53 protein-coding genes, 1 tRNA gene and 1 pseudogene (1 of these 55 running past the window's edge) are annotated in these 57,671 nt (G+C 42.1%); 19 read left to right on the top strand and 36 right to left on the bottom strand.

Annotated features, from left to right (window positions below; translation table 11 throughout):
- Both V7K15_RS28530 and V7K15_RS28525 read right to left on the bottom strand, forming a co-directional pair.
- Positions 1–97 carry the start of a hypothetical protein gene (locus tag V7K15_RS28530; RefSeq protein WP_334911156.1) on the bottom strand. The gene continues 200 nt to the left of window position 1, outside the view, so the window shows 97 of its 297 coding nt (coding positions 1–97); the start codon lies at positions 95–97; the stop codon falls past the left edge of the window.
- 39 nt (positions 98–136) lie between these two features.
- Positions 137–547 (bottom strand): hypothetical protein, encoded by a 411-nt coding sequence (locus tag V7K15_RS28525; RefSeq protein ID WP_334911154.1) that lies wholly within the window; start codon positions 545–547, stop codon positions 137–139.
- Between the two features lie 1,034 nt (positions 548–1,581).
- Here V7K15_RS28525 and cysK point away from each other — a divergent pair.
- A complete protein-coding gene (gene cysK / locus V7K15_RS28520) occupies positions 1,582–2,541 on the top strand; it encodes a cysteine synthase A (protein WP_334911152.1) in 960 nt (319 codons plus the stop codon).
- 65 nt (positions 2,542–2,606) lie between these two features.
- Here the strand turns inward: cysK and V7K15_RS28515 are convergent, their stop codons facing one another.
- The 7 genes from V7K15_RS28515 to fdxB all read right to left on the bottom strand — a co-directional run bounded on the left by V7K15_RS28515 (position 2,607) and on the right by fdxB (position 9,278).
- On the bottom strand, positions 2,607–3,080 hold the full coding sequence (locus V7K15_RS28515) for an ArsC/Spx/MgsR family protein (protein ID WP_334911150.1): 474 nt from the start codon (positions 3,078–3,080) through the stop codon (positions 2,607–2,609).
- Positions 3,081–3,175: 95 nt separating this feature from the next.
- Positions 3,176–3,787 carry a cupin gene (locus V7K15_RS28510; RefSeq protein WP_334911148.1) on the bottom strand — a complete coding sequence of 204 codons (612 nt, stop codon included), beginning with the start codon at positions 3,785–3,787 and terminating at the stop codon, positions 3,176–3,178.
- Positions 3,788–3,988: 201 nt separating this feature from the next.
- On the bottom strand, positions 3,989–4,477 hold the full coding sequence (locus V7K15_RS28505) for a hypothetical protein (protein WP_334911146.1): 489 nt from the start codon (positions 4,475–4,477) through the stop codon (positions 3,989–3,991).
- Between the two features lie 237 nt (positions 4,478–4,714).
- Positions 4,715–5,314, bottom strand: a complete 600-nt coding sequence (locus V7K15_RS28500) for a cytochrome c oxidase subunit 3 (protein ID WP_334911243.1) — start codon at positions 5,312–5,314, stop codon at positions 4,715–4,717.
- Positions 5,315–5,570: 256 nt separating this feature from the next.
- Positions 5,571–7,259, bottom strand: coding sequence for a cytochrome c oxidase subunit I (gene ctaD / locus V7K15_RS28495; protein ID WP_334911144.1), 1,689 nt, complete (start codon positions 7,257–7,259; stop codon positions 5,571–5,573).
- An 87-nt stretch (positions 7,260–7,346) separates the two neighbouring features.
- Positions 7,347–8,339 carry a cytochrome c oxidase subunit II gene (locus V7K15_RS28490; RefSeq protein ID WP_334911142.1) on the bottom strand — a complete coding sequence of 331 codons (993 nt, stop codon included), beginning with the start codon at positions 8,337–8,339 and terminating at the stop codon, positions 7,347–7,349.
- Between the two features lie 645 nt (positions 8,340–8,984).
- Positions 8,985–9,278 (bottom strand): ferredoxin III, nif-specific, encoded by a 294-nt coding sequence (gene fdxB / locus V7K15_RS28485; RefSeq protein WP_334911140.1) that lies wholly within the window; start codon positions 9,276–9,278, stop codon positions 8,985–8,987.
- A gap of 1,028 nt (positions 9,279–10,306) precedes the next feature.
- On the opposite strand from fdxB, the gene V7K15_RS28480 reads away from it, so the two are divergent.
- On the top strand, positions 10,307–11,902 hold the full coding sequence (locus V7K15_RS28480) for a helix-turn-helix domain-containing protein (protein WP_334911138.1): 1,596 nt from the start codon (positions 10,307–10,309) through the stop codon (positions 11,900–11,902).
- 106 nt (positions 11,903–12,008) lie between these two features.
- Here V7K15_RS28480 and V7K15_RS28475 read toward each other — a convergent pair whose 3' ends face one another.
- Positions 12,009–12,986 (bottom strand): sucrase ferredoxin, encoded by a 978-nt coding sequence (locus V7K15_RS28475; RefSeq protein ID WP_334911136.1) that lies wholly within the window; start codon positions 12,984–12,986, stop codon positions 12,009–12,011.
- 1,158 nt (positions 12,987–14,144) lie between these two features.
- Between V7K15_RS28475 and V7K15_RS28470 the strand changes: the two genes are divergently transcribed.
- On the top strand, positions 14,145–14,897 hold the full coding sequence (locus V7K15_RS28470; protein ID WP_334911241.1) for a Mut7-C RNAse domain-containing protein: 753 nt from the start codon (positions 14,145–14,147) through the stop codon (positions 14,895–14,897).
- A gap of 147 nt (positions 14,898–15,044) precedes the next feature.
- On the opposite strand, the gene V7K15_RS28465 is transcribed toward V7K15_RS28470, so the two are convergent.
- The gene (locus V7K15_RS28465) at positions 15,045–15,266 is read right to left on the bottom strand and encodes a hypothetical protein (protein WP_334911134.1); all 222 of its coding nucleotides are present in this window, start codon (positions 15,264–15,266) and stop codon (positions 15,045–15,047) included.
- A 111-nt stretch (positions 15,267–15,377) separates the two neighbouring features.
- Between V7K15_RS28465 and V7K15_RS28460 the strand changes: the two genes are divergently transcribed.
- Positions 15,378–16,388 carry an ROK family protein gene (locus V7K15_RS28460; protein ID WP_334911132.1) on the top strand — a complete coding sequence of 337 codons (1,011 nt, stop codon included), beginning with the start codon at positions 15,378–15,380 and terminating at the stop codon, positions 16,386–16,388.
- 34 nt (positions 16,389–16,422) lie between these two features.
- Here V7K15_RS28460 and V7K15_RS28455 read toward each other — a convergent pair whose 3' ends face one another.
- The 12 genes from V7K15_RS28455 to V7K15_RS28400 all read right to left on the bottom strand — a co-directional run bounded on the left by V7K15_RS28455 (position 16,423) and on the right by V7K15_RS28400 (position 28,496).
- On the bottom strand, positions 16,423–16,995 hold the full coding sequence (locus tag V7K15_RS28455) for a hypothetical protein (RefSeq protein ID WP_334911130.1): 573 nt from the start codon (positions 16,993–16,995) through the stop codon (positions 16,423–16,425).
- Between the two features lie 104 nt (positions 16,996–17,099).
- Positions 17,100–17,690 (bottom strand): Uma2 family endonuclease, encoded by a 591-nt coding sequence (locus V7K15_RS28450; protein ID WP_334911128.1) that lies wholly within the window; start codon positions 17,688–17,690, stop codon positions 17,100–17,102.
- 52 nt (positions 17,691–17,742) lie between these two features.
- Entirely contained in the window at positions 17,743–18,852 is a 1,110-nt protein-coding gene (proB, locus tag V7K15_RS28445; protein ID WP_334911125.1) for a glutamate 5-kinase, read from the bottom strand.
- A 387-nt stretch (positions 18,853–19,239) separates the two neighbouring features.
- On the bottom strand, positions 19,240–19,779 hold the full coding sequence (locus V7K15_RS28440; RefSeq protein WP_334911123.1) for a YqeG family HAD IIIA-type phosphatase: 540 nt from the start codon (positions 19,777–19,779) through the stop codon (positions 19,240–19,242).
- A gap of 425 nt (positions 19,780–20,204) precedes the next feature.
- Positions 20,205–21,488 (bottom strand): RNA-guided endonuclease IscB, encoded by a 1,284-nt coding sequence (gene iscB, locus V7K15_RS28435; protein WP_334911121.1) that lies wholly within the window; start codon positions 21,486–21,488, stop codon positions 20,205–20,207.
- A 357-nt stretch (positions 21,489–21,845) separates the two neighbouring features.
- Entirely contained in the window at positions 21,846–22,418 is a 573-nt protein-coding gene (locus V7K15_RS28430; RefSeq protein ID WP_334911119.1) for a DUF3727 domain-containing protein, read from the bottom strand.
- A gap of 141 nt (positions 22,419–22,559) precedes the next feature.
- Positions 22,560–23,030: a Holliday junction resolvase RuvX gene (gene ruvX / locus V7K15_RS28425; protein WP_334911239.1), complete on the bottom strand. Its 471-nt coding sequence runs from the start codon at positions 23,028–23,030 to the stop codon at positions 22,560–22,562.
- Positions 23,031–23,034: 4 nt separating this feature from the next.
- Positions 23,035–24,291, bottom strand: a complete 1,257-nt coding sequence (locus tag V7K15_RS28420) for a GNAT family N-acetyltransferase (protein WP_334911117.1) — start codon at positions 24,289–24,291, stop codon at positions 23,035–23,037.
- Between the two features lie 552 nt (positions 24,292–24,843).
- Entirely contained in the window at positions 24,844–25,050 is a 207-nt protein-coding gene (locus V7K15_RS28415) for a hypothetical protein (protein ID WP_334911237.1), read from the bottom strand.
- Positions 25,051–25,194: 144 nt separating this feature from the next.
- On the bottom strand, positions 25,195–25,686 hold the full coding sequence (locus tag V7K15_RS28410) for a hypothetical protein (RefSeq protein WP_334911115.1): 492 nt from the start codon (positions 25,684–25,686) through the stop codon (positions 25,195–25,197).
- Positions 25,687–25,827: 141 nt separating this feature from the next.
- Positions 25,828–27,969 carry a pentapeptide repeat-containing protein gene (locus tag V7K15_RS28405; protein ID WP_334911113.1) on the bottom strand — a complete coding sequence of 714 codons (2,142 nt, stop codon included), beginning with the start codon at positions 27,967–27,969 and terminating at the stop codon, positions 25,828–25,830.
- Positions 27,970–28,151: 182 nt separating this feature from the next.
- On the bottom strand, positions 28,152–28,496 hold the full coding sequence (locus V7K15_RS28400) for a hypothetical protein (protein ID WP_334911111.1): 345 nt from the start codon (positions 28,494–28,496) through the stop codon (positions 28,152–28,154).
- A 391-nt stretch (positions 28,497–28,887) separates the two neighbouring features.
- Between V7K15_RS28400 and V7K15_RS28395 the strand changes: the two genes are divergently transcribed.
- Entirely contained in the window at positions 28,888–29,319 is a 432-nt protein-coding gene (locus V7K15_RS28395) for a hypothetical protein (RefSeq protein ID WP_334911109.1), read from the top strand.
- A gap of 25 nt (positions 29,320–29,344) precedes the next feature.
- Here V7K15_RS28395 and V7K15_RS28390 read toward each other — a convergent pair whose 3' ends face one another.
- From V7K15_RS28390 to petB, 5 genes are all read right to left on the bottom strand, one after another.
- A complete protein-coding gene (locus V7K15_RS28390) occupies positions 29,345–29,716 on the bottom strand; it encodes a hypothetical protein (protein WP_334911107.1) in 372 nt (123 codons plus the stop codon).
- 65 nt (positions 29,717–29,781) lie between these two features.
- Positions 29,782–30,963 carry a glycosyltransferase family 4 protein gene (locus V7K15_RS28385; protein ID WP_334911105.1) on the bottom strand — a complete coding sequence of 394 codons (1,182 nt, stop codon included), beginning with the start codon at positions 30,961–30,963 and terminating at the stop codon, positions 29,782–29,784.
- Between the two features lie 278 nt (positions 30,964–31,241).
- Positions 31,242–31,685, bottom strand: coding sequence for an ATP-binding protein (locus V7K15_RS28380; protein WP_292802088.1), 444 nt, complete (start codon positions 31,683–31,685; stop codon positions 31,242–31,244).
- 358 nt (positions 31,686–32,043) lie between these two features.
- Positions 32,044–32,526: a cytochrome b6-f complex subunit IV gene (petD, locus tag V7K15_RS28375; protein ID WP_334911103.1), complete on the bottom strand. Its 483-nt coding sequence runs from the start codon at positions 32,524–32,526 to the stop codon at positions 32,044–32,046.
- A 119-nt stretch (positions 32,527–32,645) separates the two neighbouring features.
- A complete protein-coding gene (gene petB, locus V7K15_RS28370) occupies positions 32,646–33,293 on the bottom strand; it encodes a cytochrome b6 (RefSeq protein WP_334828689.1) in 648 nt (215 codons plus the stop codon).
- Between the two features lie 402 nt (positions 33,294–33,695).
- Here petB and ctpA point away from each other — a divergent pair, with 402 nt between their 5' ends.
- The 3 genes from ctpA to aroQ all read left to right on the top strand — a co-directional run bounded on the left by ctpA (position 33,696) and on the right by aroQ (position 36,019).
- On the top strand, positions 33,696–34,940 hold the full coding sequence (ctpA, locus tag V7K15_RS28365; protein WP_334911101.1) for a carboxyl-terminal processing protease CtpA: 1,245 nt from the start codon (positions 33,696–33,698) through the stop codon (positions 34,938–34,940).
- Positions 34,941–35,029: 89 nt separating this feature from the next.
- Complete coding sequence (locus tag V7K15_RS28360; RefSeq protein WP_334911099.1) at positions 35,030–35,251, top strand: hypothetical protein; 222 nt, start codon at positions 35,030–35,032, stop codon at positions 35,249–35,251.
- Between the two features lie 87 nt (positions 35,252–35,338).
- Positions 35,339–36,019, top strand: a complete 681-nt coding sequence (gene aroQ, locus V7K15_RS28355; RefSeq protein ID WP_334911097.1) for a gamma subclass chorismate mutase AroQ — start codon at positions 35,339–35,341, stop codon at positions 36,017–36,019.
- Positions 36,020–36,089: 70 nt separating this feature from the next.
- Here aroQ and V7K15_RS28350 read toward each other — a convergent pair.
- The 3 genes and pseudogenes from V7K15_RS28350 to V7K15_RS28340 form a co-directional block, all read right to left on the bottom strand.
- A pseudogene (locus tag V7K15_RS28350) lies at positions 36,090–36,257 on the bottom strand (Uma2 family endonuclease); the annotation flags it as partial.
- A gap of 5 nt (positions 36,258–36,262) precedes the next feature.
- On the bottom strand, positions 36,263–42,214 hold the full coding sequence (locus V7K15_RS28345) for a trifunctional serine/threonine-protein kinase/ATP-binding protein/sensor histidine kinase (protein WP_334911095.1): 5,952 nt from the start codon (positions 42,212–42,214) through the stop codon (positions 36,263–36,265).
- 281 nt (positions 42,215–42,495) lie between these two features.
- Positions 42,496–43,248: an MBL fold metallo-hydrolase gene (locus V7K15_RS28340; protein WP_334911093.1), complete on the bottom strand. Its 753-nt coding sequence runs from the start codon at positions 43,246–43,248 to the stop codon at positions 42,496–42,498.
- 192 nt (positions 43,249–43,440) lie between these two features.
- Between V7K15_RS28340 and V7K15_RS28335 the strand changes: the two genes are divergently transcribed.
- Together V7K15_RS28335 and V7K15_RS28330 are read left to right on the top strand one after the other, a co-directional pair.
- On the top strand, positions 43,441–44,961 hold the full coding sequence (locus V7K15_RS28335) for a site-2 protease family protein (RefSeq protein WP_334911091.1): 1,521 nt from the start codon (positions 43,441–43,443) through the stop codon (positions 44,959–44,961).
- Positions 44,962–45,079: 118 nt separating this feature from the next.
- Positions 45,080–45,280, top strand: a complete 201-nt coding sequence (locus V7K15_RS28330; protein ID WP_442949724.1) for a hypothetical protein — start codon at positions 45,080–45,082, stop codon at positions 45,278–45,280.
- Positions 45,281–45,282: 2 nt separating this feature from the next.
- Here the strand turns inward: V7K15_RS28330 and V7K15_RS28325 are convergent, their stop codons facing one another.
- The 5 genes from V7K15_RS28325 to V7K15_RS28305 form a co-directional block, all read right to left on the bottom strand.
- On the bottom strand, positions 45,283–46,467 hold the full coding sequence (locus tag V7K15_RS28325) for a family 10 glycosylhydrolase (RefSeq protein WP_334911235.1): 1,185 nt from the start codon (positions 46,465–46,467) through the stop codon (positions 45,283–45,285).
- Positions 46,468–46,680: 213 nt separating this feature from the next.
- Complete coding sequence (locus V7K15_RS28320; RefSeq protein WP_334911089.1) at positions 46,681–47,247, bottom strand: phycobiliprotein lyase; 567 nt, start codon at positions 47,245–47,247, stop codon at positions 46,681–46,683.
- A 72-nt stretch (positions 47,248–47,319) separates the two neighbouring features.
- Positions 47,320–48,000, bottom strand: a complete 681-nt coding sequence (locus V7K15_RS28315; RefSeq protein ID WP_334911086.1) for a HEAT repeat domain-containing protein — start codon at positions 47,998–48,000, stop codon at positions 47,320–47,322.
- A 272-nt stretch (positions 48,001–48,272) separates the two neighbouring features.
- Positions 48,273–49,793: an RNA-guided endonuclease InsQ/TnpB family protein gene (locus V7K15_RS28310; protein ID WP_334911085.1), complete on the bottom strand. Its 1,521-nt coding sequence runs from the start codon at positions 49,791–49,793 to the stop codon at positions 48,273–48,275.
- A 105-nt stretch (positions 49,794–49,898) separates the two neighbouring features.
- Positions 49,899–49,983: transfer RNA gene (locus V7K15_RS28305), tRNA-Ser, on the bottom strand.
- A 106-nt stretch (positions 49,984–50,089) separates the two neighbouring features.
- On the opposite strand from V7K15_RS28305, the gene V7K15_RS28300 reads away from it, so the two are divergent.
- The 9 genes from V7K15_RS28300 to V7K15_RS28260 all read left to right on the top strand — a co-directional run.
- On the top strand, positions 50,090–50,458 hold the full coding sequence (locus tag V7K15_RS28300) for a 2Fe-2S iron-sulfur cluster-binding protein (RefSeq protein WP_334911083.1): 369 nt from the start codon (positions 50,090–50,092) through the stop codon (positions 50,456–50,458).
- Positions 50,448–51,029, top strand: coding sequence for a thermonuclease family protein (locus tag V7K15_RS28295; RefSeq protein WP_334911080.1), 582 nt, complete (start codon positions 50,448–50,450; stop codon positions 51,027–51,029). The genes V7K15_RS28300 and V7K15_RS28295 overlap by 11 nt, the downstream gene beginning before the upstream one ends.
- A gap of 101 nt (positions 51,030–51,130) precedes the next feature.
- Positions 51,131–51,943, top strand: a complete 813-nt coding sequence (locus V7K15_RS28290; protein ID WP_334911233.1) for an inositol monophosphatase family protein — start codon at positions 51,131–51,133, stop codon at positions 51,941–51,943.
- A 216-nt stretch (positions 51,944–52,159) separates the two neighbouring features.
- Positions 52,160–53,104, top strand: coding sequence for a J domain-containing protein (locus V7K15_RS28285; RefSeq protein ID WP_334911078.1), 945 nt, complete (start codon positions 52,160–52,162; stop codon positions 53,102–53,104).
- The gene (locus tag V7K15_RS28280; RefSeq protein ID WP_334911076.1) at positions 53,104–54,318 is read left to right on the top strand and encodes an ATP phosphoribosyltransferase regulatory subunit; all 1,215 of its coding nucleotides are present in this window, start codon (positions 53,104–53,106) and stop codon (positions 54,316–54,318) included. Before V7K15_RS28285 ends, V7K15_RS28280 begins: the two co-directional genes overlap by 1 nt.
- A gap of 331 nt (positions 54,319–54,649) precedes the next feature.
- The gene (locus V7K15_RS28275; protein WP_334911074.1) at positions 54,650–54,934 is read left to right on the top strand and encodes a hypothetical protein; all 285 of its coding nucleotides are present in this window, start codon (positions 54,650–54,652) and stop codon (positions 54,932–54,934) included.
- Positions 54,883–55,107: an indolepyruvate ferredoxin oxidoreductase subunit alpha gene (locus tag V7K15_RS28270; RefSeq protein ID WP_292802124.1), complete on the top strand. Its 225-nt coding sequence runs from the start codon at positions 54,883–54,885 to the stop codon at positions 55,105–55,107. Before V7K15_RS28275 ends, V7K15_RS28270 begins: the two co-directional genes overlap by 52 nt.
- Before the next feature lie 77 nt (positions 55,108–55,184).
- Positions 55,185–55,913 (top strand): ABC transporter ATP-binding protein, encoded by a 729-nt coding sequence (locus V7K15_RS28265; RefSeq protein ID WP_334911072.1) that lies wholly within the window; start codon positions 55,185–55,187, stop codon positions 55,911–55,913.
- 752 nt (positions 55,914–56,665) lie between these two features.
- A partial coding sequence (locus V7K15_RS28260; protein ID WP_334911070.1) for an NERD domain-containing protein occupies positions 56,666–57,671 on the top strand: 1,006 nt, incomplete at its 3' end.

Genomic DNA, 57,671 nt, shown 5'->3' with positions numbered 1-57,671 from the left:
CTGGCTTAGATTCTAAAATTTCTGGTTCATGACCATTGGGGCATTTAAGTAACTCATCAATCAGATTAAAATACAGCTGTTCGCGTTGTTCTGTCATGGTACTTTTGTTGATTTGAGTAAGTAAATTGTGAATTCGTTACTGTTCAATACTTTGCCGCCACAGTCTTTCCAACATTTCAACTTGTTCTTTTAAAACAGCCGCACGATGAACAAGATATCTGTCGTAAAAGAGAATCCCTAACCCAATACAAATAGGGGTTAACAAGAAGAACCATTGCAGGATAGTGGCAAATTTATATTGTTCAGTAACAGTCAGCATTTGATCAACCACATTACGGTCAGAGGATTGGATGCTAGTCTGAGAGGAATGTGTACCCTCTGTCTGGGAAGCATTTGTACTAGTCTTGTTAACTTCGGAAGCTAAATTCTGGGATTTTACTAACTCCAGATGTTGCTCCCAAATTATCCCAAATACTACTAGTCCTGGAGAAAGCACTACTAAGGTAACTACGCAAACTGTGAGAACATTTAAAAGTTTAGCTTTCATCTTGGCTCACCCTTGCTAGGTAGTATGCACCCAGAAAGAAAATATCTTTTGCTGTTTATCTAAAGTAGCTATATATTTCTACCTCTCAAACAGTTTTGATATTAAAATATGTGTAATCGGTAATTTTCAAAATCGTTGGTTGTCAGTTATTTTCCTAATTACTACTGACCACTAACCACTGAAAATTTACTAACCTTTTCGCAAAACATAGGATTATTCAGTCAGAAATAACGCACTCAGATTCAAAGAATGTCGTTTCATCTTACTTTCAAAAGAGAGATTAAGAAGTCCCCCCTAGTTCACTAAGCTTTCGCTCAGGAATGTTGGGGGGTAGAGGGGAATCTCTGCGTAAATCCTATACGATTTATATCAGCCGCTCTCCACAAAACAGTTTACCTCAGCCCCGTTAAGATTATTAAATTCATTAGAATAGTACTCAAAGCTTGTAATCCTCACCTGATAAGTCTTATAAAAATTCATTGGGGTATGGGTGCTAGTGTTTTTGGGATGGGGTTCTAGTATTTCTGAGGTGGGGTTCTGGTATTTCTGCACTCAACCTGAAAGCAATGTAGGCAATGGTTAAGGACTGTTTTTATGGGAATTTTGGGCAAACAAAAACTGCACTCAAAATCAAATATCAATATCTTTTGATCAAGATAGACTAATAAATTACGAAAAACAATTAAATTTATTGAAACTAAATTATATTTCCATAACAAATAGCAGATATTGCTCTCTGCCTTGATTCGGTAAAAATTATGCATATATACAGAATCGAAGTAACGAATCTCAGCCCAAGAGACAATAATCAGCAATTCCCAATGGTAAAATATAAGTATGGCAAGCTAGACCTCTGCTGAAGTGATCAATGGGAATATCTGATAAAAGTTCTTCCTAAACTTTCATATTTTGTGGTTTAGTTAGAATACATAGTATATGCACTCATTGACACTAAACTACAAATTCAATAGACAAAAGCTTATTGTTATAAGTAAATACTCTGTACTAAGATTTAGGATTTTAGGAGTTAAATAATGCGGATTGCTCAAGACGTAACAGAACTTATCGGACGAACTCCTTTAGTTCAACTGAACAAGATTCCTCAAGCTGAGGGAGTAGTAGCAAGGATAGTTGTCAAATTAGAAGGCATGAACCCAGCAGCTTCGGTGAAAGACCGCATTGGGTTAAGTATGGTACTCTCAGCAGAAGCAGCTGGCTCAATTTTCCCTGGAAAGACGATTTTAGTTGAGCCGACTTCAGGTAATACAGGAATTGCTCTAGCGATGGTAGCAGCAGCGCGTGGCTACCGTTTGATTTTAACAATGCCAGAGACAATGAGCCAAGAACGACGGGCTATGCTTAGAGCTTATGGTGCGTCTTTAGAGTTGACACCAGGCGCTGAGGGAATGCGGGGAGCAATTCGCAAAGCTGAAGAAATTGTAGCTAATACTCCCAATGCTTTCATGCTGCAACAGTTCCGCAACCCTGCCAATCCCAAAGTTCATCAGGAAACCACCGCAGAAGAAATTTGGGCTGATACAGACGGGGAAGTGGATATTGTGATTGCTGGGGTAGGTACTGGTGGGACGATTACTGGGATTGCAGAAGTACTCAAACAACGCAAGCCGACTTTTAAAGCGATCGCAGTTGAACCCAGCAACAGCCCAGTTCTTTCTGGTGGTGAAGCCGGGCCACATAAAATTCAAGGTATTGGGGCTGGATTTATCCCCGATGTTCTCCGCCTAGAATTGGTTGATGAAGTAATTAGAGTCAGCGATGAACAAGCGATCGCTTATGGACGCCGTTTAGCAAAAGAAGAAGGCTTATTATCTGGGATATCCTCTGGTGCAGCTTTGTGTGCTGCAATTCAAGTAGGTAAACGTCCAGAAAATGCCGGACGTTTAATCGTGATGATTCAGCCTTCCTTTGGTGAACGTTACCTCAGCACACCCATGTTTCAAGATTTGTCTTTAGAAACTGCTGGCGTTCGTTAAGGAAAATAGGGGGAGATGAGGGAGCTTTTTGAAATTATTACCCCTCCTCATCCCCCTATAGCCTACTAATGTTTACAGCCACTTTCCTTATGGTGATGTTCATGACTCTTAACATGACCGTGGGAGCAGTTTTGCAAATCTTGATTCATCAGATTTTCGCTGATTTCCTGCAAGGATTCGTCCACAGGCTTTAAGCCAATCCAAGCATCAATCTTTTCTACATCGAATCCTACCTCGCGGTGTTCGCCTATTTCTAACAAAGGACGGCGAATTAACAGTGGTTCTCTCAGCATCAACTGCAAAGCGGTTTCTGCATCAGTTTTTTCAGGAACCACCTCACCAGATTTTATTTTGGGGGCGGAAGGATTAAACCATTCGGCTACGGGGCGATCGCCAAAAAATGAACGCAACCGCTCAACTGTCCAAGGTTCTGTTAATAGGTTGTATGGTATCACCTCATGACCGGCAGCTGTTAGCAAAACTTTTTGCTTAGTACCACCTTTACAGCCTGGTTTACTATAGAAAATTACTCTTGCCATTTAACTATCTCCTAATTACTCAATTGTTTGTAATTGGTGCTTTAGTGCTAAAGCACCAACTCCGAGCCGATGAAATTAATCCTGACGATTCCTAATTAAAAATTCCTCGCCTTCTGGGTAACTGAGTCAAACTCAAATCTCTGTTTTGGATCAGTTTCGCCGTAGACATTAAAAGTCACAGTTGGTTCATCACCCACTGCTTCTACAATGTGAATTGCATCGGGAGTGAAGCTAATAATATCCCCTGGAAATAGAGTTACCTCTCCCGTCGGTTCAATTTTGTCATGAAAATCTGGGCTATGGGTGCGTCGCCAAAAAGTATTTTTTTCCTGGCCTTTTAACACCGCCACTATTCCCCACGTCCCATGATTATGAATAGTTGATCGGGTTCCTGGTGCAAATGTTACTGTTTGCACCGTTAACGGAAAACCCAATTCGTCGTATAGGAGTAAAACAGAGGTTCCCGTTTTGGGCGAAGGCTCTAAATATTGACTTCCGACCCAGTAGGAATTTACAATCAAGCGCCTTACTAGCATTCGGATTTCTGGCAAACGACTGGCTTCGTCATCCCCACTATTAAGAACATCTTCTAGTTCAGTTAAAAACCGATAAAGACGATAATTCTCTCTCAATAAATCCCATGCTCTCACAGATTTACAGGCTTGATACTGACCATCCCCTGTTACCAGCAAATCCCTACCTTTCATAACTTTTAAATTGATAGGGGATAAGATTGGAGCACAATCAACTGAGACATATTAGGAATACTGCTCAGATGAAGTTTATTAGGTATGGTGACACTAGGGAAGATAGAGTTACTATTAGTAGCCGATCCCCAGAGAGAGTTAGAGGAATATGAGCTAGTAGATAACAAATTGTTCATGATGTTCACCTTGATTCTTGAGTAATTAATCATCATCTTCTTCTGCTGGACGTGTCAAAATATCCAGGAGAATCCCGGCACCAAAATCGTTCTTTTCGTCTATCTCTTTGACTTTAGTGCTGATTTCTTTTGCTTGCTCGATCGCTCCTAACTTTGCTAATACCAATCCAGAAGCGGCATAAGCATTCAAGTACAATCGAATTTGTGGGTCTTCTTTGCGATTGACTAATATAGGCTTAAGTTGCTCCCAGTCATCAGGAAGTTTTTCTGCTTCTTTAATTTTATCTAATAATTTGACTGTTGTTTGCCAAGCAAGAGAATAATTATTTTTATAATAGAAAAATCTATATGCTGCTACCAAGACATCTGTATTTTCACCAGTTTCGGCTAAAGCTTGTTGAATATATTTTTCCGATTCTGATGTATTTTCCCAGGTTTGTGCAGCTAAAATTAATAAACTTTTGATGTCCTCTGGAACCTGGAACCATGAAAATTTGTTGGGTTCAACTTGCATAATAAATTTATTGGGGAGTGGGGAATGGGGAATACGGTTCGTATAAGACTTGATCCCCCCAACCCCCCTTTTTAAGGGGGGCTAAAAATGGCTCTATTTCCCCCTTTTTAAGAGGAGCCAGTGCGCTACGGCGGGTTTCCCAACTTGAAAGACCTGGCGTGGACTAAGGGGGATCTTTAAGGACTACGCACCTTAACCGAACCGTATTGGGACTAGGGAAATAACTCAATGCTCAATTTAAAACAAAGTGAGAACGTACACTAAGGTAAATAAAACAATCCAGATAATGTCTACGAAGTGCCAGTAAATTTCTGTCATTTCGATGAAAGTATGATTTGTTGCAGAATATTCACCGGGACGACGCGATCGCCACAATACACGTAATATCAATAACAGTCCGATAAAAACGTGCAAACCGTGGAACCCAGTCATGATATAAAAGCAGTTGGCGAAGACGTTGGTAGTCAGCCCGTATCCTAATGTTGAGTACTCATAAACCTGACCACCCAAGAAAATTGTCCCCATGAGTGCAGTAATTGCATACCACAGTTGCATTCCCTTGAGATTATTCTTTTTAATCGCCGTATCTCCTAAGTGAATCACGAAACTACTAGACACCAAAATAATGGTGTTAATCGTCGGCACAAGTAGTTCTACTTCACTTCCTTCTGGAGGCCAAACGGCTGTAGTACTTCGGAAAAACAAATAAGTGGCAAAAAATCCTCCAAACATCAGGGATTCAGAGGCGAGAAACGTCAACAGTCCCCAAACTCTTAAATCTGGATGTTCTTCGTGTCCTGCACTGTGATCTTCGCTTGTCGTTGTAGCTATAGTCATAGATTTTTTGACAATATTATCTGCTGCGTCTGTTGTGGAAGCTTGAATGAAGCGGCTTGGTGCAAGATGTGACTCTACTAACAAACCCTTTCAAGGTGGGTAAAAATTTTAGTTAAGAAATTGCTCTTTAATCTCTTTACTCTGTGTTCTCTGCGCCTCTGTGGTTAAATAAATTATTTTTAAACCGCAGAGGCGCTGAGAGCGCTGAGAGAAAAAAGAGATTTTACGACTCACCTTGAAAAGGCTACTCTATTAACTAAGCAGTAGCTTCCGGCGTTGCAGATGGCTGTATTTCAGTACTATGACCTTGACCGTAGTCATAAGGGCCATGAGTGACAACCGGCAACACTTCCCAGTTTTCAATTGCAGGTGGTGAGCTAGTTGTCCATTCTAAAGTCAAAGCTTGCCAAGGATTATCACCAGCCAAAGGTCCTTTCAGCCAACTGTAGATCATGTTAATGGCGAAAGGAATTACCGATATCCCCAAAACAATTGAACCAAAGGTACAAATTTGATTGAGGTCGATAAATTGGGGGTCATACATTGCCACGCGTCGAGGCATTCCTTTTAAACCCAACTCGTGCATGGGTAAAAAGGTCAGATTCGTGCCGATGAAGGTAAGAGCAAAATGAACACGTCCCCAGGTTTCATTCAGCATTCGTCCGGTCATTTTGGGGAACCAGTGATAAATACCGGCGTAGATGCCAAACACGGAACCGCCAAACAGAACGTAGTGGAAATGTCCGACAACATAATATGTGTCGTGAACGTGAACATCAAAGGGGGCTGTTCCCATCGTCACACCGCTTAAGCCGCCCATGACAAACATCGACAACAAACCAATGGCGAAAAGCATCGCAGTGGTGAAGCGGATTTTACCACCCCAGAGAGTAGCAACCCAGGCAAAAATCTTCACGCCAGTCGGAACTGCAACTATCAGCGTAGAGATAGTGAAGAACATCCGCATCCAGCCGGGTGTACCACTGGTAAACATGTGGTGTACCCAGACGAACAAACCCACAACGCAGATGGCTACACTAGAATAAGCGATCGCTTTATAACCAAAGATGGGCTTGCGGGAGTGAACTGGAATTACCTCCGACATGATGCCGAAGATGGGCAGAATCATTAAATATACTGCCGGGTGGGAATAAAACCAGAATAAGTGTTGATAAATTACAACGTTACCACCTGCATCTGGTTTAAAGAACGAGGTGCCAAAGTTGAGGTCAAACAACAGCAGAACTAAACCGGCTGCTAATACAGGTGTGGAGAAAAGTGCCAGCAGGGAGGTTGCCAAGATTGCCCAGCAAAATAGGGGTACTTGATCCCATTTCATGCTAGGAACCTTCATCATCAAAATGGTGATCACAAAGTTTAGTGAACCCAAAATTGAGGAAGTTCCTACTAAGACGATCGCCAGTATCCACATAGTTTGAGCGATTGGTGCTGTCACCAAACTCAATGGTGGGTAAGCTGTCCAACCAGATTGCGAACCGCCAAAAATGAAACTACCTAATATCAACGCTCCGGCTGGTGGATTTAACCAAAAGGCGATCGCATTCAGCTTCGGAAAAGCCATATCCCTAGCACCAACCATCAATGGCACTAAATAGTTACCAAATCCCCCAATGGCGCTGGGGACAATCCACAGGAAGATCATAATCGTCCCGTGATTAGTCATGAAAGCGTTATACAGATTGGGGTCGAGTACGTCTGATTCTGGTGTTGCTAATTCCACCCGCAGAGCGATCGCCATCAGTCCGCCGATGAGATAGAACACAAACGCCGTCACTAGGTATTGGATACCAATAACCTTGTGGTCAACATTAAATGTAAAATAGTCCTGCCATTTCCACGCCTGCGGATGGGAGGTGTGTCCAGCCACCATTTTCGGTTTATTTTCTTCTGGTGGAGTATTCCGGGGAAATTCTACCTGCGTCATATTTTTTACCACTATGCGCGACTCTTGCACAGACGCGATTAATCGCGTCTCTACTCTTGACTTGTACAGACGCGATTAATCGCGTCTCTACTGTTGACCAATGACCAATGACTCTAGAGTTGCCGCACTAATTCCCATATCATGGGTGTGAGGCGCGAGAAACTCTGATGTTGATAAGTCGGCTGGATTAATTGCAACAACTTGATTTAAGTTTTGCTGTTGAGCAATCTGGTTTTCTGTCCGCCAGCTATTATATTCTTCTGGTGTGTGGACAATTACCTGTGTCCGCATTGAACCGTGATAACCACCGCATAACTCAGCACAAACTACGGGATATGTACCTGGTTTGGTGGCGACAAATCTTAGTTCGGTAGGGATACCGGGAAGTGCATCTTGTTTCAGGCGGAAATTTGGCACCCAGAATGAGTGAATTACATCTTGTGCTGAAAGGTTGAGTTGCACATCAGCACCGACGGGTATGTGCAATTCTCCAGAGGTAATGCCACTATCGGGGTAATTAAATATCCAGGCGTACTGAATCCCTTTGACATCAACAACTAAATCGGCTGGTTTGTCTAGGGTTTGAGGAGACGCACCGATGCCAATTGTTGGCGCAATTCTTGGGGCAGTTGTTGCTGGGGAGGTATCGCTTAATGTCCCTGCTAGAGCGGTTCCCGGCATCTGAGCAACATGAGCTGCTGAATGAGGATGACCCGCAGGATCAAAGCCTCCCATTCGGTTAAAAACATCTACACTGTAGATGCCCAAGAGGAGGACAATCACTGTTGGGATTGCTGTCCAAAAGACTTCTAAGGGCAAGTTACCTTCTATTGGCACGCCATCGGTATCGTCACCCGGACGGCGACGAAACTGAATCAAAAAAACTACAATGGTTCCTTCTACCACCAAGAAGAGTGCGATCGCAATGGTAAACATGACGTTGAAAAAACCGTCTACCAAAGGCGCTTGTAACGATGCTTGCACCGGCATTAGCGTGTGGTTTTGACCAATCCAAATGCTGATTGCTGTAACTACTATCCCAGCAACCAGAGTCCATAGTGAAACAGGAACTTGTTGCATACATGCTACCTGCTTTGTAAACCGTCTTTAAACGTGTGATTTTCTGGGTTTTGGTATTGGGGATTGTTATCCATTCCCCATTCCCCATTCCCTTTTCACTTATTAACTTTCTAACGTGCAGCCATAAAAAATGGGGGAAACTTCCAGATTTTTTCCATATCTTTCCCCCATAAAATTACAAATTATATTTCAACTCCTATGACAAAGTTAGCTCCCTACTTCCAGAAAAGCTAGTTGTTCCAAGAGGACACTGTTAGACTCAGGACTATTTTGTTCTAGACATAAACCGCCCGGAACTTTAGTTCTGGGCTAATAGCTAAAGTCCGTTCAAACGGACTATAATCTTTTCTCACTCGTCCTTGAGACGAATGAGTGCTATTAGACTCATAATTTATTCTGAGGCAGCCTAGATGAGAATAAAATAGCACTGTTGTTAGACCTAATATTGATTAGGCTATATTAGCAGCAAGTTTAAATTTGTTAATAGCTAACATTTTGTGATTTACGGATTTGTTTACTGTGAACTCTTTCTGAGTTCCGGTAAATATTTAGTATTCCCCTCAAGTTACCTTGCCTAGCGCATTTGCGCTTTATACAAACAGTGCCCCCTTGAATGAACAACAATTTTGACTAACTCTAAAAACCTTAATTGTTTAATGCAACATGGGTGTAGCAGTTCTTGGGACAAATCCGTGAACACGCTTCACAACCAATACAGTTATTTGGAGAAGTAACTGCCATTACTTTCCGTTCAACTTCTTCTTCATCTTCATCTTCCACAAATTCGCCTTCTTCATTCAGCGCTTTCAAACCTAGCACGTTGTATCCGCATACTTTAACGCATCTGCCACAGCCGATACATTTATCCTTGTCGATTTCCTGAGCAAATTTTGGTGTCCAAGTCTTACCGCCAAATGTCAAGCCTGTTACTTGTGCCATGAATAAATCCTCAGCAATTTTGCCTGTCAATCTGTTTGTGCATTAATCATCATATTATCCTAATATTTTATTTTTTTTGCATTCAAAAATTACTTTTGTCTCATCAAATTTCGATGACTTTGAACACAATGCGAAAGTATTTTTTATTTCAATCTATAGATGAAAATTATTGCCAATAATTATTGTAAATGTTTAGGTTTTCCTCGTTCCTATGCTCCGCATGGGAACGCATTCATCGAGTCTCTGACTCAATTTCTGACAGCAGCCATTCCCTTGCTATCCATAGGAAGGGGAGAAGGAAAAATTGGGGTAAAGCCTCGTGTAGATGCAGTTTTATTATTTCCAGCAAATGCAACTATATTTATAACAGTGATGATATTTTTTTTCAAATATTTTTAGGTTTAGGCAAATAAATCTAGACGAACAGTATACCTATATACAAAATTATATGCTCATAAGTTACAATTTTATATATGCAATATGTATTTTATCAAGCAACAATTTTCAATTTATTTAATTCAAATATTTAGATAAATGGTGACAAAAGAAATATGATGATTTCACCTCACCAAACAGAAATTAATTTATAAAGGAACTGTAAAGTTCATGGCAGAATATTACCCTACATTAAATATTAAAATTATTAATAAATCAGGTGAAGTCCAATTGCAATAGGCTGAATTTTTTCTTAAAAATACCTTGAGTAAGGTTTTATGGTCAAATATAAAATGTTCATTAAGTACCTAATAAAATAAATGTTAAGATTTTTTTTTAAGCTCAGTAGGAACAAATTAATCATTTTTTTCATGAAATGTATAGTTAATAAGAAGTTTTCTTAGGCTCAGTTTTAAAGCCTTAAATAGCTTCCAATTGGATGCAAAATCAAAATATGGATGTGGGGAGTAAGTGTGGTGAGAAAAGATATTCTCGCCAGAAAGATAATGTGGTAGCGAGTCATGAATAAACAGGACTCATCCAGGGGAGACCTAAGCCAGACATCTCAACGATTAGAGTGGGAAAAGAGCCAAATGCCTTATACAATTCCTAACAACAGTTGCGTTGGATGTGACAACTGCCGCCCCCAATGTCCTACGGGTGCAATCAAAATAGAGAACAATGAATATTGGGTTGATCCTGGTCTTTGTAATAATTGTGAGGGCTATTATCCAGAGCCGCAATGTGTAATAGCTTGTCCAACTAATTCTCCGATTCCTTGGCAGGCGAAAAAGGGGAGATGCAAAGTTGAACCGAGAGATGCTACTAGCTTAGACTTGTTTTCTAACGGCAAGAATAACCCATTTGCTTCAGCGATCGCCATTTGGGAAGCTTGTAATGTATTGGCACAACGCACATCCCTACATTGGGAAAATGATGAAGACGGTTACTTGTGTTACAGCCGACAAATCAACCAAGGCCGAGGTGCGATCGCTTTTCACATCCAAGATCCATTCAAAGTTAACGACAAGGCGACAGATTTAGCAGCAATTGAGGGGCTTGACATCAGAGCCGCTTGCATACATCTGATTTTTGCAGCTTATGCCACAGCCTTAGATCAACCTTGCGAACAAGAATTTGCGATCGATGAGCGACAAATCGAGAAATATTTGGGGATGGAAAAACGCAAAGATTTGAGCAAAGCTGCAAAGCTAGCTTTAATGAAAAATATCGTTCAGCAAGCTTGCTCACTGATTATCTCCATTGACTGGCCTCAACAAGGTCGAATTAACGGATTCTCTATTACAGGCAGCCGCTTATGGCACTTAGTAGATATTCAGCACCACTTTCAAGAAGACAATCTTGGATGCAAATATCTTATTGGGTTAACTTTTAAAGTAAAAGCAGGCATTTGGGCAAAATATTTCTTAAACAAACAAGCATGTAAAGAGCGAACCGCATTCTATCAATACGGTAGTCTTCCCAAAACGCTGTTAACCACAGTCATGAGTATTTGGCAGCAACATGAAGGCGCAGTCCGACTAATGCTGTGGTTGCTGTTTAAAACCAAAATGGGCAAAGAACAACGCATCACCATTCCTACCTTGCTGCGTATTGCTTACGGTGAAGAAAAAGTCGCCCTTGCATCCAGACAACGGGAAGAACGCAAACGTCTGCTGCGAACTTTTGAAAGCGATTTGGAAATTCTCCATCATTATGGAATGAAACCAATTTTCGATCCAGTTACTTATCCATTAGAAATCCAACCTTTGTGGGCGAAGTTAGTTGATCTTCCCGAAGATCCAGATGAAGCATTAGAATTTTGGACTAATGACGGTGGTGCTGAAACTCGCCTCACAGACACAGGCCCTCGTGGGAAGTGGAATCTGCTAATGAATGCGCGAATTTTGGCTTTTGAACTCCCACCAGAATGGGAACAGCAAATCTCAGAATCGGAAAAAAAGAAAACAAGAACTGCTAAAGCTAAAAGGAAGCCTAAAACTACAAACGATTTGCTAGGTGAACAGATTTTGCAAGCACGAAAAAATTTGAATCTCTCCCAAAGAGAGTTGGCAAAACTCACAGGTAAAAGTCAAAGCTGGATTCGAGATATCGAAAATGGTCGTTTAAAAGCCAAATTAGAAGACCAAATACTGTTACGGAAAGTCTTAAATATGGCTTCATCTTGATTCAGGATTGGGAATTTAAACGCATAGGCACTTCCCTTCTCTGCGACACGCTACGCGAACGTACAGAAGTGGTATGCGTCCCTCTGCGTTTAAAAACACTACAGTTTTATGTACTATAACTCATCATCTTACTAGAGGTAATCCAGAGACTAGCTACAGCATATTTAGTAACTACCAACTCTCGTGTAGCATTGCATGAACTCTTCAGTTGTTGAGTCTTGGTTGGATCTTTGACAAGTTTAGCCTGGTAAGTGTAGAGAGAACCAGAAGGTTGTTCAAAACTTAGTTCAGCTAGAATAGTATTATTGTCTAAACTTTGCTCCAGAATTTTGCCTGCAACTTTGTAGTTAAACCAATCCCATCCGTTGCGGAGGATTAGTTCTCTTTCCAAAATCTGAAGTGCAGCAGGGAGAATTCCCCAGCCTCGATAGACTTTATTTAAACATTGAATATCGCCAGTACGGTTCAGAATCGATTTGAATGAATCTTGATCGAGAACACCGTAATATCTTCCTTCTGGCAAGTCTATAACTGTTGGTGCAAACCGATGTCCCCCAAAGTGCGATGATTTCCAAATTCGCACATTATCCAAGCATAAATCAGCAGTAGTCGCTGTTACTTTGAAGTAAAAGGGAGCGCCATATCTGGCACAACACTTATCATGGCTACCGTGGGTACACACTAAAATATCTCTAGTTGTACTAGTTTCCATCTCAAAATTAGCACTGATACCCGATAAACATTTTTGGACAACTGCTGCTACTTGCTCAATATTTCCTAGTTTAAACTCTTGCTTGCAGAAACCATTACTTAGTCCTTCTTTTCTTTGATAAATTAAAAGCGTAGTCTGGTTGACTTTGTGTGATAGATCATTAGCAATTAAGAGGAATATGATTGGTAGTTTAGCACGCTTCACTTCTTGTACCAAAATCCTCAAATTCTGTGGCACCCACTTGGAACTAAAGGCTTCTGATGTCCAAGGTAGAGGACATTCAACTAAAATATAGGTTTGGTAATTGGTGGCACTACCAATAACATCTTCACCTGCTTGCCGTGAATAGTCAGAACAAAAAACAGTATTCATCTAGCTATACTCATTAGCGTATTTTATGGACAAAAGGTATTAGAAACTACAATTGTGTTTTTAGCTACAATATCCTTAATTCAAGGAGATAAAAAAGAACAATATGTATGTATTTCGCAGTTCAAACTAACTAGCCATTTTAGAACATCATTTCTGATCAACCTCTTCCTCGTTAATAAATTTTCCACAATAGAGATAAATAGTGTCAAGAAATATTTTTTCGTAGTAGTGGAATTAATTTTGTATCGAGTTTTATTGTTATCTAGTATTTCATAAATTTTCACTTGCTGAAACTCGGATTTTCTGAAGTTGTTTTTTTTGGCAAAATCAAATATATTAAACCTTGTGCGTAGATGCATACTACTAGGTCGAAGCAAGCTACGCCCAGCGTCTGGTAAAGAAGCAGCTTGTTGTCAGACATCGCTTGGAGAGTAACAGGCGATTAACTTGCTGGCAATATCGATGTCGCTGATATTACAATTAAAAATATTACTAGCAACAATATACTTGTTTAAAGTTTTCCTAAAATTATCTACATAGCTAGTTACAAATCCTGTGTCGTTATTCTGAGGAATATACTTCTCAAGGTAGATGCGTCAACATTTAACCAACAGTATATGCTTGCCAAAGCCTATACTGTTTTAAGACTTATTCCACGCTATTTGCTTTTAATGTATCTATCGATATCTAGATTATATTGCAAATAATTCTCAGTTAGCTGAGAATAAATAAAAACAATTAAATCAGGGGTAAATGCTTTACGGACTCTTAGTCCATGCGCGATAAGTTAATGATCAAAACTAGTGACTAATTATTAACAGCGTCACTGACATCAACATTAACAAACCTGATATTTAGCTTTTTACCTAATCTAACTTTCTGAAGCTCATGTCAGGGTTTGATGATAGGCATCTCCTTTGACTCTAGCTGAAGTCAATAATAAATGCAAGTATTTGATAATCTTTATAAGTTCTTTACAATTTGTAGCCTTCAGGAGGTTGGTTAAATCAAGGTTAACGGGCATTTTATAATGGAGATAACTGACTCTAACAAGCATTGATACTTTGAATATAATAAATAAAGTTTTGCAATTGTGACAAATTGTTGCCAATATGGTAGCAGATCTGTGTGCGCTTACTAATCCAAATATCTGTGGCTATGGCGATCGCATATTTCTACTTCCATGCAGAATTGAATCATTTTTTACCACGGCATCATCAGCAGGTAAGAATCTCTCATTTTTTTAAGGAGAAAGCCTCAATTAAGGACATGATTGAGTCGTTGGGTGTCCCTCATCCAGAAGTTGATTTTATAAATGTTAATGGTGAATATGTAAATTTTTCTTACATTGTTTTGGATGGAGATACTATTAATGTTTATCCAATTTCAGCTAGGAGTGTTATTATACCATGCGTTTCTGTTCTGCCAAAACCGCTTAGTATTATCCGCTTTGTTTTAGATATTCATTTGGGGAAGCTGGCGACATCTCTACGACTTTTAGGTTTTGATACTTTATACCGCAATGACTACGAGGATGAGAAATTAGCCCAAATATCCTCCAATCAAGCGCGGATTCTCTTGACTCGTGATAAAGGTTTATTGATGCGTAGTTTGGTAACGCATGGGTATTACGTTAGAAACACTAACCCTCAACAACAAATCATAGAAGTTCTCCAACGATTCGACTTGTTTAAATTAATCTCACCATTTAAACGATGTTTGCGTTGCAATGGATTATTAGAACCTGTAGATAAGCAATCGATCATTGAGCAAGTGCCAGAAAATGTCCGATTGCAGATTGATCAATTCCAGCGTTGTCAAGACTGCAATCGCATTTATTGGAAAGGTTCGCATTATGAACGATTACAACAGTTTATTGATGGAGTACTTAACTCACAGAGAGATGAGTAAGTTAGGAATAAGAATTAAATAAGATACAATTTATGTCCCTGGCTTACCTCACCTTGAATCCCTCTCCGATATATTGGAGAGGGAGGCTAGAGACAGGATGAAGTTTCCCATTTTATTTAATCTATGTTCCTTAGTAATGATAATTATTTACCCACCTGAAAAATTGGCGCTAATTATTGGACTATCCGCAATTTTTGGATCTTTATCTTGGCTATTGAAATCATCAGGAGTGGGGTTTTGCTTCCTCTGTCCGCTAACTTCTTCAGCTTCAATGGGATCTGCCTCTTGAGCTTTATCGATATCAATAGACTCAGGAGGTTCTTTAGCATGAGATAAATCAATAAGTGGTTTTGGTTGCTCGGTAGTCATAATTTGCTAAATGATCTAGTTTTCTCTAGTGTTAAATGTATCTTGATCGCAAACATCTTTCCTGAGAGAGAAACCTTGTCTTGTGATGGTATAAAAGGAGTATAAAAGACTGTGGCATTTATCCTAGCTCTCGATTTTGGCGGAACTAAACTGGCGGCGGCGACTGTAAATATCGGTTCTAGAAAGTGGTTGCGTTATGAACGTCGTCTCTCGCCAGCGAGTGCAGATGTTAGCACTGACTTGGAAATTATGCGATCGCTCATTTACTCGCTGCTAGAAGACGCAAAACCTGCTGCGATCGGTGTCAGCTTTGGTGGCCCAGTTGACGCTTCCACGGGGACGGTGCGACTATCTCATCATGTTGCTGGATGGGAAAATATTCCCCTCAAAGGGTTGTTGGAGGATGAGTTTGGCGTTCCTGTTGGTGTAGACAACGATGCCAATATCGCTGCTTTGGGTGAACATCGCTTTGGTGCAGGACAGGGATACGATAGCCTGTTTTACATAACTGTTAGCACTGGCGTAGGTGGTGGTTGGATACTCAACGGTAAGCCTTGGCGGGGTGCTGGTGGGATGGCTGGCGAAATTGGACATATCGTTGTCGATCCTGCTGGGCCAGTTTGCTTGTGTGGTAAGCGGGGATGTGTGGAACGTTTGGCGTCGGGGCCTTATATGGCGCAAAATGTTAGAGAAATTTTGGAAAACGTAGACGCACCAGCGGCTTTACGGAGGGTACCGCAGAGGCGCGGAGGACTCAGAGATGGAGAGGTTTTAAGGGGTTTAGTGGGGAATAATTTAGAGTTACTTACAGGACAATTGGTGGCTGAAGCTGCGGCGGCTGGTGATGATTTGGCTAAGGAAGTTTTGCATAAGGCTGCTTGGGCGCTGGGTGTGGCTATTGGCAATGTGGCGAATTTGATGAATCCGCAGCGCTTTGTTTTAGGAGGTGGTGTGATGAAGGCGGGGGCGGATTTTTGGCAGGTGGTGCGTCAGGTGGCGCGGGAGACGGCTTTGCCAGAAGTTGATTTTGAAATTGTGCCGGCGGTGCTGGGTGATGATGCGCCTTTGTGGGGGGCGGTGGCGATCGCTTTGATCACAAATCCTCAATTTGTAAATGAGTGATGTGTATAAGTGCAAACAGAACTAATTGAACTAATTATCTATGGGTAAGCGGCGATCGGACTAATAAAAATTGTTCAGCTTCTTCTATATAAAATTCTGTACCGACGTAAAGGCTATTATCCTCAAAATAACTATATCCAATTGTTGCTCTATTTGTATCTATCCCTAACAAACAAGCAAGTTCATCGGCAGCATTTTGTCCTAAATATTCTATATCTTTTTGTTTACAATATCCCATGAAATCAGAAATATTTTGCAATGTTGCACTGGGTTTACAGTACTTAAACAACTTATTTGAGTCTCCATGAAACCGATTTATGTAAACATCTCTTGTATACTCATCACCAAATGTTTCTCCATCTGTATCATTATCAAATTTGTCAATTATTTCTCCACCTTCATATAATAAATATACAAAGTTTAATCCTCTATACACCATCAATGTAAATACGGCAGTTGACAGCTTTATTGATAATTGTTGGACAAAATACCGAATGTAATCATGGTTAAATTCTTCAGATGTTTGATCGTAAACTGTAATCCATCCATTCTTGCTAGGTGAAACATAAGCTTCGTTCCTAGTTATTCTTTCAACTATCTTAGCCACATCATATTGTGAAACCCATCTAACTTAATAGTTAACAAATTTTTCTCCCATTTTTGCTCTACAAATTACAGCACTAATATCCAATAATATTAGGTTTCAACCTACTATTGTTGCTGAATTACCTGGCGAAATTCTCTAATTGCTTCTAAGGGAGACGATAACAAAAGACAACGATTCAGCAGGGATAAATCTAATTCTGCTAGTAACTCACTATTAACAACTTTCTCATATTCTTGTTCTCGTAAGCAGTAAACTTCAATTGTGCCATCTTCCCAAAACCAAACTTCAGGGACTCCCATTAATTTGTACTTCTGTAACTTTATGGGACTACCGCTAGTAATCACTACTTCAATGCAGAGGTCTGCTAGAGGTTTGTCTGTTCCAAAACAATAAGATAAATCTGCTTGATACTCTACTAATTTGGGAATAATCTGGCTAAAACTCCCACTAGGGAAAAATTCAATACCCTGTTCCACGAGATACTGCCCCAGAAGCAGACCCATTAAACACCTAATAGCCTCATGAGATTTACCAATAGTCACTATTTCTAAGACTCCATCACAATAAAACAACCGCACCCCTGGTACATTTTCAAAGCTAGCTTGAATCGCTTTGAACTTTTCCCAACTTAACCCACGACGAAAGAAGCGTTGTTCTTCTGGTAAGTTAACAGCATTTTCTAACGTTTGAGTCATAATATTTTTTACTCTCCCAGTTAGTAGTAACGAAATTTATCTCATTTCCATCTTAAGTCAAAACCAAATTATCTCGATGAATTACGGTTTCCGCACCGGCATAGCCTAAAATTGCGGAAATTTCTCGTGAATGGGAGCCGCGAATCTTTTGCAGATCATTGCTGTTGTAATTCACAAGTCCTCTAGCAATTTCGTTACCGTTGGTGTCACATAATTGCACGGCGTCCTGTGTGCCAAACTCTCCTTCTACTAGCTTAATTCCAGCAGCTAATAACGATTTTCCCGCTAGAGAAATTGCCGCGATCGCACCTTCATCTAAATACAATTTCCCCGCAGGTACAAGGCCGTAAGCTATCCAACGTTTACGCGCAGAAGTTGGTTCAGGTTGCGGTTCAAAATGCGTCCCAATAAGTTCACCTTGAATAATTTTTTCGATATTCCGGGGAAATCGCCCTTGGGTAATTACAGTCCGCACTCCCGCCGCGATCGCAATCCTCGCAGCCGAAATTTTTGTTACCATACCGCCAGTACCCCACTGAGAACCTTGGGAACCTGTTTGTATCTGTAATTCTGCTAATTCCTTAATGCTACTAACTAAAGCGATCGGTCGCGCATCTGGTACCGAACGCGGATCAGCTGAGTACAACCTATCAACATCGGTAAGCAAAAATAGCCAATCTGCTTCTACTAGGCTAGCAACCAATGCCGAAAGGGTATCATTATCACCAAATTTTAGTTCGTCTATTGCTACGGTATCATTTTCATTCACTATGGGGATCACTCCCAGTCTCAGTAGTTCCTGAAAAGTGTTGTAGACGTTGAGATAGCGGCTGCGCTGTACTAAGTCGCTGCGAGTCAGTAATACTTGAGCGATCGCCTGTTGCAGAGTAGTAAATAAATCATCGTATATACGAATTAACCTGCCTTGCCCAACTGCTGCTACAGCCTGTTTTAGTGCGATCGCTTTGGGACGTTCAGTTAAGCCCAACCGCGCACAACCTACCCCTACAGCCCCAGAAGAAACCAAAATCACCCGATGTCCTTGGCGTCTTAAATGGCAAAGTGTTTCCGCCAAGGTAGCGATCGTAGAAAGTGCTAATTGTCCTGTTTCTGGTTGAGTTAGGCTAGAAGTACCGATTTTGACAACAATTGTTAATGCCATCTTTGAATTTTAGATTTTAGATTTTAGATTTTAGATTTTAGATTACAGATTAGACATCTTGCATGAGTTTTTTTTAGACCCCTACCCGAAAGCACAGTCCATCCATGTGAACAGACTAAAGCCTATGGAAACACCTTTTTAGGCTTTAAATCCACTGACAAAGAAGTCTATTTTAGATTCAATCCAAAATCCCAAATCTAAAATCCAAAATTGTAAAGCGCCAATCCCTCTATAGTGAAGGTTGACGCTCTACGGGTGTATATTTACTTAGTATGGCTTAGGGTCTTTTTTGGCTGATCCCATGTTATTAATACTTATGATCCCCGATTTTTGGCTGACAATAAGATTCCTTAATCATTTCTTTAGATTTACTTTCCTGACGATTTCTCAAGTTTTGTGAATCTTAGTTTTCTTAGGAGTAATAGAGGCTCCTAATATCTCTGATATCCAAACTTCAAAGTTGCGAATGGGATGCGATCGCAGAGCCGCATCTGCATGAACAATCGGTTCGACTAAAATAGTAAACATCCCCAGGCGATTACCTGCTAAAACATCGGTAAACAAGCGATCGCCTACCATCCCCACTTGATGCACTGGTAGATCCATTCCCCTAAGTGCAGCCCTAATTTTGCGTCGGGAAGGCTTGGCTGCACCCAAATAGTAAGGTAGATTGAGCGATCGCGCAATTCCACCAATTCGCGCTTCACTCAGGTTATTACTCACCAAGCACAATCTCGTACAGGTGCGAATTTCCTCCACCCAATCTCGTAGTTCTGGGGAAGCCACCCCGACTCTAAAGGGTACTAAAGTTTCATCTACATCCAATACCAGCCCTTTAAGCCCGTATTTTTGGATAATATCTGGTGTTAGGTTCAACACTGAACCCTCTAAAATCAAGTCAGGCTGTAAAAGATTGTTCCAGGTCATAGTCAACAGTCAAATATAGATAGTTCAGACAAATGAGCATAACCCAATATAGTTTAGTTAGTCGAACTCCATCTTGGGATATCTCCCTGAACACTTTGAGATAAAATTCCTAAAATCTTATCTATTTATTTGATGTAATAATTACTTAAATCAATAAATATATCGTTTTCTTCTAACTTCAAAAACTTCCAAATATCCCCCGTTGTTACCGCACCAGAAATTTTTCTGATTTCATCTAAACCTCCATTCCTCCCGCCACCAAACTGAGTACAGTTTTGGTGGCGGGAGAAATGGAGCGGAGCCGCTCCGCCTCCGGGGTTAATTGTATTCGCGTAGCGTGCCTTATGCAAACGTCCCTTGAATGATTTTCATTTTGTGCGTCAGCACAAACAGTGAGGGGGACAGTTGAGCAATTAACAAATCTTTTATTTTCCATATTCGTAACCGTCTTTCTTGTGAATATGTTTGCAAGTCTTGTGACTAATTCCTTGAACTAAACCCGATGCAGTTGAGATATTGAAACTACCGCTAGTTCTTACTGCAATTCGCCCGATATATTTCCCAATCTTCTTGCCTTTTTCGACAACGGCTTTAACAATGTCTCCAGTTTGAAAGCCATCAACAAACTTGAACCTGGGGACATATCGAGAAGGAAAGCCATATTTGTCAGTTCTGCATGATTGTCTAGAACCATGTCCGTTAGCCTTGATCAATAATGGTTTAACTCCTTTGATATTTAAAAGTGGAGTTGACTTACCGACAGCAGCAGCATCAGCCCAGTGAGTTTTCGGTATGTTTTGTTGGCTACGATTAAACTTGGTTAAACCTCCTGAACCTGTTTCTACAGGTAATCCAGTTGTTTTTAAAACTTCCAGCAATGCAAAACGAGTTGTATTAACTGCGGCTGCATCTCCTAAAGGTCTTCGAGCTTGACTTAAAATTTTCTGCAATCTTGTTGGATCTTTTTTAAGAAAGTCTTTAATGTCTTTTGTGCCTTTTTTTATATTGCATTTCTCGCAACTTAAACTCAGGTTTGTAATTGAATTTGAACCTCCTTTAGCTTTTGGTTGAATGTGTTCTATCTGAAGAGGAACATTTTTGACTCCACAATAAGCACATTCTCTGTTCCACTTCTCAAGTAAATATTCACGAGTCTCGAATCCATAAAGAGTACCTTGTTGATACTCGTTGCCTTGGATATCTGGATTCCGCATTAACTGCATATCGAAGCGCACTAATTCTTGACTAATAGCTTGAATCGGTGCAAATCGGCGTAACTTATCAACCCAAGTTTTGATATTATCTACGCGGCTTTGCAAGCTTGGTGCTAACCATCCCAATGTACGAGTTCTGTTTAAAAATCGTGGTTGTCTGTAACGAGTAATTCTTGCCCGTCTACTACGTCTTAGTTGTCTCCTTGAGGTTAGTGAATCCCTAATTGCAAAACCTCTATGCTTCAATTGGGCCGCAAAGACAACCTCGCCGGTAGCATCGTTGACTAATGCAATTCCAGTTGTTGACGCGCCTGGGTCTATCTTTAATCTAAGAGGTTGGGTAGGTGCATCTGTTCGTGATTCAAAAAGAATTAAAGTGAATGGGTAACGCCGAAAAACTGCTGCTTTTTTGTTTCTTAATAGCTGCCTTGCCTGTGCTGAATGTATTGGTTCTAATGGTCTTTTTTCCGAGTCAATTACAAATACTTTGCACATATTGTGCCTCCTTTCGGGTAAAGTTAGCTTCGTCAATGTTTAAGGTCGGTAACTATCTCAAAAGCACTAGCTTAACCCTTAAACCTGTTTAACTTTTAAGTTCTAGAGCAGGGAACTAGCTACGCATTCCCTGGTAGGTCTTGAACACTTACCTTAAACGTAGTGACTTAACACTTAAACTGGTCAACTAGGCGAATTTCTTGCCCCCACTATATCGGTACTCCGATTAGTGGTGGGTGGTTGACTGCTTCCACATTTAATGGGACATGGCAAAAGGTTTAAGTAGATTGTGATTACAATCAAAAATTCCCAATTAAAAAATTCAAAATGAAAATGTTACATTTTGAATTTTTAATCTTATTCGACTTCATTAAAAAGATGTTCCTCTAACAGAGGTTGCACTTTGCGAAACTCCTCTGGAGAGAGTAATTCCGGTTCACCTGTTTTAGCTATCCGTGCAAAAAACAACAAGGGATCGAGGGGTGTATAAATTGCATACTCCTGATCTTCATCATAGAAGCTAGCGAGTAGCTGTAATTGCTCAGGTTCTAAATCTGCCTCTTCATCTTCAATTTCTAAGGTAAAGAGTTCTGATTCTTCAACTGGCGGTAAATCACCTGCAACTGTCAAAGCATAGGCTGTGTTCTTCAATATCAGGTTCTGCTCAGATAGTACCGCTTGAGCAGTGGCAAAAATTTGCTCAATGGTGCTGTCATCTTCTACCAGAACCGCTTCTTCTTCCTCACCCTCACCTTCCCAAGAAAAAATTTCTACAGGTGAGTCTACAGGAAGAAGTAAAACATATTCTTGCCCATCTACCTCCAGGGAATGCTCTATATAACATTCGAGCGATCGCCCTTTGTCATCGGTTAAAGTGATGGAACCCGCATGAGCGTTATCATTTTCTTCAGGAAATGGGGAGGGAAACATAGCCGAAATGTAGAAATTTAATAAATACCAGCAAGTTTCAAAATCGCTTAACTATTTAATCACATCTTATGTTAATTAAATAGCTTTACACGTAGATCCAACTGCTGGCTAATCGTTTTCAGAATATCATGTTAAAAGGTATCAATATTCAATCGCCGCCACTGAACTGCGAGAACTGGCACGCTTAACATCCAGCCATTGTTGTAAAATCAAAGCGGCTGCCTTGCGGTCAATCAAACCTTTATGGCGTGATGGGGAGCGGTTTTCAGCTATCAGCAGTTGCTCTGCTTGAAATGAAGTTAATCGCTCATCCATATATTCCACAGGCAGGTTTAGCGCTTTAGCAAGTCTTATAGTAAATTTTTGAACTTGACGCGCCTGAAATCCTAGTGAGCCATCCATTGAATAAGGTAAGCCCATAACCAGAACTTGCACCTCGCGTTCATTAACTATTTGTCGGATTTGCTCGACATCCCGCTCAAAAGATGTACGCTCAATTGTGGTGATCCCCGTGGCAATTAACCCCGTGCGATCGCACCCAGCTAGACCAATCCGCTTGCGACCGAAATCTAGTCCCAACGCTGAAATAAACGGTTTTGCTTGTGGGGATATCACACTAATTCTCCTGCTGTGCATCTGCTGATTCCGGAATCGGCAATGCTTCCATGCTAGGGTTTTTTACCGGAAAGTTAATCGGTTCTGACAAGCTTTGCAGTGGTTTATCTGACGATGGCAACTTTGCTGGTTGTATCCATGACATCCCACCTGGTATAGGTTTACGTGCCGGTTGTAAACCTTGCAGCATATCAGTCCACTGAATTCCTTCTAAGGAGACGAATTTAGACTCACGTAGCTTGTGCCACACAGAGCGAGACATAACTAATGTATGTTCTATGCGTTTTGCTCCAATTCGTTCCAAATACTCTTCTCGCTCTGCCTGATAGTCTGAGGAAGCTAGTTGCAACCCTTGCTGGGGGAAATCTTGGGCAATCCGAGCCAATTGAGATAGTAATTCTGGATACAGCCAGGTGTAAGCAGGATGAACTGTCAGTGTTGCAGCGTGGGGGACTTCACCCTTACGGTCAAGTTGCACCTGAAAATAGCCGATCGCAGCTTTGCGTTGGGGTTCAAATACGTAACCACTGACTACTTCTGCTTTAGTCAGCCATTGCGTCACTGCATCAGTTAAAGCGCCGAACAAACTGGTTTTAAAGTCGCGGGTATTGCGGTCAAAAACCTGACGTACCAGAGGTGGCATCGATGCCGTATCTAGTTGATATAGCAACTGGGCATCAGCATTACTTACTGGTAAGAGGTTGGGCAAATCTGGCTCTGCTTGTGCCAATTCAACCAATAATTCTGGGCCAATTTCCCAGTATGTCATTTCTGCCAGACGCTGGAATCCATTTTGTCGATATAGTGCCAGCGCCTCAATGTCATTGATGTTAACTTCCAGTAGCCAAGTGCGAGCTTCCAAAATCGATTCAAAGCAATGACGCAAAAGTTGCGAACCAATTCCTTGTTTATCGACACCACGCTCCAACAGCACTTGATCAATTCGCCAAGTGCTGCGTGTCCGGTTAAACGGTGACACTTGAATCATCCCTAGAAGCATCCGCCCTTGCTCTGCTATGTAGGCACAGAGGCGATACTGGAGCGGGTTAGGAAACCAACTCAACAATTTGAGTAATCCATACCAGCGACGCAGCCTTTGCATCTGGCTGATCGCAAGACCTGCTCTTTGGGGAGTGAGGGCTGCGAATGACTCTTGAGTTATGCGCTCAATCCCGTCCAGATCCCGGTATTGGACTGGTCGGATAACAACGCTGAGGTTTCGGGGAAGTAATGAAGTCATTTTAATTCGAGCCGCCATTTAGCTTTCACTAACTGATCTTCAAAGGAACTGATGCAATAATATTAACTGCTTTCTGCCGCTTCTAATAATCTCTGCAAATCTAGCAATAGAAGAAAATCTGCACAAACGGAACGAATCGCGGTTTATGTTCTACCTATATCAAGCGTCCTACGACGAAGCCCATAGGTAGCTCTGACCTGATATTCCCAGTTAGAGATCATCAATTCAGATGAAGGATTTTAGGTATTATGTTTTTTCAAGATTAGTTCGTGTTAAGTGTAAGTTTTGTTTTCACACCAATTAAGCTTTGACATCCCGCACTAATCAAGCGTAATCTTATTCTACAGTAGAAGCCTACTTGTATAACCAGAATTGCCTATTTTCTTTTCTACATAAATCTATGTATTAGGGCAACAGTATTCTGCCCCTTCCTATGGCGCCAAAAGGGTGATTTGAGTAATTTTATACTTAAAAAAACAGAAAAAGCAGAGATTGTGAGAACACCATTGGCATTGACCCAACAACATCTGCCTTGATTTTATTTGAATTTTGATTAAAATTTGTATATATTTATAACCCTTGTCGAGAGACTAACTTTTCAAAGTGGGCTTGGGTTTGATGGAGTAATTGATGGCGACTATCTACTACTGTTTGTTTCAGGGTTGGAACAAGATTGCGAGCTTGCAGAGTCATGTGAAGTTGCAGGTTAGCGACATATTCACTGAAATCTTGATTCACTTGATCTGCGCCCACATTCGTTAATAAATTTGATTCCATTGCCACTGTGTTCTCCTGTGTTAATCCTGTGCTGTCTCTCTTCATGACCAAAAGTTATCACGTTGTTTGAACTAACTTCAGAATTTGCAATGAAGTTTAACGCTTTTTCGGAATAGCGATCGCAGTCGGGTTTTCATCTGCCCATTAAAATCTCAAACCAATACCACCTTGTACGGAGACAGCTGTACCACTACTATCACGGTAGGCATCAAAAGCGATGATCGCGTTGCCAAAAAGGACAGTATTACTATTTGGGATCATATAATCAATGCCCGGTTGTAAAGCAAAACTAATTTTGTCACCCACAGGAGAAGATCCACCACCACCAGCCAATACCAACCCAGCACCCAGGTAGGCATCAGCTTGCCAGTTAAGGGGGAAATCGTAAGAAACCGTTGGTACAACTGCCGTATTATTACCAATTAACACTTGGGCGCGGAGTGAAATCGGTGCTTCCAAAAGCTTGTAGCGTCCCGCTATCACCCCCCCTAATTGGACACCATCGGTAATACCAATAGCGGGGCCTATACCGATATAACTGCCATAGGCTACTTGAGCTTGCACTGGTTTAGTACTCACCAGACTTAAGACCAAACCAGCCCCTAAAACTGAAACCAAATATGGAATATACTTCATAACCGAACTCCTCACACCAATTTGTCATTTGTCATTTGTCATTTGTCATTGGGCATTGGGCATTGGGCATTGGGCATTGGGCATTGGTTATTCTCCTTGTCTCCCTTGTCTCCCTCATCCTCCCCAGTTCCCCCTCTCATTCTACGGGCAACGAGTATGAATGCCTCCTTGAGTACAAATGTAGGCTATTTGCTTGGAATCTAAATTTTTGGCTTGAGAAAAATCAACCCCTTGGACTACGGCAGATACTGAGCCTAAATCTGGGGTTTCGACAAATTGATCTGCTGGATCTTGTTTGCTAGGGGCGAGAATTGCCCCCTTAAAATCTGCTCCGGCGACATTCGCCCCCCGTAAATCTGCAAAACTCAGGTCGGCATTTTGCAAGTTAACGTTTTCCATCTGGGCAGAACGCAAAACAGCACCAGTTAGACGAGTGGCCCTCAAGTTAGCATTACTGAGATTAGCACGATCCAAATAGGCTCCTGATAAATCTGCCCCTTGCCAATCAGTGTTAGTTAAGTTGGCAAAGGATAATTGTGTTCCTATAGCACTGACACGACCTAAACGCGCGGAGTACAGATTGGCTTCGTTCAAGTTGGCGTCGCCTAAATCTGCTCCAGTTAAGCTGGCTTTTTCCAAAACTGCGTTTTGCAGATTGGCTCCTACTAGTTGGGTGCTGTTGAGTTTAGCCTCAAATAGACGCGCGTTGGATAAGTTGGCTTTGTTGAGAGTGGCGCGGCTTAAATCGGTACGGTTCATCAAGACGCGACTGAGGTTAGCATCAGTAAGATTGGCTTGCTGCAACTGAGCTTGGCTTAAATCAGCGATCGCATCGTCATAAGTATCCCAGCGTCCATCTTCACCCACGCCCCGAAAGCGGCTACCCTTCAAACTGGCTTGGTTAAGATTTGCAGATTTTAACTTAACTCCTGATAAATCAATATTGTCTAGCACCAAGTTGAAAAAGGAACTTCCTGGAGTACCGCTTTGACCTAATTGGATGCTACTAAGGTCAACGCCCTCGGTTTTACCACTGTAAACAGAGAGAATCTTGTTGATCGTCCCCTGATTTCTTTGTAGCCGCCCTTGCCGCAATTCCCGTTCTTCGGTTGCAGTGCTACCCACAGACTCCAGTTCGCTAACCAAGAACTGATTCTTATTTTTTAGTTCCGGGATGGCTTGAGGACCGACAGTTGTCAAAGCTTGTTGAATCGTATCCAGGAGGCTGGGGTTAGTTTCGCTAACCAAGAGATCCGCCAGAAATTTAATCGACTGTGGGTCATTAAGACCACCAATAGCCAGAATTGCACTTTGGCGTTGCTCATTAGTCGCCCCAGAGTTAGGACTCAATGGTTTGATAAGTTCGAGGAACTGTTGGCTGTTGATTTGCTTAGTTGCTCGCTGAGATTGTTGAATTTGGATATAAACTTGAGTGCCGATTAAAGTTGCCAATACAGCAGTCATGCTCGTCAGCCCTACCCCAAACAAAGTCAGATTAGGATTTTGCTGTATCCGCCGCCACAGATTCGGCGACTCATTGGTTTGGGCTGCCGCTAATTCTTCATCTCCCTCCTGCCATTCTTCTGCTTGATCATTACCGTCAGCAGACTGAATTTGTTTGTTGCTAGGTAAGAGTCCATCTATTGTATAAGTGCCTGCGAGTTGATCATGCAGTGCGCGACGCCCCCGGCGCGACGGTAAGCCGATCCCTTCACCCACAATCATTAACAAAGACAAAAATGTGAATAATCCTAAATTCGGAAAAGCAAAGCTGTAGCGCCACAGCAGATAAGCGATGGAAATGGGTACTGTCCAACGCCCAACGCCTTCTCTAATCACAACTGCCCCCAATCCGGGCGGCGTTCCTTGCTCGTTCACAACCCGCACTTTTAACCAACGTTTAGGAATTGTGCTACCAGTCTTAGCTAGTAAATACAATTGCCACCACGAGAGAGTTACAGGCGCTAACAGGGCGATTGTCCATAAAATATTAGTCGGCCATGCAACGTTAGGGATGCCATAGCTCACAGGCAGAGCCAGGGGTCTGGCGATCGCTCTTTGGGTTACTATCAGCACGGGGTTAAGCGGCACTCGGTTGAGATCGCTTCTAGAACTGGCATAGACACCAATGCCGAAGGGAATCAACCCACTGGCAACTACTAGTGTGATTTCAGCCGCCCAAGCCGCAAAACGCCTACCTGCTAGCAACAGCGACTTGGCTTTTTCCGGTTCTTTTGACTGACCAGATTGATTACTACTTCTCCTGACAATTGGTGTCGTCATCGCATAATTCCCTTTGATATTATTTTTACGCCGCGATCGGCACAATTAAAATAGACTAAGCTAATCGCCAAAAAGAAAAGCATATTGAAATAGAATTTAGGAGTTATAAGTCAGGAGCCATTTGTATTCTGGCTCCTGACTTTCATGACTCCGGGCAGAGTGCAAAGCAAATGCATATCAACTTATTGCTTACGTTGAAAGCTACTAGAGACAAAAAATTTGTATCCAACATACACCAACACTGCCAAAAGTGCCAGAGTGATTACAGATGCAACCAGTTTAAACACTGTTTGCAGCATCGCCAAGCCCACTAGCACCGTCACACCCGAAACTACCAGCTTTTTCGCCCCAGATAAGCTCTTAAACCAGCTCTGAAATCGCTCCAGTTGCAAGTTCAAGTTACCAAAAACAGACTGAGGCGTTTGTTTTTGTGCTTGTGGTTGTGGAACTACCCCCGGTGGAGAATTAATCTCTGCCTCTAGCTTCTTGAGGCGACGCTGTAAGTCTTCTTCAGGTTGAGGATTCATCAATTTTTTATCCCTCAGCTAAGTCACTTGTTCAACAACAGACCAACCAAATTCTATTTTTGGTGGTTGTCTTAGTGATTTTAGCTAATGTCTGTGCGTGCAAGAACTTTCTGGATAAATAAAATTTATTATGATTATTTTTAGAATACTAGCTTGTTACGGATTCAAGTGCGGAATCTAGGTAGGATTTACGCATAAGAGATCCCCCAACCTCTTTAATTAATAAAAGTTGGCTCTTTCATATCTCACCCATTAAATCTTCACAACCAATCCTTAAATAAAGGGTATTGCTTTATACAGCAGCTTTTGGAACCAAGACGGATTGATGTCGTCTATTAAATCACTACTGCATAACAATATTGCTCTAAAAAAATCTGGAGCATTAATTAAAATGAAGACGCTTAGGCTACTTGCAATTGTTCCCACAGCTTTGGCGATGAGTTTGGTTTTTACTGAGGCTAATTTAGCACAGACAGCAACAATCCAAATTCATCAGAATTTACAACCAGATCCACTGGTTTTGAAGGGAAAGTCTGGCGGAACTGTCAAAAGTAATTGTGGCAATATTAGCGCTGAACCGAATCAAGTTATTCAGGTTACAGAGTCACTACCTTATTTGCGATTAACAGTAGAGAGTCAAGGGAAGCCAACGCTGTTGATTGACGGACCTGGGGGGCGCTTTTGTGTACTAGCAGATAGTTACTCTGGAGGCAAGTCAGAACTTTCTGGTTTCTGGCAAGCGGGAACATACTCGCTGCATGTGGGCGAACTATCCAAACGAGAGTATAGCTACACGCTCTCAATCTCGCAAAAAAATAAATAATTATAAGTCACTTAATGACTAATGACTAATCTTCCAGTGATTGGGCTGGAACTTCGACAGCAGTCACATCAATTGTGCCTTCTGGTGTCAAGCGCTGAAAATGACTATTTTGGACTAACAGTGACTCCCCACAGTTAGGACATTGCAACTGACTGTTATTTAAACCTGTAAATTCATATCGACAGACGGGACACTGATCAGCAACCAAGTTGCCTTGCAGCCACCAACGAAAGCCAAAAAAAGCCACAATGGGTGCCAAAAACAGCAACCCGAAAATAATTAGCAACGAATTAACTAACCAACCCAAGCCCAGTGATGCCAGTAACCAAATAACTGCCAGCAGGGTGAGCCAAGGGCGGAGATTTAAAAGATTCAATTGAAATGACTTAAAGCTCATTTTTTAAGTGTCGTCCTGCTCTCCTTCTAGGATAGCGATTTTAGTCATTGGTCATTTGTCATTTGTCATTTGGACTTGATTACTAAGGATAGAAGTATTTTTTGCAACTGCTGTTGGAAGGCATCTATGCCAAAGAGCGCGATCGCCTGTTCTCGCAGCCACTCTCCATCACATCGCTGGTCATCCCCTTGAAGCATTTCTATACAAGCTGCTGCTACAGCATTAGGATTGCGGTGTGGTACTCGCCATCCCAGTTTACCATCCTGTAAGGGATCAGCAGAGCCATCATCGTCACCGGATAGTACAGGTATTCCACAAGCCATTGCTTCCAGATAAACAATGCCAAAGCCTTCTTGCGAAGGCATAATATAGGCATCAGCAAGGCGGTAATGTTCGATTAATTCTTCTGTAGCAACGAAACCAGCAAATACGACGCGATCGCTCACATCTAAATTTTTTGCCAGTTTAGCTAATCGCAGTTGGTCATCACCGCGACCAATTACCAAATATTTCACTTCTGGGAAAACTTGAGCGATTTGTGGTAATGCCCGAATCGTGACATCTACACCCTTGTAAATATCCCCTGACCATAACCGCGCTACTGTCATTAACACTTTAGCACCAGTTAAGCCATACTTCTTTGCTAATTCTGGCTGCTTGCAACCAGGAGTAAATTTATCCCCATCAATTGCACAAGGCATCATCTCTACCATTTTTGGGTTTAGACTATTAGCAACACAAGCGCGATCGCGGCTGTAGCGACTAATTGCCCAAATTCCACCTGCTGATGTCAGGGCGCGACGTTCTTGATTTTTGAGCGGTTCCCAGACTTCTTTGCCGTAAGTTAGCACGGTGTAAGGAATCCCTAATGGCTGGCAAAGAGTTTGGATTAATACTGCTAAGTTAATATGACCACAGAAAACTTGCTGCGGACGGCTTTGCAACAAACACTTAAGTAAAGCGCCTGCCATTTGCAGTCTTCCCAAATCGGGAGAGTGATTTTTAAAGTAATGAAATTTTAAGTTCTCCTCTTCAAACGGATTTAAGCTATCAGGACTATCTCGTAGCAAAAATACTTCCGCTTTGTAACCTTGCCTCAATCCCAGATAGGCGCGAAAAATATCTTTTATATATGATTGAATACCACCTTCCTGGGCAAAAATTTCTAAAAACACGAAGACATGGTTAGTTTTTTTGTTAACTTTATCACCTAATTTTAGGTTTTTCGTCGCTCTAGTGATATGCATATTAGATGATTTACACTCGCGGTCAGGGCGCGATGTCTACGACGGGCTACGCCTACGCACCGCTTTTTGACATCTACCCCACAGCTAAAGCTGGGGGTTCCCGTGTGCCATTGTAATCCAAATAAGATTGAAAAAAGAGTATAATTTTATCAATCAAATAACTATATAGTTGATTTATTTTATAGTAATAAAGGCATGATTTCCGCAAAATCTAGGTAATAATCCAGATATTTACAGAAATATTACCGAGCAGCTTCTAACCCTTCACTGCTTCAGTTTTACGTTTGTGCTTCTACAGAGTATTTGACGATGAGCAGGCAATTTCTCCCATCTGCACCACGTTCGTATACAACACGGTCAGCTAACCGCCGCAGGAGAAACCATCCATACCCGCCTACTTGCAGCGTACCTGGCTCTGGCTCTGCGATCGCATCAGGATTGAAAGGTTTTCCATAATCCCAAATTCTAATCTCTAGTCGGTCAATCCAAAGATAAACATTAATCTCAATGGTTGTTTCCGGGGGTAAAGCATGATGAGCATGACGAACAGCGTTGGTAAAGCCTTCTGCTAATGCTAAATTGAGGCGATCAAGTTGGGTTTTTGACCAGCCAAGTTGAGACAAATGTTGCAGACAAAATTGCTCGAACCATTCTTGCACCTGGTTTAGGAGACTGAGTTCGCTCTTAACCGTCAGATGGTCTTGCTGCACTATGCTAAACATTAACTGTGACTTAAATATAAGTAAACCCAAGTTGCTAGTTATTAAATTTTGCACTATTGGCAAAATTTCTCTGATATAGAAAAATCTTAATTGAGATATTCTGTTTACCAAAATACAAAAGATCATCGATTTTGGCATTTCGAGGGTTGTAACTAGCAACTTACGTTAAGTAAGTGAAAAATGTTTGTATTTGTTGACTTTTGGTGATTTGAGACTTGGGAATAGCTTTTTCATCCAAAACTTAAAATCCCAAATGCAATCTCAACTATGAAAATTGACGCCTGTTGATTGGTTTCAAAAGCACATCTGCATCTGCTCTTGAAACTCACAGGCGTCAAAGCACTTCCTGGTGACTAATTTAGAATAGTCCCAAGGTCAAAGATTTATCCAATGGCAAGGCAGCACCAATACCCAGCCACAGGGTGACAAGGGTACCAACGAGGAATACTGTGGTTGCAACTGGACGACGGAAAGGGTTTTGGAACTTATTGACGTTCTCAATAAAGGGAATGAGAATCAGCCCGACTGGTACCGAACCCATTGCTACCACTCCTAAAAGTTTGTTAGGGAGCGATCGCAAAAGCTGGAAGACTGGATACAAGTACCACTCCGGCAAAATTTCCAATGGTGTGGCGAAAGGATTTGCGGGTTCACCGTTCATCGCCGGGTCTAGCACAGCTAGAGCCACAATCGCAGCGAAGGAACCCATGATTACGATGGGAAACACGTAAAGTAGGTCATTAGGCCAAGCGGGTTCACCATAGTAGTTGTGACCCATGCCTTTAGCGAGCTTGGCTCTTAACTGAGGATCGCTCAGGTTAGGTTTTTTTTGTGTTGACATTTTGAAATATGCTCTCCTGCTTAAGTTAAATTAAAGCATTTGTGAAAGCTATCAGCTACTAGGCAACCTTAGCCTTGCTCTGAAAACTGACAAATGTTGCCTTTCGCTAATGGCTGATATTACAAAGGACCGGAAATGCCTTGCTTGCGGATCATCAAGAAGTGAAACAGCATGAAGACTGCAATCAACCAAGGCAATACAAAGGTGTGGGCGCTGTAGTAACGAGTTAGTGTTGCTTGACCAACACTCGAACCGCCACGCAGCAGGTCGGAGATGAGAACGCCAACCACGGGAATTGCTTCTGGTACGCCGCTAACGATTTTCACAGCCCAGTAGCCAATTTGATCCCAAGGTAGGGAATAGCCGGTAACTCCAAAGGAAACGGTAATCACAGCTAGGATGACACCACTTATCCAGGTCAATTCGCGGGGCTTTTTGAAACCACCAGTCAGGTAAACCCGGAAGGTGTGCAAAATCATCATCAATACCATCATGCTGGCAGACCAGCGATGGATGGAGCGAATTAGCCAACCGAAGCTTACTTCAGTCATAATGTACTGCACTGAGGAGAAAGCTTCAGCTACTGTTGGTCTGTAGTAGAAGGTCATGGCAAATCCAGTGGCAAACTGGATAAGAAAGCAAACCAGGGTAATTCCACCCAGGCAGTAAAAAATATTGACGTGGGGAGGGACATACTTGCTAGTGACATCTTCAGCGAGCGCCTCAATTTCTAGGCGTTCCTCAAACCAGTCGTAAACATTAGCCATACAATCTCAAGTTCCTAAGAATCGGTTGCGGTTGATAAATCCCGAAGTTCTGAATCGGCAGAAGCCTTCGCTCAGACTTCTCTCCCAATTAGCAATTTTGGGATTTTCGTAAAGGGGAGTTTTTTTGCTTGTCAGCTTTGGGCGTGCTAAGAGACTTCAGAAACTTTACACTCTGTAAAGACGGAATATATTGCGATCTCTTTACGCCCCTACACACAAAATGTTGGACACAAAGTAGATTTTATCCTTTGGTGAGTGGATACGATGCCTCAGTTGACTGAACAACTAGATGAGAAAAATGCACCACTTCTATAAAAAAAGTAACATAATCGAGAGATAGATTTCATCAACAACAGGGCAAGTGGGCATTTCTAGGCAATTTGGGTTGAGGTGGAATTGATAATGGGGTTCATGAACAAACAAGTCTTTCGGGTTGGATTTTCATTGTTAATGGCGTTTTGGTTGGCGTTGGGTACGCTCACCGAGCCTGCGGTGGCTTTGACAACGGAACAAAAGCTGGTTTCGGAAGTTTGGCGAATTGTTAATCGCACTTATCTAGATGAGACGTTTAATCATCAAAACTGGGCGGCTGTCCGGCAAAAGGTTCTCCAGAAGCCGCTCACGGACTCAAATGCCAGTTATACGGCAATTGGGACGATGCTTAAGAGCCTCGATGATCCTTTTACCCGCTTTTTAGATCCAGAACAGTACCGCAGCTTGCAGGTCAATACTTCTGGGGAACTAACTGGGGTAGGATTGCAAATTGCCTTGAATCCTGAGACTGGAAAGTTGGAAGTAGTGGCTCCGATCGCAGGTTCACCAGCAGATAAAGCCGGGATTAAACCACGCGATCGCATTCTCAAAATTGAAGGCGTTTCTACAAAAAATCTCACCCTTGATCAAGCTGCAACCAAAATGCGCGGCACTAGTGGCAGCCTTGTGACTCTTTTGATCGAACGCGATGGAGAGGCAGAAAGGGAAATTAGACTGACACGCGATCGCATTGCTCTTAACCCTGTGGTTTCCGAATTACGTCTTTCCACTGAGGGTACACCCATTGGCTACCTTCGCCTGACTCAATTCAATGCCAACGCTTCAACGGAATTGGCACACGCTATTTCTAGTCTAGAAAAAAAAGGCGCTGCTGCCTACATTCTGGATTTGCGAAATAATCCTGGGGGACTCTTGCAATCAGGAATTGAAATCGCCCGTTTGTGGTTAGACTCCGGCATTATCGTCTACACTGTTAACCGACAAGGCATTCAGGGTAGTTTTGAAGCCTTTGGACCAGCCCTGACGACCGATCCTCTGGTGATTTTAGTCAATCAAGGAACAGCCAGTGCCAGTGAGATTCTCGCCGGCGCACTCCAAGATAATGGTCGTGCCCAGTTGGTAGGCGAAACCACCTTTGGAAAGGGCTTAATTCAATCCTTATTTGAATTATCAGATGGTTCGGGCTTGGCAGTCACAATTGCTAAGTATGAAACTCCTGAACACCGGGATATTAATAAACTAGGTATTAAACCGGATAAAGTGATTTCCCAAGAAGCGATTAACCGCGAAGAGATTGGCACCCAAGCAGATTTGCAATATCAAGCAGCAGTGGAACTTTTGCTTAAAAACTCGGTGATGGCGGGAAAGGCGTAATAAGTTTGGAGTTTGGAGTTTGGAGTTTCCCGCCGACTTTCAATAAAATCTCTCAATGTAGGTTGGGTTGAACGGCAGTGAAACCCAACATGAACAAGGATCAAATGTTGGGTTACTCTGGGGGAAGCAAGCTACATTCCTCAAAGATTACTTGCTTCTCCCTTCTCTACGAGACGCTGCGCGAACAAGTCGGGAAACAGCAAGAGCGCAGTGGCTCGCCAACCTATAGATATTATAAGTGTTTAACCGAAGCTGATATAATTCATGCAACAGTTTTTTGTGCTGAACTTGCTTTTTGTCAGCAACTATGAGATATTTTATCTGAGATTAAAAATACTGTATTCCTATGGAATTACTGAAAATTGCTGCTATGTAGCAGAGTATATAAACTTTTTGACATGAATTTAAGTTTTTTCAGAAAGCATCCACTGTTGTTTGTCATCATAATTTTCTTTGAACTTTTTTTTAGTAGTACAGTAGTTGCTGCCAACTTAAAATTAGATTTCGCTGCTCAGAACTCTGGGTCAGTACAATCAGCAAATCCTCAAGCTATTACGATCGCAGATCAACAACTACCTGTAGATAAATTACTAAAATTGATCCAGCAGCGATTAATAATTGCACATGATGTAGCCCGGTGGAAATGGAATCACAAACGTCCTATTGAGGATCTAAAGCGCGAACAAGAGTTACTATTAAAGGTTAGGCAACAAGCAACAACCCATAGTTTAAAACCCGATAGAGTTGCAGGATTTTTTAAAGCGCAAATAGAAGCAGGAAAACTCATCCAAACAGTTGATTTTCAAAACTGGCAAAAGCAAGGCATTAAATCTTTTCCTAACGTGCCAGACTTAAACCAGACATTGCGACCATCGTTAGATAAATTAAACACAGAACTTGTCTTTGCTTTAACAGAACTGACTCCTGTTCTAGGTTGTCCGCAGATACGGGAATTAATTCAGTCACGTTCCCAGGTGATTATTCAGGGATATGGTATTGATCAGCAAGTACAGAGCCTAGCAATTTCACCCCTGCTGCAATTTCAAAGCGCTTCTTGTAAAGTGGGTAACTTCCATTGATCGGGCTAGCGACAAATATATTTTTATCCGACAACAACTGCGATTTTCTCGCTTATGCCGACAACGGTAGAGGTTCAGCGTGTATTTCAAAACGCAGAGGTGAAGCCATGTAGACAGTTCCTTCAATCAATTCGGCTTTTTTTAATTTGGGCATGGCATTGTAGCGCCGCTCAAATTCAAAGCGGGTGAGGCGATCGCCGTTTTCCAACGGAACGGGGGAACTGTCAAACACCAAAATTTTATTTACACCGGAATTTCAATAATAAATTCTGTACCTTCATCCAGAACCGAGTTAAAACTCAATTTTCCGCCGTGGGTTTCTTCAACAATTTGACGAGCGATCGCAAGTCCTAATCCTGTTCCTTTACCAACAGCTTTCGTCGTAAATAAATGGTCAAATATTTTTTGTTTGACTGACTCATTCATCCCCTGACCATTATCAGCAATCGCAATTTTAACTAGATTGTCTGCTACCGAAGTTGCAATTGTAATACAGTTAGGATTAGCTTTGATTTCCTCAAAAATACGTCCATGATTAGATTCATCTAAGGCATCAATAGCATTCGCCAAAATATTCATAAATACCTGATTTAATTGACCAGGGAAACATTCTACTTGAGGTAAATTCCCATAATTGGTGACAACTTCAATCGTCGGACGTAGTTCATTCGCCTTGAGACGATGTTTCAAAATTAAAATTGTGCTATCAATGCCTTGGTGAATATTAAACGGTACTTTATAATCTTTGTCGGCACGGGAAAAAGTTCGTAAACTGGTGCTGATATTTTTTAGGCGATCGCACGCCATAGACATGGAATCAATCATCTTGGGCAAGTCTTCTAAGCTATAATCTAAGTCGATTTCTTCGGCATGGGCTTTGATTTGATCACTTTTGTTAGGTAAACTGTCTTGATATAGTCCGAGATGTTCAACAATATCAGCGATGGTGGGTTTAGCTTGTTTGAGACTCGCAGCAATAAAACCAAGGGGATTATTCATTTCGTGAGCCACACCAGCAACTAAGTTACCCAGTGCTGACATTTTTTCACTTTGCACCATTTGTAATTGGGTGTTTTGCAGATCAGTTAGCGCTTGTTCTAAATCTTGTGATTTTTGTTGCAAAGCAAGTTCTGCTTTTTTGCGTTCGGCTTCAAGCCGCGCCCTTTCGCTAATATCTCGCATCACAACTACCGCACCGACTTTGTTACCCAAAGGATCGAAGATTGCTTGTCCGCTTGCTAACAAAATTCTCTTAATACCATGCTTCGGCGCAATTACCATTTCGGCATTTTCGACTATTTCCCCTTGCAAGGCACGAAACAGTGGAATTTCTGTTTTTGATAGGGGTGTTTGACCATCAGGTTGATAGAGATCGAAGTGTTCGGCCCATTGTTCTGCTGGTAATGATTCCACTGGTAAGCCATGAAATTCACGAGTTGCGTTATTGAATAAAGTCAAGTTGCCACTAGCATCACAAACAACAATCCCATCTGTAATATTGTGAATGATCGCATTTAAAAACTCTCGTTCTTTGGCTAGAGATGCTTCGGCCTGTTTTAATTGTGCCAGTGATGTTTGTAATGACTGGGATTTTTGCTGTTCTCTGGCATACAGTCGGGCGTTTTCTAAAGAAATTGCAGCTTGAGTACAAAGTAAGTTGAGCAATTCGACGCGATCGCTGGTAAATGCTCCCCTTGCTACATTATTTTCCAGATACAATATGCCAAGCAACTTACCCTGATGCAAAATCGGGCTGCACAAGATACTCTTGGGTTGCTGTTGCTGAATATACGGGTCATTGATTAATTGTAGATGCACCGTGGCATCAACAATTACTGCTGCTTTTAAGCTGCGTTTGACAGTATTAATTAAGCTAACTGGCACATCACCAGAGTTTTCAAGGGGCTGCGGGTTGAGCAACATTGGGTAAAAATCGATGTGGGCAATTCCCTTGTTCTGTCCAGATGCAACACCAAGGGAAAGCTGTGCTAAAGCCTGAATTAGCAACCGATCTGACTGCAAAAGCATGAACACACATTTATCTGCTCCGGCATTTTCAATGACGATATGCAGCAATACTGAGAGCAGTTTTTCGAGTTCGATTTCGCCAGAAAGGGTTTGGGAAGCTTTGAGAATGGTAGCTAAATCTAAAGCAACAGAGACGCTGCTACTGCTGGAAGTGGGAGAACTGGTAGAGGTGACACTCTCCAATCTGAAAATGGTTTCGTGAGTTGAGACGGGAGAACGGGTTTGCTCTAAGATGGGGGCGAGGAGTTGGGGATAGCGTCGTTCCAAGTCGGCGACTTTGGCTTTAGCGCCCCAACGAGCATAGCCGTAGTAGGCTTGGGTCATGTATTCTTGGGCAATGCGCTGTTTACCCCAGTCGAGGTAAAATTTAGCTGCTAGTTCATTGGCGAGGGCTTCTTCTTGGATGTAAGCGTTTTCTTTTGCAGAGGCGATCGCGCGATCGTACAAGTTCATTGCCTCAGCTTTATTTCCTTGCACTCGCTGCCGTTCCGCCTCCACTAGATGAAACTTGTGCAATAAATTCATCGGCGCATGGTCTGCCCACTTCTTCATTTTTTCTTGGTACTTTGTGACTCTACTCAAAAGAGATTCTTGTTCTGAATCTGGCACGGATGGGTAGACTGCTAAGTGCGCCAAAGAATCATAGAAATACGACACTGGTACGACCAGAAGACCTGGCACTCCATCTAAATACTGTTCAGCTTGCAGCGCATTTTTCTGGGCTTGCGGATAGTCTCCAAACAAGTAGCAAAGAATCAATTTATTAAAATAAAAGTGATGAAGCCCAGTTATATCATTAGCATCCTTCAGCCGTGGTAAAGCTGTTTCCTCGTTATAAACTTCACCCTGTAAGATGCATGAATGTTCTGAGGGATTCAGTAAGTTCAAGACTGATTGTTGAAAGATTTGATGAAAGCTTAAAGCATTTTCTTGCTTGAGTCGAGCTAGGACATCACTGATGGTTGCCATTTCTTGTGCAACTATTGTCAGTTCCTCTCCCATCAGATACGTGTGCTGGTATTTATGTATGGCAGCATAGCCAGCAAATCCAAAATTGCCGCCTTCCAGTCCGCTTTGGTAGGCATCCCAAATAATTGGCAACGTTTCTCTGACATGAACTTTGGCATGAGCTATACAAACTCCCATCACAAAAAATACAGATGCTTTGATGTCTGGAGCATTGAACTTTTCTGCTAGGTTTAAGGCTAATCTACCAAATTGATAAGCCGATTCAATATTCTGAAACACTGCATTTAACAGTAAACCGTAACAAGCGTAACCATAACTTGAGAAAGCTGAATTGCCATAGTTAATTGATAAGTTTACCAGTTCACATATCACCAATGGATATAGTATCGGTGCAGCTTGATAAATAGCAGGGCCAATACTGGCTAACATCCTGGCAGCCGATAGATGCTCGATATCTGTCATCAATGGTAGATTAATTAATTCTTCGATATTCTTCTTCTCTAGATTGGTGGCTATTTGAGTGAGTGCTTGCTGAATATCTGAGGGTTCGGGTGATTCTGGTATGTTTACCCCCACAAGTTTCAAGGCTTCTAACCCAATTTTGACTGCTTCTAGCTTTTTGACTTGCGCCATATCAGCTTGGATTTTGACGGCATAGATTTTCACTTTGTCAATGGGAGTTTTTGCCTGTTGCAGGACAATATCTGCCCATTGCTGCATCTGCTGAAAATCGCCGTTGAGGTACGCGGTTTCTGCTGCTAGTTCATACAGTGCGAGGGTGAGGTTGTAGTGGGTTTGCCAGCAAGACTGCCCCTGACTCAGGTTCAGCAAGGCAATGCTTGTGATGGAATATTCCAATGCAGCTGCATAAGCTGTTGCGGCTTTAGCTTTTTGTCCAGCGTTCAAATTGAGTTGAGCCAGTTCTATTCGCTGGGATGGTTCAATAATCAGGGATTTCCCCATATTGAGTTGATTGACAATCTCAAATAGGTTTTTGTCTGATTCTGTGACTGGGGTATTATTCAGCAGCTGTTGCCCAATTTTCAGGTGAGTTGCTTGTTTTTGCTCCTCTGGTATGAGGGAATAGGCGGCTTGTTGGACGCGATCGTGCAAGAATTTGTAAGCACAGGTGTCAACTTTCTGTGCTGATGTTTGAACTGTGGCGGCTGATGTTTCAGTTTGATAAAACTTGTAAACCTCATTGAGCGGAATGATAAATCCTTCTTGCAATGCTTTCCACAAATCCGCAGCGGCTTCTGTGTGCGATTTTTCATAAACGATCGCCAATGTCGCCAAATCAAACTGATTGCCAATACAAGCTGCCAGTTTCAAAATATCTTGAGTGATGTCGGGCAATTTCTGAAGCTGTTGGGCCATAAATTCCACCACATCATCGGTGAGAGCCAGCGCTCGCACTTGCGCTACATCACACTGCCAAAAACCTGTCTCCCAATCAAAGGTAATCAGCCCATCTTCATACAGCGCTTTCAAAAACTGAGTCGTGAAAAAGGGATTTCCTTGGGCTTTTTGATAAACTAACTCTGTCAACGGCAATGCCAGGCCCGTTGCACAACTGAGCGAGTCGGCGATTAAATGATTCACATCTGCTTGACTCAAGGGAGCTAGGGTCAGAGTGTTGACACCTGAAGATGTCTTTTCGATTTCATCTACGGTTAACATCAGTGAATGAGCCGCAAATACCTCGTTATCGCGGTATGCGCCAATAATGAATAGATAACCGCGATTGCTTACCATCAACAGCTTCAGCAAATTCAGCGATGCCGAATCTGCCCATTGCAAATCATCCAGAAACATCACCAACGGATGTTCTGTTGTGGTGAAGACTTGAATGAAATTTTGGAACAGCAGATTAAAGCGATTTTGTACCGCACTACCCGATAGTTCAGCGATCGCAGGCTGTTTGCCGATTATCTGCTCCAATTCAGGAATCACCTCGATCAAAACTTGCCCGTTCTCTCCAACTGCCGCTAAAATCTTGCTCTGCCATTGCTCCAGTTGCCTATCGCTTTCACTGAGCAACTGTGCCATCAAATCACGAAAGGCTCGCACAAAAGCAGACAGAGGAATGTTGCGGTTGAACTGGTCGTATTTCCCTTTGATGAAGTAGCCGTTCCACCGGACGATCGGCTTATGCACTTCATTGACGACTGCGGTTTTGCCAATGCCAGAGAAACCTGCCACTAGCATCAGTTCACAGCCACCATTGGCAACATGACCAAATGCATCCAGTAACGTTTGCACTTCCGATTCGCGTCCGTAGAGTTTTTCGGGTATGAGAAAGCGATCGCTGATATCGCGCTGTCCCAAATCAAACCAAGTATGCTTGCCTGTTTCTCGCCACTGCTCTAAGCAGGTAACAAGGTCATGTTTAAGTCCCAGCGCATTCTGATAGCGGTCTTCGGCATTCTTCGCCATCAGTTTGCGGACAATCTCACCCAGCATCAAGGGCAAATCTGAGTTTAAATCGCAGAGGAAGGGTGGAAGTTTTGCAATGTGGCAATGCACCAACTCCATCGGGTCATTCGACTCAAAGGGCAGTTCTCCACTCAGTAGTTCAAAGAAAGTCACACCTAATGAATAGAAGTCGCTGCGGTAGTCAACGCCCCGGTTCATCCGTCCGGTTTGCTCTGGTGACAGATACGCTAGTGTTCCCTCCAGTCCGTTGGGGCTTTGGATCTCTTGGGTTTCTCGTGGTAGAAGTGAGGCAATACTGAAGTCAATCAGCTTGATTTGTTTGGTGTCAGGGTGAATCAGGATGTTGGCTGGTTTAATATCTTTGTGAATGACGCGCTGTTGATGTAACTGCTGTAGCGTGTCTATCAGTTGTAGGGCAATGGCAAAGAATTGCTCTAAAGTCAGTGGTCGTCCTTGGGTAAATTCCCGCAAAGAAATGCCACCAAAGTCTTCCATGACTAGGGCATAGCCGTTGCGATCAGGTTCTAAGGTGTAGGGTTTGATAATCCGGGGAATATCTAGGTTTTTAGCGATCGCATATTGGTTACGAAACTGTACTAGTTCGCTGAAGGTAGGGTATTCTTGTTTTAAGAGCTTGATCACAACTGCTAGGCGATCGTCTTGTCTAACTGCCCGATACACTTGAGTCCGAGAACCTGAATAAAGTTGCTCAATGATTTCGTAGCCAGCGATCGTTACAGTTCCATCAAGTTTTGCGCTCATAAATTTTTCCAAGAATTCCTCTGTACTAAGGTTAGAATTCCCAGGACAATATCTTAGTTAACAAACGTTACAAAACTTGCATTAGACAGGAAAGCACTTTCGGGACTGACAAATAAAAAAACATCCCAAATTTTCTTGGGGGATGGGTGTCCGCACTACGTGCCGCTACGCGAACACCCGTCCCATATTCAGCGCACTTGCGGACGCAAATTATAACTCTAGGGAATCCCAAAAAATAAATTCTCCAATAGACATAGGAGTGAAAATTACGTAGGCACAATTCATGTAGCTTTAGCTTCCCGCAGGGTATTGTGCCTACCAAGGATTTCGGGTAAATCCAGAGAGGCGAGATGTTGATAAGCTTGATCTATGAATCGCTTACCTCTGAGAAAGCCTGTATTAGCTCCCGGACATATGTAGCGGAGAGTTTCTGGTGTAAAAGTTTCTAACAAGAATCGAAGACTCTGAATTTGCCTAGCCCAGTGAAAGGTTTTCGCTGTCCGTAATGGTACTGGTTCACCCTGTTGGTTAGGGACTAAATGGCGACCAGAAAACAATATACCTCCAAGCTCACTGTAGTAGAGGCAAGATGAACCAGGAGAATGTCCTGATGTCCAAATCACTTGTATTGCGGCATCAAGAGTAAATTTATGTCTAAAGGTAGTTACAGTTAAGCCTGGTAATAAATAAGCTTCTTGCTCTTGAATCAGCACCTCGCAGCCAAAGATTTGCTGAATTTCAGCCGTCTTGGCAATAGCGCCTCGATGGGTGATAAATAACCAACGCACACCTCCATGCACTCCTAAAAAATCTTGATTTGTTTGGTCTAAGGCAGGGCAATCTATGAGGATATTCCCTTCATTTCTTACAATAAGATAAGCGGTTCCTCCTAATGTGTCCCGATTGGGTGGAAAGGCAAAAATGCTCTCTTGTGCGAAGTCCGATTGCAGAAAACCTCCGCTAGGAACTTCGTCAGGGAAGACACCCCGTGGTGGCTTAGTTGTATGACTTGGCACTTGTGGTAAAGGGCACATTATAAAAGAACCGAAACTGAGGAGTTGTGGATAATTTTGTTACAGTGTGGAAATTCTGAAGAATTGCAACTTCAGGGTTAACTAGCGCTGTTAACCGTTGTGAATAAAATTGGGGTTTGAAGTCTGCCTTGTAGTTAATGCTATGGTGCTGAAGCTACTGGTGGGCGTTTTGTCCAAATTACTGAAGATAATATGGAATTTTGGTTTTTGTTTATCCTCCTACTGGGGCTAGCTACTTATCTAATGGTGCAGCACAGCGTCGCTCAAATCACCCGGACGCCAGTATGGTTGTTATGGCTGGTTTTAATGACACCAGCATTTTTGTTGAGTGGATGGACGCTAATGTACGGGGCTAAACAAGCTCCGCCACCAGGGCTGATTATTTCGTCGTTATTTGTCTCCACAGTGTTGTACTGGACGTTGTTTCAATGGGGGCGGCAAGCGCCAAGAGATACACAAATCCAAGCCCCAGTTCAAGCCTCTGAATCGCAGTCGACTATCCAGCCTGCCGTAGAACCAATAGTGCGTCCCATTGAGCTAACCGAAGAAACTCAACTGCGAAATTGTTTTCCTTGGTCTGTATACTACGTTCAAAATATTGAATATCGACCACAAGCTGTAATTTGCCGTGGTCAGTTGCGAACTAAAGCCAGCAACGCCTACCAGCAGATTAAGACTAATATTGAAGCACAATTTGGCGATCGCTTCGTGCTAATCTTTCAAGAAGGTTTAAATGACAAACCTTTCTTTGTACTGGTTCCTAACACTCAAGCTGCTAAAGATAGAAATACACCACGACGCGATCAGGAACGGTTAACTCGACCAGGATTAGCGCTTCTCCTACTAGCAGCTACTTTGGTAACTACTACCTTGGTGGGAGTGGAAAATGCTGGTGTTTCTCTTGGGCCTATCTGGAAAATTGGCTCTTTGTTCAAACTTCTATCTAACCCAGATGTCCTATTCAAAGGATTACCCTATGCTTTAGGACTGATGACTATTTTGGGTATTCATGAACTTGGGCATTATTTGACAGCTAAATTTTACAATATTCGCTCGACGTTGCCTTACTTTATTCCCGTGCCTTTCTTCTTGGGAACTTTTGGCGCATTTATTCAGATGCGTAGTCCTATTCCTAACCGCAAAGCTTTATTTGATATTAGTATCGCTGGGCCAATTGCAGGTTTTGTTGTTACCTTGCCATTACTAATATGGGGCTTGGCTCATTCTGACGTAGTTTCCCTGAATGAAAAAACCCGACTTTTGAATCTTGAGGCACTTAATCCCAAGTATTCAATTTTACTGGCGCTACTCTCGAAGTTAACCTTGGGAAGTCAGTTAACAGCAACATCAGCCCTTGACTTGCATCCAGTTGCAGTTGCTGGTTTTCTGGGACTAGTTGTGACGGCGTTAAATTTAATGCCTGTGGGACAACTAGATGGAGGTCACATTATCCATGCGATGTTTGGACAACGAGCTGCAATTATAATTGGTCAAATTGCTCGCCTCTTGTTACTATTTCTTTCTTTAGTTCGGGAAGAATTTTTGTTGTGGGCGATTATCTTATTATTTATGCCGTTGATTGATGAGCCGGCGCTGAATGATGTGACTGAATTGGATAATGGACGTGACATTTGGGGATTATTGGCAATCGCTTTGTTGATGATAATTGTTTTGCCATTACCGCAGGCGATCGCTAACTTTTTGCAAATTTAAAAAACATCACGACAGAGATAGTAAAGTCTCTAAATTTAACTTTTTTCCCACTATGAAATTAACCATTGGTTGGGATTTTTTATAGTAGATTATAAACAGTATTAAACAATAGACTTATTTGAGGATTTTGAAAGCTGCGATCGCTGGGATGCTTTCAAAGCTAAAACGTGTTACAGCTTATAGTATTTTCAGCAGTGGCTATAGTTTATCCTGGTTTTTAAGTAGCGGTTTAATGGGCATTTTATCCCATCCCTCAATTCCGGCGCTAATTGTCTTTTTTTCGACAACTCAGTTTTTATATAATCTTGTTGATTTTTGATCTTAGTTGTTGTTTTGCGTCAAGCTTTTTAAGGTAGAAGCTGTTTCTTCTGGTTTTCCAGAAATAGGAAAAATTAAAATACTCTTGATTGCGTCGTTATCTACTAATTCTTTTAAACGGTGTAATTGGTGATCAGTAATCGCAATTCCGGCATAATTTTTAGCATAATTTAATTCCTCTTTGAAATTCGCCTCATTATAAGCTTGAATAAACACTCTATCGACATTCCATTTTTGCCAATCAGCTGCGAAATATCGTTTAGCCCAGTAAGGGTTATGATGACAAATATCAAAACTAACTGAAAAGTTAGCTTGTTTCATCGCAGTTCTGATTTGCTGCACAAAACTAGTTAATTTAGCAGTGCGATCAATTTTGCCGGGTAATTCAGCATAATAACCTAGATAATCATCCCATTGAACTGCATCAATCTTCGGATATTTTTGGACGAACTCTACTAAGATATTCCTAAAAAAACTAGCAACTTCAGGAATCTCCACATCAAGAACATAATGATCAATTCCCACATAGGTTTTATCCACACCGGGAACTATCCATTTACGAGAAATTGCTAAATCGTAAATCGGACTATTTTTGTCTATTTTAATGCCTTTCTCGAAATAAGCGTGAACTTGCATTCCCTGTTTGTGTGCTTCATCAATCAACCAATCTAACCATCGCTCTTGAAACTGGTTTGGACAACTTCTATAACCTAGCGTTTGCTGCATCACATCGCTATTGTACATCGTACAACCATTACCCCAAACACCGTGAATAATCGTATTAATTCCTTGAGAGTGATAGTAACGAACTCTTTGACGAATCGTTTCTTCATCGGCATTATTAGTGACTTGGTAGCGACTTAAATAAATTCCTCTAATTACTTTTTTCTCCCAAGGAGTTGGAGGTAATAGTGTTTTTTCAAGTGTTATTGTTTTAACTGGAGCTTGCTTATTATTAGGAGGGAAACTTGAAGTGCTTGATAAAGAGGAGGTGGGAGTTGAAGAAGTAGTGGGAGTAGGATTCAAAATAGAAATAGCTATTTGTTGAATCTTAGGTAAAAGGTTGCTGATATCTAAATTTCCTTTTTGGCTGAACCACCAATAACCACCTCCTAAGATAACTATAATTATAGAAAATGGAATATTTGAGCATCCACATCCATTTGGCTTTTTGTCTTGACGCGACATAGTAATATGATGATTGTCTAGCAATCTTAATCTATATATAGCGGTTCTCAGTTGACTGAGGTACAAGAACCCCTCCCCGCAAGCGATGAGGGGGCTATGATGTACCTCAGTAGACTAGGAAACGCTATATACAAATTAACGCGATGTGAATCCTTGATAAAAAATATTAAACTTAATTCCCCCTAGAAACAGGGGGAATATATTGTATTAAAACTAATTCGATACTGAATTAGCTGCCTCGGAAGGCTTCGCGGCTGGTGGAAAACCACCCATGCGAATCTCAGAAGTAAAAGAAGCGATACTAAATCCACCAAAACTCTTGAGGACATTTGCCCGCATTCGCAAATTAGGGCTAGCAAACCACAGGCGCTCTTCAGAACTCATGGTTTCATCCTCTGTTGTTAGAATCAAAGCACCATCACTATCAATTTTATAGCGTCCGGCAACTGGAGTTTTATCAGCATCAACTATTTCTCGCAGTAACTTACCTTGCGCCGGATTATCCGCATCAGGTACGGAAACTAACACAGTCGAACCACTGTGTTTTGCTTGATCCTTTTCCGTTGTGCCGTTCCAGGTAATTTTGGCAGCACAAGAGGCGGAATTAAGATTAATTTTGTACTGTTGACAGAGTTTGATCACTTCTGGAGCATCTACAGCCAGCGTCTCAATGATAATGTCTGACTTGCTACTTTCAGATTGCTTAAAAGCCAAATGTTGACTAGTACGATGAGAAAACCATTTACCAGCACTTAACTCAAAAAACTCTTCAATATTCATGAATGAAATTACCCTGCATCAAAATGCTAAAATTCCCACTTAATTATGATTAAAATGTAGCAGGATTTAATATTAAGCTTGATTGCCTATTTCCTCAAGCTTCTTCAGTCCAATCCTGGCTGCCTCAGCAACGTTGAAATGATTGTCTTTTTCCAAATATTTCAAAGCTGAGACACTCTTAGGAGTGGGAAGATTTCCCAAGGCTTCAGCCAAACGCTGCCTGACTAACCAATCATCTGATTGAGCGAAGCGCAGGATGTGATCGACAGATTCAATGTCTTGAATTTCTCCGAGTGCAGAGATTGCAGCTTGTTGCAATACTACTTCTTTGCTATCCAATGCCTGAATCAGAATTTGACGCGCACGGGGATCTTTAATGTTACCTAAAGAAACGGCTGCACTAAAGCGTACTAGCCAATCAGTATCTTCATAAAACGCCCGTGAAAGCACTTCAAAGGCTCTAGCATCACCCAAATATCCTAAGGCACCGGCGGCATCAGCGCGTATACCATAATCTGGGTCATTTACGAGAATTCTTACCAAAATTCCATAACATTCTGGCGTCGGCTTGATTCCAAGAGCAAATATTGCCATCGATCGCAGTTGCAAAGATTCATCATCTAAAACCTTTTTAATCAAAGGGACTGCATCCTCAGCCGAAACATGACGCAGATTCGCCAGAGCTACCATGCGATCGCGTAAATTCGGACTTTCTAGCTGAGTAGAAATTTCTTGTAAGCTTAGAGTTGCCATTTATTTTAAAGGGTTTTCTTTACTTATCTTAATTTACCCGATCCGTTCATCAGGCTGTCGCCATAGTGAAGTAGGAGTTTGGCGACTTGACAAAATTCCTCAATTATGAGTAATAAATCAAACAAATGTTACTTTCCGCTAGATTGTGTATTGAATTTAGCAGTCAGATTTAACACTTAGTCATCTCAGTATAGGTCTACTTAATCATCCGTGAACAACGAGATCCCAGATAGGTTTACAGACAAATAGGCTTATCTTATTGTTTGAGTCAATTACCCACCACAGAGCGGAGTACCGCTACAGTGGGGGCTTGTATCCAGGCTCCACCGCAACTCTGAAAACCTTTGCAGGACTTCAGCTTTGGCTTCAATACCCGATACATCAGGGCACATTGACAAAGTACCCGTACTGGTCCAGTCTTGCCGAACGAGCAACGTTCTCATTGCAATATTTCGCGCTCCAACCAAATCAGAATGCAACTCGTGGTTGCAGCATTCACATCGGAACAATAGCCCTTTGTTTGGTCGATTAGCCTTCGATGTATGTCCACATTTTGGACAGCTTTGCGAAGTATAATGCGCCGGAACCTTGGTTGCTAGAGAGCCATTTAAATTAGCCTTGTAGTCGATATAGCCATGCAATTCGGCCAATGACCACTTAGCCTTATTTCGATTAGCTATACGCTGTTTTTCGCTTGCCTTTTTACCAAATTTAGACTTAGTTCTATCCCGTATTCGGGTCAAATTTTCTAGTCCGATTAGGCTGTTTGGTTTAGCAATTTCTTTGCTGATTTGGTGGTTTACGTCAGCGATAAACCGTCTTTCTCGACCTGACAAAGCGATTAGCCTACGCAATGCTTGCCGAGTGCCTTTACGCTGAAGAGTTTTACGCGCTTTAAAATAACGATTAGCTTTGTGCCTAGCTTGTTTGCCAGAATAAAAGGCAGACTTGTTATTTAGGTCTGTCTCTACTGCTAAATAACGCATTCCAACGTCAACACCAGAGACTCTGGTTATTGTCAGTGGATTGATATCAGGAGTTTCTAGCTCCATGCTAACAAGCAAATAATAGGTCTTAGAAGCTCGTTGATATACGATCTTCGCTTCCCCTATCTTTTTACAGTTGGCAATTAAATCTAGATGTTTATCGTAGCCATCATAAGAGACTTTTATTCGACCATCTAGTGTGTTGATGCTAACTGTTCGCTCCGGCTTAAATGAATAGTCACGCGGGTAATTCAAGATAACAGTCCGAGCCGCATACTTAGGGGCTTTATCCAGCCCTTTGTATCGCTTCTTAGTATGCCCAGCTTTAATAGCTGCGGCATTTTGCTTCAGCTTAGTCCACAGACCTTTATATGTTGCAGTTACTTGTCTGGTTACGCTGCAAGCCATTTGCGCTCCAAGCCCAAATAAGCCTCGCAGTGAGCTATAAACAGCCTTCTGCAACTTAGCCCCGTTGCTAATCTTGCCATTATCAAAAGCGACGACCGAAGCATGATTCAAGGCATCTCGGTAGGCTAAAGCGGTGCGAGATACCAAAGCTTTTTGCTCGGCATCTAAATTCAGCTTCAGTTTAGTGGTAATTACTTGGGTCATTTCTTCACCAAACTCTAAATTTATTATAACTGCTGAAGATAAAGGGGGCAATGTATTGACAAGGAATTTGCAGGCGACAACATCCGGCTCCTCCCGTCCGAGAGCGTCGAAGAGTCGGTTTTGGTTGGAGCCGGAATCGTCGCCTCGCTCGCATTCCTCCCGCCACCAAACGGAGTCCCGTTCTGGTGGGGGCATCCTGCTGTATTAGGTGAAAATCTATAGATTCAGCCAATTCAACCAATAAGCATTCTGAATTAGACTTAAACTATACAGGGTAAAGCTTACCCTGTATAGATATAACGGAGAGGGAGGGATTCGAACCCTCGTTAAGTTTCCCTAAACACACTTTCCAGGCGTGCGCCTTCAACCACTCGGCCACCTCTCCAGGTGCCACAATTTACAATAATACTATAAAATCACAGAAAATGCAAAGATAAAGAAAGATATTTTAGATTGAATCTGAAAGTCCCAATCCCAAAACGCAAATCCAGATGTCCCGTACATACACAATTAGAGTTCGCGATCGCGCCACTGGCAAAACATACACCCTACAAGTGCCAGAAGACCGCTACATCTTGCACACTGCCGAAAAACAAGGGGTGGAACTGCCGTTTTCCTGCCGCAATGGGGCTTGCACCACTTGTGCTGTCAGAGTATTGTCAGGAGAAATTTACCAACCAGAGGCGATCGGATTGTCGCCAAATTTACGTCGGCAAGGTTATGCCTTATTGTGTGTGAGTTACCCCCGTTCTGACTTGGAGGTGGAGACACAAGACGAAGATGAAGTCTACGAACTCCAGTTTGGACGCTATTTTGCTAGGGGGAAAGTTAAAGCGGGTTTACCCTTAGATGAGGAATAAACAATTCCAAATCACTAAAGTTCTGATGCCTGTATATCTTGGTAACTGGGTGCGAAAAATAGCCATTTTGGTTTGCTTATTGCTCTTGGTGAGTTGCCAAGGTAAAAACCAGCTGCCAAACAATCAGGCTGATGTGAAAGTAGCGCGGGTAGTTAGTGGGCAAAGTTTGGAAGTGTTAGGCATGGCTGAACAACCAAATTTGATTTCCCAAGTCCGGTTAGTTGGTATTGATGCACCAGATTTGCGACAGCGCCCTTGGGGGGAACAAGCAAAAGAACAGTTAGAGGATCTAATTGGTGGTGCAGAACAATCGGTAACGCTGGAGTTTGATTTAGAAGCAAAAGACAAAATCGGGCGAACTCTAGCTTATGTGTGGAAAAATAAGGTGTTGTTGAATGAAGAATTGGTGAAACAAGGGAATGCAATGTTTGTGGGGCGATCGCCTAACCACAAATATGACCAACGTTTAGAACGTGCCCAACAATGGGCTAGACTCATGGGGCAAGGAATCTGGAACTCAGAAAAACCCATGCGCCTTACTCCCGCCGAGTATCGCCGCCAAAATCTTTAATTAGTGCTGAGTGCTGAGTGCTGAGTGCTGAGTGCTGAGGGGGAGAGTAGGGGAGTGGGGAGTAGGGAAGAGTTTTCCCAATGACAAATGACAAAAGACAAATGACAAATCTACAAATTTTTCTAGATATTGCTACGGAAGCGGCCTTAGCTGCTGGTGCCATTTTGCAAGGTTATTTGGGTAAGTTAGAAGACGGAATTATTGAAAAAGGACGCCCTGGTGATTTAGTCACTGCTGCTGATAAAGCCTCAGAAGAGTTGATTTTAGAAATTTTGCGCTGCCACTTTCCTCAGCACTCTATCCTCGCTGAAGAATCAGGGAAATTAGGTAATCAAGAGAATGAATACCTTTGGGCAATAGATCCTCTAGATGGCACAACCAACTACGCCCATCAATACCCATTTTTTGCGGTTTCCATCGGGCTGTTAATTAATGGCGTTCCGCAAGTTGGTGTAATTTATGACCCTTTTCACAATGAACTCTTTCGTGCTGCTGCTGGCTTGGAAGCAACCCGCAACCGTCATCCCATCAAGGTTTCGCTAACATCTGAACTGAGTAAGAGCCTACTAGTGACAGGATTTGCCTACGATCGCCGCGAAACCTCTGATAACAACTACGCGGAATTTAGTCACCTCACTCATCTTACCCAAGGAGTCAGACGTAGTGGTTCGGCATCGCTAGATTTGGCTTATGTTGCCTGTGGACGTGTTGATGGTTACTGGGAACGTGGGCTTTCTCCTTGGGATATTGCCGCCGGGATAATTTTGTTACAAGAAGCCGGGGGCAAAGTCACCGCCTATGATGGTACTCCCGTCAAAATTGAGTCAGGTAGAATTCTCGCCACGAATGGTTATATTCACGACTACCTCAGTAGCGAACTTTTACAAGTTCCGCCACTGTCAGCTTGGGTGTGAGGGAGACAAGGGAGACAAGGGAGACAAGGGGATGAAGAAAGAAAGTGTTTTCCCAATGCCCAATGCCCAATGACAAATGCCCAATGCCCAATGCCCAATGCCCAATGACAAATGACAAATGACAAATGACAAATAACAATTTGCTACTGACGAATCACTGATCAACCGAAGTAAACTAGAAAGAATCTAACTGCTCGTTTGGTGCAAGAGCTCTATATGTCTTTCAAAATAGATCGTGGATTATTTAAATATGATTTCATAGATCATCACGCAATATTGTGCGTTCCAGTTGATGCGGATGTCAAAGAGATTCGTAAACGCTACCTCCAAATCGCCCGCCGTCTGCACCCGGACAGTAATCTTACTGAAAGTGCGGCTCAAAAACAGCTAGGGAACGAATTGTTATCAAAGTTGGTTAACCCAGCTTACGAAAAACTTTATGGCGATCGCACTCACGCGGAATATATTGTAATTTTGTCGCAAATTGGCAAGCGCTTGGCACAAGAGTCTAGTTCGGTAACTTTAAACACCGACTTGGCTAGACAGTTAGCTCAGGCGCCTAATGTCGATCATTTCTATAAAAGTGCGATCGCTAAACTAGCCCAAACCCAATATGATTCTTTAGAGCAAGCACTACAAGTCATTGCCCAAGTTAGTGAGTTGAATTTAGTGTATTTAATGCGGAGTGCGGGCAAATTATCCACAGCGTCGCCGCCACCTGCTCAACCCAAAGTCCAGTCAGGTCTGCCTCAGTCAAATACACTACCAGAGCCAGCGCCACCAAAAGAAGACTCGATTGTAGAACAGTATGTTCGTCGCGCTCAATCTTTGATTGACAAAAACCAATTTGCCCAAGCCAAAGTAGAGTTGCAAGATGCCCTAAAGCTAGAACCTAAAAATAGTCGCTGCCATAGCTTAATTGCAATGGTGTATTTGAAGCAAAATCAGCTAAAAATGGCAAAAATCCACTTTGACAACGCTCTAAAATTAGACCCCAATGACGTCACAGCGTTGCAATGGAAACCTAAAATAGATAAAGCTCTAGGACTACAACCTAGTGATCATAAGGTGACTTCATCCCCCAATAATAAAGATAAGCAACCAGATAAATCTGGTAGTGGTGGTTTGTTCGGTGGTTTGTTTGGTGGGAAGAAAAAATAATGGTGTATCAACCAGCATCGGGAGCCAGGGATTTATTGCCCTTGGATGTGGAGAAAAAACGCTGGATTGAAGAGCGGTTACAGCAGGTGTTTCACCGTTGGGGATATCACCGGATTATCACCTCGACTTTAGAACGCATGGATACTCTGATGGCGGGGGAAGCAATCCAGCGTCAGATGGTGATTCAACTACAACAAAATGGCGAAGATGATGAGTTAGGGCTACGTCCAGAATTAACAGCATCCATTGCTCGCACCGTTGTGACTCGGATGGCAGCTGTCACTTATCCGCAACGGCTGTACTATAACGCCAATGTGTTTCGCCGCACTTGGGAAAGTAGACATAATCGCCAGCAAGAGTTTTATCAAGCTGGGGTGGAGTTGTTAGGTGCTGGGGGATTGCTAGCGAATGCGGAAGTACTGCTGTTAGTTGCAGATTCTTTGGCAGCACTGGGTTTACGGGAATGGCATTTAATTTTAGGTGAGGCGGGAATTACCCGATCGCTGCTGAGTGCCTTTCCGATTAATTTACAGGATAAAGTTCGCAGTGCGATCGCTCATCTCGACCGCATTACTATAGATACTTTACCTCTAAGTGAGAAACTACGCGATCGCGCCCGAATCATGATGGATTTGCGTGGCTCTAGTGCAGACGTGTTACAAAAAGTTAGTAATTTAGATCTAGATGAAGAACAGCGACAGGCAATAAATAACCTCAAGTCCCTAGTAAAATTACTGGAATCAGAGAAAAAATTTCCGTTAATCCTTGATCTCAGCCTGATTCAGACCATAGATTACTACACTGGTATCGTCTTTGAAGTTGTTAACAATACCGAATCCGAAACCAGAGTTTTAGGGCGGGGTGGTCGCTATGACCAGCTTTTGGGGCTATATCATCCCCAAGGAGAAAACATACCCGGAATTGGTTTTGGACTCAATATCGAAGATTTATACCAAGTTTTGTTGTCTACTCAGCAATTACCACAAGCAACCCCAGCTAGTAACTGGTTGGTAGCACCAGAGACGCCGAGTGCTAACGCCTTTGCCTTTGCCTACGGGCAAAAACTCAGAGATTCCACTGAGCTGATGCGGGTAGAAATTGATTTGGGAGGAAGGGATGCAGACGCTATTCGCCAATATGCACGCGATCGCGGCATAGCCCAAATTGCTTGGATCAAAGCTGATGGCTCACCAACCATTGAATCATTGCGTTAGTGGGCATTGGGCATTGGGCATGAGGCAAAACAGTTGCTTTTTTCCGAGTAAGAGTCCTGAGTAAAGAAATGAGATTCCCCACTCAGCACTGAACAATCAAAACTTTAACTTGCATATTACCTGGAATTAAAACTCTTTCTTGTGGGGTGGGCCGGAAAGCCCGCCCTATTTATGCAAATTAAAAGTACATTAGCTTATGCTCTTTACGAGCGCTTATTGAGAAGTTACGATTTTGTCAAGTTTTGATATTTGTTATTTATATAAAAATCCTACTTTAACCTTGCTAAATATACTGAGATAGTTAACAGATTTTATCTTGCCAGAGAATATTATGACAACACGAGTTTATCGCGGAGTTACTTACACTGTTGAAACCTTGACAGGAAATGACCAAACGTTTCAAGGCACACAGGGAAATGATTGGCTAGAAGCTCCAGGTAGCAATAATGTAATCAGCACTGGTAAAGGTAATGATGTCATAACAGTTAATACCTCTACGCACTCAGCACTCCACTCCCCTGCTAGGCTAGAAATAGCCGATACAGAAGAGAGGGAATCGAGAATATGCCGCACACAATTGTTACAGAAGTCTGTGAAGGTGTCGCTGACTGCGTAGGTGCTTGTCCAGTAGCTTGCATTCATGAAGGCCCAAGCAAAAATGCCAAAGGAACCGATTGGTACTGGATTGACTTTGCTACCTGCATAGACTGTGGTATATGTCTCCAAGTTTGCCCAGTAGAAGGGGCGATTCTTCCAGAAGAACGACCGGAGTTGCAAAAAACTCCGTAATAGTCCATAGTCAACAGTCAATAGTCAATACTTATGTTTGACTTGACTGTTGACAAATGACAAATGACAAATGACCAATGACAAATGACTATTTACTAGACGTTCAAAATGTCCACGCTGGATATATCAAAGATGTAGATATCCTGCAAGGTGTGAATTTTCGGGTTGCACCAGGGGAATTGGTAACAGTGATTGGCCCCAACGGTGCGGGTAAATCTACTTTGGCAAAAGCAATTTTTGGGCTTTTGCTCCCCCACACAGGCACAATTACCTTCAAAGGTGAAAATATTGTGGGGCTAAAGTCCAATCAAATCGTCCAACGAGGAATGTGCTACGTACCGCAAATCACCAATGTCTTCCCCTCCCTCAGTGTTGAAGAGAACTTGGAGATGGGTGCTTTTGTGCTTAACGTTCCCCTGAAACCAATTAAAGATAAAATATTTACTATGTTCCCCAGACTAAGCGATCGCCGTCGTCAACGCGCTGGTACTCTCTCTGGAGGAGAACGCCAGATGCTAGCGATGGGCAAAGCTTTGATGTTGGAACCTAGTTTGCTGATTTTAGATGAACCATCTGCTGCTTTATCCCCCATCTTGGTGACACAAGTGTTTGAGCAGATTAAACAAATTAATCAGGCGGGAACTGCGATCGTATTAGTAGAACAAAATGCCCGTAAGGCTTTAGAGATGGCTAATCGCGGATATGTACTGGAGTCGGGACGCGATGCGATCTCCGGCCTTGGTGAAGAATTGTTGAATGACCCGAAAGTGGGTGAGCTATATTTGGGAGCAGGTAACAGACATTAATCCTTTTTAATCGCTCTTGCCCCATTCAACATAACACCAGTTTAATATGGGAGCTTCACCAGGCGATAGCGATCGCTAGGTTGGGCTGCGCCAATGCTATCTATAACTAATACGAAAGCCATTATACTTCCTGCCACTGCCGCGACCGTCGTTTTCGATGCTCAAAGAATTCTCCCCAATAATCCTTGCGTTTCCTAATCACATCTACAGCGACTAGAAAGGTAAAACAGGACATTCATTCAGGAAAAAATGACCAAAACATAAATTATTCGGATCTGCCAAAACCCCACATTAACAATTCTTAATTCTTAATTACAAACAGGTTAAAGTCCCTAGTGATTAGCGTAGGCATCGCCTATTTTTCTCTTGCCCCTTACTGCATTTTTGGTCTACTTTGTCAATGCGTAAGTTTTGCCAGTAACTTTTCCTCTCTACCAGACGCTGAACGCGATCGCTTGAATTCAAGTTCAACATTACTTAAAAAATTCCTTTAATTAAAGCAAAAAAGATTTACTATAAAAATATATTTTCAGGGTATTCACTGATGTATTCCGCAATTTTACATGGTTAATATGTAGCAAATAATATAGGATTCAGTTACCTAAGCTAGAAGGTAAAGTTTCTTTCGTTAAACTTACGCAAAACTACATGCGGTAGGGGCAATACCCTGCGGTCAGCTAAAGCTACATGAATTGCCCCTACCTAAAAATCGTTCTTTTCAGTTATTGTTTGCGTAAGTCCTGTTTCGTTAAATGACTATCAAAAAACTCTTGGCTATCAACCAGCCAGAGGTGGGGCAGATTATTCGTGATCTGCGGCTTTTGGCTGGGCTGACGCAAGAACAGTTTGCAGCAACTCTCGGTGTGACATATACAACAATTAATCTATCAAAAAGTATTATGAAAGTGCTTTTACGAGAGGGAGTTGAACTTCAAGGTTTTGAGAGAGAATTAAAAACAACTCTAGAGCAAGCACAACTTGCAGGTTATGCCCTTATGGGTTTTGTTTTTAGAGAGGCTCTCAGTTCAAAGCTTCACGAAATTGATGCTTTGGTGGTTATGGAGCCAGGAGTATTTGTGTGTTTGGAGGCAAAAGGATATAAAGGTAAGTGGACAGGAAGTCCCAACGAAACATGGTTTTGTGATAATCAAGAAATTAAAGCTGTTGGCGGCAATCCATATATACAAGTTGAACGATACAGCCTAGTTATTAAAGATAAACTTCGGTCTTGTATATTTCAGGATATTCCTTTCTGGGTTAATTATTTTGTTGTTGCCCCTGATCAAACACAATTTGAAATAAAAGATGCAGTTATTAATACCTTTCAACCTGGAAGAGCAGTGCAAATTTGTAATGTATCCAGAATAGAAAAGGTCTTAGGCAGTATTAGAACTAAGGAAAATATTGCTGCAAAATTCAACGAAGTTGGGATTAAAAAAATCATTAGCGAACTTACAGGAATCTCACTAGAAAAAATCGAAATACTTATAAATGATCAGCCCACTGACTCTGGTACACAAATAGTTTCTACGCCACCAATACCTGTTGATCCGCCAATAAAACGAGTTGGTAAACCACCTCCAATACCTGTTGATCCGCCGATAAAACGAGTTGGTAAACTACCTGCAATAGCTGTTAACCCTCCTATAAAACCATCTCATAACAAATATATTTATCTTTCTATAATCCTTACTTGCTTTGTAGTACTAGGAGTAGGAATATTTGCTGTTTGGCAGTATTTTAATCAAAGACCATACG

Source organism: Nostoc sp., from assembly GCF_036919815.1.
Classification (GTDB): domain Bacteria; phylum Cyanobacteriota; class Cyanobacteriia; order Cyanobacteriales; family Nostocaceae; genus Nostoc.
Note: the sequence above shows the minus strand (reverse complement) of the source record. Positions and strands in the feature narration are given on the sequence as shown.

Bases quoted from the DNA above. Each gene is read 5' to 3' on its own strand.
- V7K15_RS28430 (WP_334911119.1), bottom strand. From the start codon at position 22,418: ATGTTTCCCTCCCCATTTCCTGAAGAAAATGATAACGCTCATGCGGGT.
- V7K15_RS28400 (WP_334911111.1), bottom strand. From the start codon at position 28,496: ATGAATCCTCAACCTGAAGAAGACTTACAGCGTCGCCTCAAGAAGCTA.
- V7K15_RS28385 (WP_334911105.1), bottom strand. From the start codon at position 30,963: ATGCATATCACTAGAGCGACGAAAAACCTAAAATTAGGTGATAAAGTT.
- cysK (WP_334911152.1), top strand. From the start codon at position 1,582: ATGCGGATTGCTCAAGACGTAACAGAACTTATCGGACGAACTCCTTTA.
- V7K15_RS28390 (WP_334911107.1), bottom strand. From the start codon at position 29,716: ATGAGCTTTAAGTCATTTCAATTGAATCTTTTAAATCTCCGCCCTTGG.
- petD (WP_334911103.1), bottom strand. From the start codon at position 32,526: ATGTCAACACAAAAAAAACCTAACCTGAGCGATCCTCAGTTAAGAGCC.
- V7K15_RS28325 (WP_334911235.1), bottom strand. From the start codon at position 46,467: ATGTCGCGTCAAGACAAAAAGCCAAATGGATGTGGATGCTCAAATATT.
- petB (WP_334828689.1), bottom strand. From the start codon at position 33,293: ATGGCTAATGTTTACGACTGGTTTGAGGAACGCCTAGAAATTGAGGCG.
- V7K15_RS28440 (WP_334911123.1), bottom strand. From the start codon at position 19,779: ATGACCTGGAACAATCTTTTACAGCCTGACTTGATTTTAGAGGGTTCA.
- V7K15_RS28470 (WP_334911241.1), top strand. From the start codon at position 14,145: ATGGCGATCGCATATTTCTACTTCCATGCAGAATTGAATCATTTTTTA.
- V7K15_RS28340 (WP_334911093.1), bottom strand. From the start codon at position 43,248: ATGTGCCCTTTACCACAAGTGCCAAGTCATACAACTAAGCCACCACGG.
- V7K15_RS28515 (WP_334911150.1), bottom strand. From the start codon at position 3,080: ATGGCAAGAGTAATTTTCTATAGTAAACCAGGCTGTAAAGGTGGTACT.
- V7K15_RS28295 (WP_334911080.1), top strand. From the start codon at position 50,448: ATGAGGAATAAACAATTCCAAATCACTAAAGTTCTGATGCCTGTATAT.
- V7K15_RS28450 (WP_334911128.1), bottom strand. From the start codon at position 17,690: ATGACTCAAACGTTAGAAAATGCTGTTAACTTACCAGAAGAACAACGC.
- V7K15_RS28410 (WP_334911115.1), bottom strand. From the start codon at position 25,686: ATGAAGTATATTCCATATTTGGTTTCAGTTTTAGGGGCTGGTTTGGTC.
- V7K15_RS28270 (WP_292802124.1), top strand. From the start codon at position 54,883: ATGCCGCACACAATTGTTACAGAAGTCTGTGAAGGTGTCGCTGACTGC.
- V7K15_RS28320 (WP_334911089.1), bottom strand. From the start codon at position 47,247: ATGAATATTGAAGAGTTTTTTGAGTTAAGTGCTGGTAAATGGTTTTCT.
- V7K15_RS28285 (WP_334911078.1), top strand. From the start codon at position 52,160: ATGTCTTTCAAAATAGATCGTGGATTATTTAAATATGATTTCATAGAT.
- iscB (WP_334911121.1), bottom strand. From the start codon at position 21,488: ATGTGCAAAGTATTTGTAATTGACTCGGAAAAAAGACCATTAGAACCA.
- ctaD (WP_334911144.1), bottom strand. From the start codon at position 7,259: ATGACGCAGGTAGAATTTCCCCGGAATACTCCACCAGAAGAAAATAAA.
- V7K15_RS28290 (WP_334911233.1), top strand. From the start codon at position 51,131: ATGACAAATCTACAAATTTTTCTAGATATTGCTACGGAAGCGGCCTTA.
- V7K15_RS28510 (WP_334911148.1), bottom strand. From the start codon at position 3,787: ATGAAAGGTAGGGATTTGCTGGTAACAGGGGATGGTCAGTATCAAGCC.
- V7K15_RS28415 (WP_334911237.1), bottom strand. From the start codon at position 25,050: ATGGAATCAAATTTATTAACGAATGTGGGCGCAGATCAAGTGAATCAA.
- V7K15_RS28380 (WP_292802088.1), bottom strand. From the start codon at position 31,685: ATGTTTAGCATAGTGCAGCAAGACCATCTGACGGTTAAGAGCGAACTC.
- V7K15_RS28500 (WP_334911243.1), bottom strand. From the start codon at position 5,314: ATGACTATAGCTACAACGACAAGCGAAGATCACAGTGCAGGACACGAA.
- V7K15_RS28480 (WP_334911138.1), top strand. From the start codon at position 10,307: ATGCCTTATACAATTCCTAACAACAGTTGCGTTGGATGTGACAACTGC.
- V7K15_RS28280 (WP_334911076.1), top strand. From the start codon at position 53,104: ATGGTGTATCAACCAGCATCGGGAGCCAGGGATTTATTGCCCTTGGAT.
- V7K15_RS28335 (WP_334911091.1), top strand. From the start codon at position 43,441: ATGGAATTTTGGTTTTTGTTTATCCTCCTACTGGGGCTAGCTACTTAT.
- V7K15_RS28265 (WP_334911072.1), top strand. From the start codon at position 55,185: ATGACAAATGACTATTTACTAGACGTTCAAAATGTCCACGCTGGATAT.
- fdxB (WP_334911140.1), bottom strand. From the start codon at position 9,278: ATGGCACAAGTAACAGGCTTGACATTTGGCGGTAAGACTTGGACACCA.
- V7K15_RS28490 (WP_334911142.1), bottom strand. From the start codon at position 8,339: ATGCAACAAGTTCCTGTTTCACTATGGACTCTGGTTGCTGGGATAGTA.
- V7K15_RS28310 (WP_334911085.1), bottom strand. From the start codon at position 49,793: ATGCCCCCACCAGAACGGGACTCCGTTTGGTGGCGGGAGGAATGCGAG.
- V7K15_RS28315 (WP_334911086.1), bottom strand. From the start codon at position 48,000: ATGGCAACTCTAAGCTTACAAGAAATTTCTACTCAGCTAGAAAGTCCG.
- V7K15_RS28465 (WP_334911134.1), bottom strand. From the start codon at position 15,266: ATGACTACCGAGCAACCAAAACCACTTATTGATTTATCTCATGCTAAA.
- V7K15_RS28395 (WP_334911109.1), top strand. From the start codon at position 28,888: ATGAAGACGCTTAGGCTACTTGCAATTGTTCCCACAGCTTTGGCGATG.
- aroQ (WP_334911097.1), top strand. From the start codon at position 35,339: ATGAATTTAAGTTTTTTCAGAAAGCATCCACTGTTGTTTGTCATCATA.
- V7K15_RS28300 (WP_334911083.1), top strand. From the start codon at position 50,090: ATGTCCCGTACATACACAATTAGAGTTCGCGATCGCGCCACTGGCAAA.
- V7K15_RS28275 (WP_334911074.1), top strand. From the start codon at position 54,650: ATGACAACACGAGTTTATCGCGGAGTTACTTACACTGTTGAAACCTTG.
- V7K15_RS28405 (WP_334911113.1), bottom strand. From the start codon at position 27,969: ATGACGACACCAATTGTCAGGAGAAGTAGTAATCAATCTGGTCAGTCA.
- V7K15_RS28360 (WP_334911099.1), top strand. From the start codon at position 35,030: ATGAACAAGGATCAAATGTTGGGTTACTCTGGGGGAAGCAAGCTACAT.
- V7K15_RS28345 (WP_334911095.1), bottom strand. From the start codon at position 42,214: ATGAGCGCAAAACTTGATGGAACTGTAACGATCGCTGGCTACGAAATC.
- V7K15_RS28420 (WP_334911117.1), bottom strand. From the start codon at position 24,291: ATGGCGGCTCGAATTAAAATGACTTCATTACTTCCCCGAAACCTCAGC.
- V7K15_RS28525 (WP_334911154.1), bottom strand. From the start codon at position 547: ATGAAAGCTAAACTTTTAAATGTTCTCACAGTTTGCGTAGTTACCTTA.
- V7K15_RS28505 (WP_334911146.1), bottom strand. From the start codon at position 4,477: ATGCAAGTTGAACCCAACAAATTTTCATGGTTCCAGGTTCCAGAGGAC.
- V7K15_RS28475 (WP_334911136.1), bottom strand. From the start codon at position 12,986: ATGAATACTGTTTTTTGTTCTGACTATTCACGGCAAGCAGGTGAAGAT.
- proB (WP_334911125.1), bottom strand. From the start codon at position 18,852: ATGGCATTAACAATTGTTGTCAAAATCGGTACTTCTAGCCTAACTCAA.
- ctpA (WP_334911101.1), top strand. From the start codon at position 33,696: ATGGGGTTCATGAACAAACAAGTCTTTCGGGTTGGATTTTCATTGTTA.